Consider the following 57671-nt stretch of genomic DNA (forward strand, 5'->3'; position numbering starts at 1 on the left):
TGACGGGATCTATTACGCGGGAGAGAATTCTTCTCTGACCGTGGCGGGAAACGGGCTGCCGCAGAGTATCCTGCAGATGATCCTGGAAAGCTATGAGGAGGGAAAACAGACCTTTGAAGACGTGGCGAAAACCCATCCGGAGGGACTTTCTGCCGCCATCCGGGAAATGGAAGAATATGGAGGAGCGGTAGAGCAGGTCTCTGTCGGAGGCAGGACGACCAATACCACCGCGCAGTTTTTTTATGCGATGATCGGAATGGCCTGTCTGTACGGCTGCTTCATCGGGTTTGGCTCAGCCATGGAGCTGCAGGCAAACTTAAGCGCCCTGGCAGCCCGCAGATGTGTTTCGCCGGCTCACAGGATGAAACTGATCCTGTCAGAGCTGGCAGTAGATTTTGTCATCCATTTTGCAAATCAGCTGATCCTGCTCTTTTTTATGAAATATATCTTGAGACTGGAGTTTACCGGTTCTGTGGCAGAGATGATCCCGGTCCTTTTGCTGGGCAGCATGATCGGAGTAACTTTGGGGCTCTTTGTCAGCAGTATCGGTAAAATGGGAGAGGGGATCAAGATCGGGATCCTGATCGGGACCTCTATGACCTTCAGCTTTCTGGCAGGACTGATGAACGCCAATATCAAGAACGCGGTGGACCGGGCAGTGCCTCTTTTGAACCGGATCAATCCGGCGGCAGTGATCTCAGATGCTCTGTACTGTGTAAACGTATATGACGCGCCCGGCAGATACGCTCAGGATCTTGGCATTCTGGCAGTTATGTGCGTACTTATGGCTCTGGGAGCATTTCTCATGATAAGGAGGGAACGTTATGCCAGTGTTTAAAGCTTATCTGAAAATAGCAGAAAAGAATAAATGGCTTATCCTGATGTATCTTGGTATTTTTTTCTGCGTTACAGTTATGTTTCAGGAGTTTGGGAGGACGGACTCTGTGTCCGGATACCGGACCCAGAGCGTTCCCGTAGGTGTGGTGGATGAGGATGGCGGGGATATGGCCGGAAGTCTGATCGATTATCTGGAAGACACAAATCAGATCATTATCCTGGAAAACAACAGAGAGGCGCTGCAGGAAGACCTGTTCTACCGGAATGTAGACTATATCCTGAGGATCCCCGAGGACTTTACCCGGAAGTGTATCTATGGAGATGAGAGACTGAAGGTAACGACTGTTCCCGGCACTTACGCCGGCAGCTATGTGGATCAGCAGGTAAATGATTTTATAAACTTTGCCCGATGCTATGCGTCCGCGGGATTTTCAGAAGAAGAGATCCTGACCGCCATGGAGGAACGGCCTCGGGCAGAAGTGTCCCTGGCTGATTTTTCCGGAAATGAGGGGGAGAAACCTGCATATATATTCTATTACCGATATCTTCCGTACCTGTTCCTCAGTGTAGTCTGTTATGTGTTCGGGTATATCCTGATCGGATTCCACAGAGGGAGCCTTCCGGGAAGAATGCGCGCTTCTGCCGTGTCGGAGAGGAGACAGAATCTGGAGGGCCTGGCTGCCGCGGGGGTGCTGGCCGCAGGATTATGGGTGCTCGCTACAGGGGTCGTGTTCCTGCTCTATGGAGAGGTGTTTGTCGCAGGAGGAAAAATGTTCTATTATCTCCTGAATTCCCTGGCTCTGCTGGTCGTGTCTCTGAGCCTGTCTTATCTGATCGGCTCGATGGTGAAGGATACCAACGCCCTGAACGGAGTCGTGAACATTGTAACTCTGGGCATGTGCTTTCTCTGCGGAACTTTTGTCGGTATGGATCTGCTGAGCTCTAAAGTAAAGCAGGTGGCTCAGTTCTTTCCGGTATACTGGTATGAAACCGTAAACGGTCTTCTGGAAGGGTATGGAAGCGTCAGCGGGAGTCTGCGGACGGAAGTCTTCCAGGGCATCGGAATCCAGCTGATGTTCGCGGCGGCGCTGGTATGTGTTACTTTGGCCGTCTCAAAGAAGAAGGCACAGAAACAGGTTGGGTATTGACTTATCCAACCTGCTTCCTTTATTCTGTATAAGGTGAATAACAGTCAGGTTGTTAAGGCATGATGTTGATTACAGGAAGAAAAAGGAGGCAGATAACGCATGGGCGGATTTTTTGGTGTTGCATCAAAGAACGACTGTATACTGGAACTTTTTTACGGGGTAGATTACCATTCCCATCTGGGAACAAGGAGAGGCGGAATGGCCGCGTATGGGGATGGAGAGTTCTGCCGGGCCATCCACAATATAGAAAATTCTCCTTTCCGGACAAAATTTGAACGCGATGTGGAGGAGATGAAGGGAAATCTGGGAATCGGCTGCATTTCTGATTACGAGCCACAGCCATTGCTCATCCAGTCTCATCATGGCAGTTTTGCCATTGTCACGGTGGGAAAGATCAATAATGAGGAAGAACTTTTAAGGAGAGCTTTTAATGAAGGACACTCCCATTTTCAGGAAATGAGCGGGGGAAAGATCAATGCTACGGAGCTGGTAGCGTCTCTGATCTGTAAAAAGGGAAGCCTCGTGGAGGGTATCCAGTATGCCCAGAAAATTGTAGACGGGTCTCTGACTCTGCTCCTGATGACAAAAGACGGGCTATACGCGGCCCGGGACCGGTACGGAAGGACTCCGCTTGTGGTCGGACGCAAAAAAGACGCCTACTGTGTCTCTTTTGAGAATTTCGCCTACCTGAATCTGGGATATACACATGACAGAGAGCTGGGGCCGGGAGAGATTGCCTTTATCACACCGGAAGGAGTTGAAACTCTTGTACAGCCGGGAGAAAAAATGAAGATCTGCTCATTTTTATGGGTCTATTATGGATATCCCACTTCTTCTTACGAAGGTGTCAGTGTGGAGGAAATGCGCTACCGGTGCGGAAGCATGCTGGCAAAACGGGACGGAGATTCTGTACATCCGGACGTAGTGGCCGGGGTGCCCGATTCCGGGGTGGCCCACGCCATCGGGTATGCCAATGAATCCGGTATCCCCTATGCGAGACCTTTTATCAAGTATACGCCCACCTGGCCCAGGTCCTTTATGCCTACGAACCAGAGCCAGAGAGATCTGATCGCCCGCATGAAGCTGATCCCGGTACAGGCGCTGATCGAGAATAAAAAACTGCTTCTGATCGATGATTCGATCGTCAGAGGAACACAGCTCAGGGAGACAACGGAATTTCTTTATAAGAGCGGGGCAAAAGAAGTGCATGTCCGCCCTGCCTGCCCGCCCCTTGTATTCGGCTGTAAATTTTTGAATTTTTCCCGTTCCAAATCCGACCTGGATCTGATCACAAGGAGGATCATCCGGGAAAAAGAAGGAGACAGCTGTCCCGAGGAAGTTCTGGAGGAGTATACGGATCCCGATTCCTGCCGCTATGCGGATATGGTGGAGGAAATCCGGAGGATCCAGAATTTTACTACTCTGAGGTTCCACAGACTGGATGATCTTCTTGCGGCGATCGGCCTGGAACCGTGCAAGGTATGCACATACTGTTTTAACGGAAGAGAATAAGCTGGGGAAAAGGCGGATACAGAAAAAATGAGACAGTTGGGGAAAAACAGTCTGTATACAGGAAAGGATGAGAACAGTCTGGGAATCGAATGGGGGAAATTCTACCGGACAGTGATTGCTCTGGTAGTGCCCATGGCTCTCCAGAATCTGATCAACGTAGGAGTGACAGCAGCGGATGTCATCATGCTGGGGGCTGTGGGAGAAACGGCGCTGTCCGGGGCCTCTCTGGCGGGACAGGTGCAGTATATCATGACGCTGTTCCTCTTCGGGCTTACTTCAGGCGCTACAGTTCTGACGGCTCAGTACTGGGGGAGAGGAGACAGGGAAGCAATCGAGAAGATTCTTGGAATGGCGGTGACAGCGGCGGTTGTTGTGACCGCCCTGTTTACGGCAGCGGCTCTTGCCATACCGGATCTGTTGATGCGGATCTTCACCAGTGATCCGGAGGTCATCGCGGAAGGCGTGAAATATCTGCGTATTGTGGCTTTCTATTATGTACTGATGGGAATCACTCAGACCTATCTCTATATCATGAGAAGTGTGGAGCGGGTGGTTGTGGCGACCGTGGTCTATCTGCTGTCCCTTCTCTGTAATATCATCCTGAACTCTATCTTTATATTCGGTCTTCTGGGCCTGCCTGCCATGGGGGTGGAAGGAGCCGCGCTGGGGACATTGTGCGCCAGAGTGCTGGAAGTGGCGCTGGTGATCGGATATTCCAGATTTTTTAATAAGGATATCAAACTTCGTCTGAAATATGTACTTCACATGGACAGGGCACTGTTCAGGGATTTTATGAAATATGCGCTTCCTGTTGTCGCTAATGAGCTGATGTGGGGACTGGGGACAGCGGCGAACACCGCGATCCTGGGACATATGGGAAGCTCCGCGGTGGCGGCCAATTCGGTGGCTCAGGTGGCCAGACAGCTGGCTACGGTGGTGTCCTTCGGACTTTCCAGCGCGGCGGCAATCTATCTTGGGAAGACCATAGGAGAAAAACGAATGGAGCATGCGAAAGCCTATGCGAAACGGTTTGTGATCCTGAGCATCATTATGGGTGTGCTGGGCGGACTGATCATCCTGGCGGCGGCTCCGGTCACAGCTTCTGCGCTGGCGCTGTCCGGAACGGCGAAACAGTATCTTCGTTTCATGTTCTTTGTTATGTCCTATTTTGTCGTAGGACAGGCGTTCAATACGACGATGGTCGTGGGAATTTTCCGATCCGGAGGAGATACCCGGTTCGGCCTGATCCTGGATGTGAGCACCATGTGGTGCTGTTCCATCCTGCTGGGATTTCTGGCGGCCTTTGTTTTCCGGTTGAGTGTGCCGGTGGTGTATGTCATCCTGATGAGTGACGAGATCATTAAAGTTCCTGTCACGTACCGGCGTTACCGGAGTTATAAATGGCTGAGGGATGTGACAAGAGAAAATTTAGAGGGTGCCGTTTAAAAGAAGAATGAACGGTACCACAGGCGGACAAAATATGTTATACTGGGAAGGAAATTAAACAGAGAGAAGGGAAATATTATGTCACAAGAACAAAATACAAACGGATGTACAGAAGAGTCCTGCGCGGGCTGTGCGCATGCGGATTCCTGCAGCAGCAAAAAAGAAGATTTCCGTGAGCCGGCCAATCAGTATTCGTCGATCAAAAAGGTGATCGGTGTGGTCAGCGGCAAAGGAGGCGTGGGGAAATCTCTCGTCACCGCTTCCCTGGCGAGGATGATGAGGCAGAAAGGATATACGGTGGGTATTCTGGACGCGGATATCACAGGCCCGTCCATTCCGAAGATGTACGGCATCCATGAGAAAGCCAGAGGAACAGAGGACAGCATCCTTCCCTGCGTGGCAAAGGATGAGACAAGGATTATGTCGGTGAATCTTCTTCTGGAGGATGAGGCCGCGCCGGTGATCTGGAGAGGCCCCATCATTGCGGGAGTGGTCAAACAGTTCTGGACAGATGTGATGTGGGGAGATCTGGATTATCTCTTTGTGGATATGCCTCCGGGAACAGGAGATGTACCGCTGACGGTATTTCAGTCTCTGCCTGTAGATGGCGTGGTGATTGTGACGTCCCCCCAGGATCTGGTTCAGATGATCGTGAAGAAGGCCGCCAATATGGCACAGCAGATGAATATACCTGTACTGGGCGTGGTAGAGAACTACAGCTATGTGAAATGTCCGGACTGCGGCAGAGAGATCAAAGTGTTCGGCGAGAGCCACATCGACGAGATCGCCTCGGATATGGGCGTTCCGGTTCTTGGAAAGATGCCGATCGACGCGGATCTGGCAAAGATCGTGGAAGATGAAAAATTCTATGAAGCCGTGAATCCCTATCTGAAAGATACAGAATTATGATCGGGAAAAGGATTCGTCTGTGGAAGGACGGGGAATATGACTATCCGGGGGCTTATGGGTTTATTCCCTTCATGGTCAGCTATATCCATGAAGATCAGTCCTCCAGACCCGGTATGCTGATCGCGCCGGGCGGAGCATACCGCCGGGTATCTCCCTCGGAGGCACACCTTCCTGCGGAAGAATTTTACAGGGCAGGCTATAATGTGTTCGTTCTGGCCTATACAGTGAATTATCTGGATGAACCTCTGAAACTCCAGCCTCTGGCGGATATATCACGGGCTGTGAGGATGATCCGGGCAGGAGCTGTCCGCTGGCATATCGACCCGGAGAAAATCGCTGTGTGCGGATTTTCTGCCGGAGGACATCTGTGCGCAAGCCTCTGTGTCCACTACAAAGATACGGAGGATCCGGCCCGGGAATACAGCAGGATCTCAAACCGGCCTGACGCGGCAGTTCTGTGTTATCCTGTCATCACGGCCGGAGAGTACTCCAACCGGGAGTCCTTTCTGGCACTTCTGGGAGAACACCCGGCGGACAGGGAGCTGGAATATCTGTCGCTGGAAGCCCACGTAACCGGAGATGTGCCGCCCTGTTTTCTCTGGCATACTGTGGGGGACGCGACAGTCCCGGCAGAGAATACATATCTGTTTGCGGATGCCTGCCGGAAAGCAGGCGTACCATATGCGCAGCATGTATTCACAGAAGGCATCCACGGCCTGTCAACTGCCACAGAAAGGTGGATCTTAAGAGATTTCGGACAGCCTTATACGCTGGAGCAGATCCGTTTTCTTGCAGAGGCGGTAAAGGCAGGAAAAACGGATCTTCCACCCGGGCGCGGAGAAGAGATCCTGGAGGAGTTCGGCCTGGCAGGAAAGAAGAAAGAAAAGTGGACTCCGGAAATGAAAGAAAAACTTTACGGGACGATACAGGAAGTGGGCGTATGGACAGAGCTGGCTGAAAAATGGCTGGCGCGGAGACTGAAACTGAGCCTGGCAGGAGAAGAAATATGAGGATTTTATTTATCCGGCACGGAGATCCGGACTATGTGAATGATACACTGACAGAGAAAGGGCACAGAGAGGCGGCCCTTCTGGCTGAGCATATCCAGAGTCTTCACCCGGGGACCTGCTATGTCTCTCCTCTCGGAAGAGCGCAAAAGACTGCGGAATACAGCCTGAAACGGCTGGGACGCGCCGCGCAGACTCTGGAATGGCTGAGGGAGTTCCCGGCACGCATCGATCTGGAGCAGGCAGCAGAACTGCGGGAAGCATATCCCGGGGCAGAGAAACAAGACGGAAGCTATGTTCCCCGGATTGTCTGGGATGTGGCTCCCTCTTACTGGTCTGTGCACAGTGACTGTATGGACAGTGCCAGATGGAAAGAGTCGGAGATCTGCGCAAACTCAGATACAGTTAAGATCTATGACAGAGTGGTGGAAGAGTTTGACAGTTTCCTGGCCGGGAAAGGATATGTAAGAGACGGGCTCTGTTACCGGGTAGAAAAAGAAAACGCAGAGACAGTAACATTTTTCTGTCATTTCGGGATCACCTGTGCGCTGCTGGCCCATCTGTGGAATTTTTCTCCGTTTTCTCTGTGGCAGGATCTGGCTCTGGCCCCCACTTCGGTTACGGAGATCGTGACCGAGGAACGGCAGCAGGGGATCGCTGTGTTCCGGGGATTGAAGCTGGGAGACGTATCTCATCTCAATATGGGAGGGGAACCCGTCTCTTTCGCGGCCAGGTTCTGTGAAGTGTACAGCAATATGGATCAAAGGCACTGAAGAGCAGGGGCGTTACAGGCGGGGAACTGAAATCCGGGAAGCGCATACTATGATAGAAAGAGAAAAAAGGAGTTCTTTCTGTTATGGCATATGAGACATTTGAGAGTGTGGAGGGCATCATCCAGGGGATCAACCGGGGGGATTCCTGCTGCTCGATGGTTGTTTCCCTGATCAGTAATTCGAATATCATAAACGTTGTGGTCACCGGAGAAACGACTGTCATCGACAATGTCCGGCTGCGGCCGGGAATGCGGATCGCCGCCTTTTACGATACAAATCTGCCTGTACCGGCGGTGTATCCTCCACAGTACCGGGCGGAACTGGTCACATCGCTGAGAAGAGGTCAGCAGGTGAAACTGGATTATTTTGATGACAATCTGACGTCTTCTGATAACTCTCTGCGGCTGAACATCGGACCTGTCACGAGTGTGACTACCCTGAACGGACAACAGTATACGTGCAGTCCGGAAAATTCAGAACTGCTGGTCTACTACACGACCACTACATTCAGCATTCCCGCGCAGACGACCCCCCAGAGAGTGATTGTGCTGTGCGAATATTAAAGAATCTTTATTAAAACGGGAAAAGAGATAAAATAACCGCGGGAAGGGAACATGCGCTGAGGCAGGATCCTTTCCCGCGGATCGTTTATCTGGCCAGCTGAGACAGCCGCAGACAGAAGACATTCAATGATTCGCAGTATTTTCTGGAAACAGGACATATGGCGGGAAACTTTTCGTCATATGCCGGCGCTTCATCGCTTATATGGATGATGTAATCATAAAGATACGTCAGAAATTCTTTGTTCGTTGGTTTTTTATCGTGCCCGGATCTGTGGAAGACAAGTTCCAGAAGATCGGTATTGTTCGAATCCCAGACCGAATTTACGATCGTGCGTATGTTTTTCTCAACACAGGTCCAGCTTGTGTGATAATAACCTGCAATATCCAGATACAGAGATTTTGTGATACATTCGATGCAGCTCTTGCCTTCGATGACAAGCGTAAGTCCGTATACCACATAATTAAAGCCGGTGTAAGAACGGTTTACTCCAAAAGAGTTCAGAGTATTGATTATAAGTTTCCTGTAGTTCATCAGTATGCCCCTCTCCAATTTAAGATACCTGTCCTCTGGAACACCCTTATTATCGTAAAATGTAAAATTTTGACATACAACTGGAAATATTCGATTTTTTTCGACCGTTGGAGTCGAAAAAACGGAAAGCTTCACGAAAACGGAAGCTTTCCGACAACAGGAACGGAGACGGAGGGATTCGAACCCTCGTGCCCCGGAGGGCAAACGCATTTCGAGTGCGCCCCGTTATGACCACTTCGATACGTCTCCGGATATTTAAGCCGCGGGCACGGATATTTTCGGCCCTGCCCACAGCTTTTTTATTATACCAGACTTGGCGCCGGTGTACAAGAAATTTCTCGTTTAATCGTCTTCTTCTGTCTGGACAGAGTAGGTCTGTCTCTTTCTCGCCATCTCATCGTTCTCCAGATATTCGTCATAGGTAGTGATTTTGTCGATCAGCTGCCCTCCCGGAACGATCTCCATGATACGGTTTGCCGTTGTCTGAACAATCTGATGGTCCCTTGACGTGAAGAGCAGTACGCCGGGGAACTTGATCAGCCCGTTGTTGAGAGCGGTGATGGCCTCCATATCAAGATGATTGGTGGGTTCATCCAGGAGCAGCACATTGGCTCCGGATATCATCATCTTGGAGAGAAGACAGCGGACCTTCTCACCTCCGGAGAGGACCTTGAGCTTCTTTACTCCGTCTTCGCCGGAGAAGAGCATCCTGCCCAGGAACCCGCGGACATAGGTGACATCTTTTTCTTCCGAGTACTGGGTGAGCCATTCCGTGATATTGTAGTCACTGTCAAACTCGCCGCCGAAATCTTTCGGAAAATAGGCCTGGGAAGTGGTCACACCCCATTTATAGGTTCCCTCGTCGGGCTCCATCTCTCCGATCAGGATCTTAAAGAGCACAGTCTTGGCCAGCTCATTGCCTCCCACAAAAGCTACTTTGTCATCGTGGCCCAGAGTAAAGCTGATATGATCCAGTATTTTTTCTCCGTCTATGGTCTTAGTGAGCCCCTCCACGGTAAGCACTTCATTTCCGATTTCACGGTTGGGACGAAAATCAATGTAGGGGTATTTCCTGCTGGATGGCTTAATCTCATCCAGCTGAATCTTTTCAAGCGCCCGCTTTCTGGAAGTCGCCTGTTTTGACTTGGAGGCATTGGCGCTGAACCGGGAGATAAATTCCTGCAGTTCCTTGATTTTTTCTTCTTTTTTCTTGTTGGCTTCCTTCATCTGACGGATGAGGAGCTGGCTTGACTCATACCAGAAATCATAGTTCCCGGCGTAGAGCTGGATCTTTCCATAGTCAATATCCGCGATCTGAGTACATACCTTGTTCAGAAAATAGCGGTCATGGGAGACCACGATGACAGTGTTGTCAAAATTGATAAGGAACTCTTCCAGCCAGGCGATGGCATCCAGGTCAAGATGGTTTGTGGGCTCATCCAAAAGCAGGATATCCGGACTGCCAAAGAGGGCCTGTGCCAGAAGTACCTTTACCTTCTGTGGTCCGGTAAGCTCTTTCATATATTTTGCGTGAAGTTCTGTCTCAATGCCCAGGCCGTTTAACAGAGAAGCGGCGTCTGCCTCGGCTTCCCAGCCATTCATTGTGGCGAATTCCGCCTCCAGTTCGCTGGCCCGGATCCCGTCCTCATCCGTGAAATCCTCTTTGGCGTAGATCACTTCTTTTTCTTTCATGATCTCATAGAGTCTTGCGTTTCCCATAATAACGGTATCAAGCACCGGGTATTCATCATATTTAAACTGATCCTGCTGCAGGAAAGAAAGACGCTCTCCCGGCGTGATGGCAACCTCTCCTTTGGTCGGCTCAAGCTGGCCGGAAAGGATCTTAAGAAAGGTGGATTTGCCGGCGCCGTTTGCCCCGATGAGGCCATAGCAGTTCCCCTCTGTGAATTTGATGTTCACATCTTCAAAGAGGGCCTTTTTCCCGACACGCAGAGTCACATTGTTCGCACTGATCATGATAAACTCTCCTTACTGTGAATTCAAAATGCCGGCGGCAGTGATACCGCAGGCTGTGTCTGTATGCACCATCGCTTATATTACCATGAAAACCATACAAATGGCAAGGGAGAAAGAATTTCGGGAAAAAGAAAAGTTGTGGTTTGCGAATAGGAAAAAACATTATATAATAGAGGAGTGAAATTTCCATCCCGTGCCGGAAACAGAAACGGGACTGGAGAGAACAGGAAAAGAGGTTATTAAGATGAATATAAAGAAAGCAACACTTGTACTGGAAGGCGGAGCTACCCGGGGAGTTTTTACATCCGGAGTGCTGGACTATCTGATGGAACAGGATGTTTATATGTCCCATGTGATCGGTGTGTCGGCGGGGGCGTGCAACGCGGTGGACTATGTGTCCAGACAGCCGGGCAGAACCAGGGACTGTATGATCCCTACAGATAAAAATATGAGCTATTATTATGGAATCCGGGACTTTATGAAAGAGAGAAGCCTTATGAACATGGAGCTGATCTTTGACCGGTTTCCCAAAGAACTGCTCCCGTTTGATTTTGACACTTATTTTGCCTCCAAGATCGAGTGTGAACTTGTGACGACCAACTGCCTGACCGGGAAGGCAGAGTATATGACGGAGAGAAAGGACAGAGACCGTCTGATGAAGATCTGCCGTGCTTCCTGCAGTATGCCTCTTCTGACCCCGATTGTAAATATAGATAATGTTCCATATCTGGACGGAGGACTGGCAGATTCTGTTCCCATCAGGAGGGCACAGAAGAAGGGAAATGATAAAATTGTGGTGATCCTTACAAAGAACCAGGGCTACAGAAAAAAAGTGCTGTCCCCGGCCATGCAGAAACTCTACCGCAGGGCTTACAGATCTTATCCGGATTTAGTGCGCACGATATTCCGCAGGAGTTTTGAATACAACCGGACAATGAATTACCTGGATCAGCTGGAAAAGCGCGGAGAAATCTTTATCCTCCGGCCGCTTGTAAAACCGGTATCCAGGCTTGAGAGAAACCGGGAGATGCTCTATGCGTTTTATGAACATGGCTGTCAGTGTATGGAGAAAAAAATGGATGAACTGATGGCATATCTGGAGAAATGATCCGGAAAGGGAGAAAAAATGGAAAAGCAGGAAATACCTGACTATACCCAGAATCGTGAATTATCGTGGCTGAGATTTAATCAGCGGGTCCTCCAGGAGGCAAGGGACGAGACCGTCCCTCTGATGGAGCGTATGAAATTTGTCGCGATCTTTACCAGTAATCTGGACGAATTTTTTATGATCCGTGTGGGCAGCCTCTATGATATGGCGGCCGCGGACAACAAGAAGCAGGATATCCGGTCCGGTATGACCCCGGTGCAGCAGCTGGACGCGATCTATCAGGCGGTTGCCCCTCTCTATAAAGAGCGGGACAAGACTTACACAGAGATCAAGAAGCAGCTGAAGCCATACGGAGTCTGCGGACTGGATTTCAAAGAACTGGAACAGCAGGAAAAGAAATATGTCAAAAAATATTTTAAGGAGCAGGTACTGCCTGTCCTTTCCCCTCAGATAGTGGATGCCAATCATCCGTTTCCCCATCTTCTGAATAAAGAGATCTATGTGGTGGCGACCCTGAAACTGAGAGGAAATTCCATGATGGGGATTGTTCCTGTCCCTCAGTATATTTCTGATATCCTTTATCTGCCGGGGAATGATATCCGTTATATCCGTATGGAAAAAGTGATCATGGAATATCTGGATCTTGTCTTTGATCAGTATCAGGTGTCAGATGAGAACTATATCTGCGTGACGAGGAACGCGGACATTTCTCCCGACGATGAGGCCTATGCGGACAATGAGGATTTCCGGCATATTATGCAGGAAACACTGCATAAGAGGAGAAGGATGGCAGTGGTGCGTCTGGAGACGGCAGAACCACTTGGCAGAGAGATGGAAGAATATTTCTGCGACAGGTTCCGGATCACACCGGAGTGTATTTTCCGGACAAAGATGCCGATGAAGCTGGGATTTATTTTTGCCATAGCGGATAAACTGCCGGATTCCATGAAACGCTCGCTGACAGATCCTCCGTTTACTCCTCAGCCGCCGGCATCTCTGGCGGACGGAAGTGTTATGGATCAGGTCCGGAAGAAGGATGTACTTCTGTCTTATCCCTATGAGAGTATGGATCCGTTCCTTCAGCTGATCAAAGAGGCGGCGTCAGATCCGGATGTGATGACGATCAAGATCACGATCTACCGTCTGGCCAGAAAGGCAAGGCTTGTGGAGTATCTGTGCGCGGCAGCGGAGAATGGAAAAGAAGTGACCGCGCTTATTGAACTGAGGGCACGCTTTGACGAACAGAACAACATTGACTGGTCTGAGAGGATGGAGGAGGCAGGCTGCCGGGTCCTTTACGGATTCGAAGGGTATAAAGTCCACTCGAAAGTGTGCCTGATCACCTATCGGAGCAAAAATGAGATCCGGTATATTACACAGATCGGCACGGGAAACTATAATGAGAAAACAGCGAAGATGTACACAGACTATTCTCTTATGACGTCCCATCAGGGGATCGGGGAGGACGCGGCTGTATTTTTCAAAAATATGTCCATTGGAAATCTGGAGGGGGTCTATGAACATCTGATCGTATCGCCCGTGGGCCTGAAACAGAAAGTCCTGGCTCTGATAGATGAAGAGATCCGGAAGGGAGAAAACGGCCGTGTGATAATGAAGATGAACTCCCTGACAGATATGGATTTTATCCACAAGACGGTAGAGGCTTCCAGGGCCGGCGTACAGATCGACCTGATTGTCCGTGGAATCTGCTGTATCTTGCCGGGAGTTCCGGGAAAGACAGATAATCTTCGGGTCACCAGCATTGTCGGACGGTATCTGGAGCATCCCAGAGTCTTTGTCTTCGGAACAGGAGGAGAGGCCAAGGTCTATATCGGTTCTGCGGACATGATGACAAGGAATACAGAGAAAAGGGTAGAAGTGGCATGTCCGATCTATGATGAAGAAATAAAGAAAAAGCTGATCCATGATCTGCAGGTTATGCTGTCAGACAATGTAAAGGCCAGACAGATGGCCGGCGACGGGACTTACCGGAAAAAACGGACGGGGGAGAAAGACATCAATGCGCAGGAGATCTTCATGAAAGAGGCCCTGAACGCGAGAAGACCCGCCGCCGGAATACATAAAACAAACAGGGCATCCTTCTTCGGGAGACTGCTGGTGATATTCAGAAAAAAGAAAAAATAAATTATAAAACAGCCTGCAAATAAAAAGTCAAGGCTAAATTGATGAACATTGAAAATTTTATACAGGTTGAAAAATAGGTATCACAATAAGACCACCACACCTATGCTGGCCTGAAAAAGTGTTGTGGAATTATTCGGATTCTGGAAGCGATGAAAGATATTCTTTCACTCGACCATAGTAGATCCGTAAAAATTTATTAGCTCCGGCAGTCATATAGACATAATACGGCTTACCTTCGGATCGTTTTTTATCCATGAACCGATATACGGGATCATCCGGTTTGGTCTTGATCAGTATATCCATGATCTGAAACAAAGTTTTTCTCAGCACTGGCGAACCGTGTTTGGAAGCATGTACGCTTTTCTGCGAATAATCTCCGGAATCATTGACACCAGGATCTACGCCGGCAAATGCTGTGATAGCGCCTTTGTGGGTGAAGCGTGTGACATCTCCGATCTCGGCCATAAGCTGAGGCCCCAGAGACGTTCCCACGCCCTTCATCGCCATGACAACCGGATATTCCGGCAGCTTGGAGGCAGTTTCGTTCATAAGGGTTCGAAGCTGTTCAACGGTCTGTGACGCAGCGTTTAATTGGTCAACAGCCTGTTTGATGATGCGTTTGGTAAAGCTGTCCTTAGGAAGTACGGGAATGAGCTCCTTTGCTTTCCCATAGATTTCTTCGGCTTTTGACTTGCTGAAGTTGTACTTCCTGCGGCTGTACCACTTCTGATAGTGGTCTGTAAAAGCGTTCAGAGATATCTTGCGGACACAATCCACATGCCAGTAGGTATCAATAAAATCCACCCATTTCTGGCGGCCGTCCTCGCGGGCAGGGCTGTCGAAACAGGTGTTGGCGCCGGGATAGGTCTGGTCAATGAGACCAATCAGGTTATTCTTCATGGCAGTTTTATGCTTCATGTAGAAATCAAACTGGCGGTTCATGGTTTTGAGTTGGGAACGTAATTCATCCATAAGACTATATTGTTTCAGATTTGCCCAACTGTCAAGAGCGTAACGTGCGATCTTTATGGAATCCGCCTTATCGGTCTTGACTTTACGGAGAGGATTGTCCTGTCCTTGAAAGTTACGGATGATCTGAGGATTCACTGCGCTTACAAAAAAGCCGGCCTGGGATAGTTCCCGTGCTGCCGGTTCATAGTAGCGGCCGGTGCACTCCATGGCAATGCGTGTCTCGCCATCCAATTCTCTGATGAGCTTTTCAAGAGACTGGAAATCCGTGGACAAGTGGGGAACATCGAAGGGTTTTACAACAACCTGCCCACCTGGACGGAGGATCGCCACAGTACTTTTCCGCTTGGAGATATCGATGCCTACTGCGTTCATATTCATAGAAATGTCACTCCTTATTTGAGATTGCAATTGGTCAGTACCAGTTTTACTCATTGCCCATTCTATCTACTGTGGTGTGACACGAACGCACCCTGGAGGTGGTTCAACCTGCATAAAACGAACGCTGCGAATGAAGAGCTGGTTAGCAGACTATTTTACGGGCGCGAATCCCAAGGAGGATTCCGCTATACCGATTGCTCTTATCATTCTAACAGCTTAAGCAACAAGATGGGTAATTCCTTACTGGCTGTAAGGGATATTAACCATAAATATATTGTAGTAGGAGGAATTGAAAATGAAAAAACTTACAGTGAGAGGATTCGGGGAAGCTACAGGCGGTGTAAAGGCACAGCTGTATACTTTGGAGAACGACAGAGGAGTCAAGGCGGAAGTATCCGATTACGGCGCGACGCTGGTCCGCATGCTGGTCTTTGACAAGAACGGAAATGTCCGCGATGTGGTGCTTGGATATGATGATGCGGCAGGATATGAGAGAGGAGACGCCTCTTTTGGAGCTACAGTGGGAAGAAACGCGAACCGGATCAAAGGCGCCTGCTTTGAGCTGGGGGGAACAACCTATCAGCTGGAGAAAAACGACAACGGGAACAATCTTCACAGTGGTACGGATTACTATAATAAGAGACTTTGGGAGACTGTTGAAGCGACGGATGACCATGTGACCTTCTGTCTCCACAGCCCGGACAAAGATCAGGGATATCCCGGGGCGCTGGATATGCGTGTGACATATTCTCTGGATGAAGAAAACACAGTGTCCGTCCATTATGAGGCCGTACCGGATAAAGACACGATCATCAATATGACGAACCACAGCTATTTCAACCTGAACGGACATGACAGCGGAACGGTCCTGGAACACAGAGTGACTCTGAACGCGGACAGCTTTACACCGGCAGATGAAGAGTCGATCCCTACAGGGGAGATCTGCGGTGTGGAGGGAACTCCCATGGATTTCCGCAAAGGGAAAAAGATCGGAACGGAGATCGACGCGGACTATGAGCCTCTCCGTTTCGGAAGCGGCTATGACCATAATTGGGTGTTGAAAAACGAGGGGAAATTTGATAAGGTGGCAGAAGTGTCGTCAGAAGACAGCGGGATCACTATGGAAGTGTACACAGACCTGCCGGGAGTGCAGATGTACACTGCTAATTTTCTTGACGGCGAGCCGGGGAAAGACGGGGCGTCTTATGTAAAGAGAAGCGCGGTCTGCCTGGAGACACAGTATTATCCGGACAGCATCCATCATGATAATTTCCCGGGACCGGTCTGCAGAAAAGGTGAAAAATACGATACCCGCACGGCATATCGCTTTGTGACGCGCGGATAAAATATGGGAAAATCAATCTACATAGCAGAGAAGCCAAGTGTGGCTCAGGAATTCGCGAAAGCATTAAAACTGAATACAAAACGCAGGGACGGATATCTGGAATCGGATGAGGCCGTCATTACCTGGTGCGTGGGACACCTGGTGACAATGAGCTATCCCGAAGAATATGATCCGGCTCTGAAAAAATGGAGCCTTCAGACATTGCCGTTTATTCCGGATGAATTCAAATATGAAGTGATCCCGGCAGTGTCGAAGCAGTTTCAGATTGTGAGTTCGCTCCTTAACAGGGAAGACGTGGATACCATCTATGTCTGCACGGACTCCGGACGGGAGGGAGAATACATTTACCGCCTGGTAGAGCAGGAGGCTCATGTGACAGGGAAAAAGAGGCTCAGAGTGTGGATCGACTCCCAGACCGAGGAAGAGATCTTAAGAGGCATTCGGGAGGCGAAGGACCTGTCAGAGTATGATAACCTAAGTGCGTCTGCGTATCTGCGGGCAAAGGAAGACTATCTTATGGGGATCAATTTCTCCCGACTGCTGACCTTAAAATATGGGAACAGTATCTCCGGGTATCTGAAGACAAAATACGCGGTGATCTCCGTCGGGCGGGTGATGACCTGTGTGCTGGGCATGGTTGTGCGCCGGGAACGGGAGATCCGTGAGTTTGTCAAGACGCCGTTTTACCGGGTCATCAGCACCGTGGAGGCGGCAGGCAGCAGTTTTGAGGGAGAATGGCGGGCCGTGAAGGGCTCAAAATATTTTGAGTCATTTGACCTGTACAAAGAAAACGGATTTAAGGAGAAGAAGAAAGCAGAAGAACTGGTCCGGTATTTGTCAGAAGATCAGCCGATAATGTGTACGGTGGAGTCTGTAGAGAGGAAGAAGGAAAAAAAGAATCCGCCTCTGCTTTATAACCTGGCGGAGCTTCAGAATGACTGCTCCAGACGGTTTAAGATCAGTCCCGATGAGACACTGCGCATCGTGCAGGATCTCTATGAAAAAAAGCTGGTGACTTATCCAAGAACGGACGCAAGGGTCTTGTCCACGGCGGTGGCGAAAGAGATCAGCCGCAATCTGAACGGGCTTTCCAGATATTCTCCGGCGGCGCCTTATCTGCAGGATATTCTGGGATTCGGCAACCATAAGAACCTGGCAAAGACCCGGTATGTCAACGATAAGCAGATCACAGACCACTACGCCATCATTCCGACGGGGCAGGGGCTGGGAGCCCTGAATTCCCTGGGAGATGTGTCGCGGAAAGTCTATGACTTGATCACGAGGAGATTTTTGAGTATTTTTTATCCTCCGGCTGTCTATGAGAAGGCGTCCATCGTGACAAAGATAAGAGGAGAGTGCTTCTTCAGCAGTTTTAAGACGCTGGCTGAGGAAGGATATCTTAAAGTAGCCGGGATCCCTCAGGAACAGACGGCCGGGCCGGCGCTTCTGGAGGCTGTCCGGAGTCTGAAGAAAGGCAGTCTGCTCCCGGTCCGGGGCCTGGAGATCAAAGAAGGAGAGACATCGCCTCCGAAACGATATAATTCCGGCTCCATGATCCTGGCAATGGAAAACGCCGGGCAGCTGATCGAAGACGAAGAACTCAGGGCCCAGATCAAAGGCAGTGGGATCGGAACCAGCGCGACGCGGGCAGAGATCCTGAAGAAACTGATCCATATCAAATATCTTGCCCTGAATAAAAAGACCCAGATCATTACGCCCACGCTGCAGGGAGAGATGGTCTTTGACGTGGTGGATCATTCCATCCGGTCCCTGCTGAACCCAGAACTTACGGCCAGCTGGGAGAAAGGGCTTACCTATGTGGCAGAGGGGAGCATCACGTCCGATGAGTATATGAAGAAGCTGGATCATTTTATCATCAGCAGGACAGAGGGTGTGAAAGGGCTTAACAATCAGTATCAGCTAAGAGCCTGCTACGACAGGGCAGCAGGTTTTTATAAAAAAGGCCGGAAAACGGCAGAAAAGGAGACAACCAAATGAAAGCATTGACAGTGAAGGAACTCTATACACTTGATGAGACGATCGCAAAGGATATTTTTGACGGGGTGACCTATCCATGGGAAGTCCTTCCGAAAATCAGCGCATTTATTGTGGAGCTGGGAAATACTCTGAGCAGTGAAGAATATGAAAAACGGGGAGAAAACGTGTGGATCGCCAGATCCGCGAAGGTGGCGCCCACCGCATTCATCAACGGACCGGCCATCATCGGAAAGGACGCAGAGGTACGCCACTGCGCGTTTATCCGGGGAAACGCCATTGTGGGAGAAGGAGCGGTAGTAGGAAATTCTACAGAACTGAAGAATGTGATCCTGTTCAATAAAGTCCAGGTTCCGCACTACAACTATGTAGGGGATTCCATTCTCGGATACAAGTCTCATATGGGGGCAGGTTCCATCACTTCCAATGTGAAATCGGACAAGAAGCTGGTGGTAGTAAAAACGCCGGAAGGCAATATCGAGACAGGAATGAAGAAGTTCGGCGCCATGCTGGGAGATGAAGTGGAAGTCGGCTGTGGCAGCGTGCTCAATCCGGGCACGGTGGTCGGAAGTCACAGCAATATCTATCCTCTGTCGTCCGTGCGGGGATTCGTGCCGGGTAACAGTATCTACAAAAAGCAGGGCGAGGTTGTTGAAAAAAGAGCTGAGGAGAGATAATGAAAAAGATTGGATTTATCGGGGTTGGCATTATGGGAAAGTCCATGGTACGCAATCTCATGAAAGCAGGATATGAACTCCATATTTATGCCCGGACAAAGGAAAAAGCAGAAGATGTGATCCGGGAGGGCGCTGTATTTCATGAAAAGATCAGTGAATGTGTCAGTGGATGCGGCGCGGTCATCACGATCGTAGGTTTCCCGAAGGACGTGGAGGAAGTGTACTTTGACAAAGGAAATATACTGGACAGCGCAGAACCGGGTGCCTATCTGATCGACATGACGACCAGCAGCCCGAGGCTTGCGGAACAGATATATGAGGAGGGAAAGAAGCGCAGCTTCCATGTCCTTGACGCTCCGGTCACGGGAGGGGATAAAGGAGCCAGGGAAGGAACGCTGTCCATTCTCGTGGGAGGCGACCGACAGGATTATGAAGCCTGCCGGGAACTTTTTGAGGCCATGGGCACAAATATCAATTATGAGGGCAAAGCCGGCTGCGGCCAGCACTGCAAACTGGCGAATCAGATCATGATAGCCGGCGCCCTTTCAGGAGTCTGTGAAGGTCTGGCCTATGCCAGAGAGAAAGGGCTTGACCTGGACGTATTTTTCCGGTCTGTCTCGACAGGCGCGGCGGGAAGCAGACAGTTTGACACTTTTGGCCCCAGGATCATAGCAGGCGATTATGAACCCGGGTTCTTTATGAAACATTTTATCAAGGATATGAAGCTGGCGGTTCGGGAGTCTGAGGAGAGCGGATTGGATCTGTGTATTCTGAGGCGGGTACTGGACAATTATGAAAAGCTGGAGAAAGACGGATATGGTGAGAACGGTACACAGGCGCTTATGAAATGGTATCAGTCTTAACAAAAATATTCTTGACAAATAAACAGAGGTTCCGTATCATTGTATTAAATTAATAGTACAATGATGCGGAGCTTTTTTAATCGGATGACCGCAGACAGGAGGCAGTATGTTAGAAATACAGGGACTGAGTAAATCATATGGGAAAAATCTGGCGGTGGACAACGTCAGCTTCACCGTGCCGGACGGGCAGACAGGGATCCTGCTGGGACCAAACGGAGCAGGAAAATCAACGATCATAAAGAGCATCGCGGGCCTGCTGCGATATAAAGGAGTGATCCGTATTCAGGGAACTCCGGCAAGGAATATCGAGGCCAAGAGAGTGTTTGCATATGTGCCGGAGATCCCGAATATGTTTGACGCTCTGACTGTAAGGGAGCATGTGGAATATATCCGGATGGCATATAGCAGTGATATCACAGATGAAGAAGTGAATGAGATCCTGAAGGCTTATGAAATGGACGACAAACAGGACAAGCTTGGGAACGAACTGTCTAAGGGAATGATGCAGAAAGTCAGCATCTGCTGCGCACTGGCAGTGAAACCTCAAGTTATTCTACTGGATGAACCTATGGTAGGTCTGGATCCCGCTGCCATCAAAACGCTGAAAGAGACTGTACTCAGGCTGCGTGACGGTGGAGTGACAGTACTTATAAGTACACATATGCTGGAGATGGTGGAGGATCTGTGGGATGTGATGTTTGTGATGGAGAAGGGCCACATCGTGGGTTCCTATACCAAGAAAGACGCAGAAGGAAAAGATCTGGATGAATTATTCTTTGAGATGACAGGCGGTGAAAAGAAATGAAGGCACTGATCTATCTGACAAAACGCAGTTTTATCAATAATATGAAAAAGGCGGTGCATAAGCCTTCTACTCTGATCGCGCTGATTTTCGGAATCGCCTACGGTATCTTTATCATTGTAGCTTTGGGCAGCCTGGCGGCTACTCTGCGGATGGGTTCCGTGAATGGACTGGTCATTATTATGACGATTTGGACGATTTATATTACCCTTGCGAATTTCATGTCCTATTCTTCCAGAAAAGGAATTTTATTCCGTCCGGCGCACGCACATTTTGTGTTCACTGCGCCTGTCAGTCCGAAGCTGGTGCTGCTCAACGGAGCATGGATGAATTATATTCTTTCGGTTATTATTTGGATAGTTCTATCCATTGGAGGCCTGACCATTTTCCAGGTTCCTGTGTGGAAAGTAGCCCTTTTCTTTCTGGCCGGCTGTGTGCTGGAAACAGCTCTGGAAGTCTCAGTTATGGTCTTCCTGTATACCAATGACCGGCTTCCCCGGAAACTGATGAAGGGGATCCGGATGGGAATCAAAGTATTCCTGATCGCGTTCACAGCTCTGATCCTGTTTTATTTCAGAAAGAATGGTTTATCTGTAGAGTCGGCAACGGCATTTATTGACTGGCCGGTCCTCCAGATGATCCCGGTGCTGGGATGGCAGATCGCGGTCTACCGGCTGATCCTGCTGGGACCCACCACTCTGAATATGATCTGCTCTGTGATGTATCTTATTGCGGTGACGGTGTCTGTGACAGTGGCGTACCGCATGGACTGCGACGGAGGCTATTATGAGGAAGCGGCGAAATTCGCGGATGATTACGCGGAGATGAAGAAACAGAAGCAGAGCGGAGATATGGATACCGGCCTGGGAGGAAAGAAAAGAAAATTCCGACGGGTGAAAGACCGGATCACGTCCAGGGGCGCGAAAGCAATCTTTTACAGACAGCTGCTGGAATATAAAAAAGAAAAATTTTTTATTTTTACAAAGGTAACGCTGATCTCGGTGTTCGTAGCGGCCATCTTTTCCTACGGACTCAGCGACAGCGTGTCAGAGTCCGGCTCTGGTGAGCTGTTCCTTCTGGGGGTCGTGGCATATGTTTCGCTTGTGATGAGCGGATATCTCGGGAAATGGGAAAATGAGCTGAAAAATCCATACCTTTTTTTGATCCCTGACAGCCCTCTTAAAAAAATGTGGTACGCGACGCTGATGGAGCATATAAAGGCGCTGGCGGACGGAGCGATCATCTGTATCCCGATCGGCATATTCTGGCATATAAGCCCCTTGGACGTCATATATTGTATCCTGATCTACACGGTGATCCAGGCTGACCGTCTCTACACAAAGGTTATCACTACTTGCCTTGTGGGAGAAATATTTGGAAAGACGGGGCAGAATGTTATCCGGATGTTTATCCAGATGGCACTTCTGGGACTGGGCGCAGTTGTGGCGGTCGGTATCGGAATATTTGTAAATGTGGATTTCATCTTTCCAATTGTGCTGATTTATAGTATCATGATAACGGTAGCAATGGGATTTCTGGCGTCTTTGCGGTTCGAGACAATGGAACAGATGGTCTGACCGGAAGCCGGAAGACTGTGCGCCGTATAACATGGAGCAGGAGAACAAGGTGTGATCTGCAGAAAGGATGGGAGGTCGTTATATGTTGGATGACAATTATGTTTCTATGGAGATTGGAAAGACGAAACACATTGCGCTGGTAGCCCATGACGGCAAAAAGAAAGAGCTGGTGGACTGGTGTGACAGGAACAAAGAAATCTTAAAGTGTCATTTCCTGTGTGGGACAGGAACGACATCCCGGCTTATCGCGGAACGAACAGGGCTTCCTGTAAAGGGATACTGCAGCGGCCCTCTGGGCGGAGATCAGCAGATCGGAGCCAAGATCGTGGAAGGACAGATTGATTTTATGATCTTCCTCTGGGATCCGCTGGAGGCTCAGCCTCATGATCCGGATGTAAAAGCGCTTCTGAGGATTGCGGTCGTCTATGATATCCCTATTGCCAATAATCTGGCAACAGCGGATTTTATGCTGAATTCAAAATATATGACCGAGTCCTACAACAGGAAGATCGAGAATTTTGACAAGACGATCCGGGAGCGGGTTGAAAAAATGCGCTGACTTCGGGAAAGAGCAGATCAAAATATTTGAAATTATATTGTAAAAAGCTTGACACGGGCATAATGCCCGTGTTATTCTATACGCGTTAACTTTAATGCTTTAAAGCGCAACGCTTTAAAGTGAATTAGTAAAACGTGTCTCCCGATAAATACCGGTATAGTTGGAAAGAGACAGATAGCAGCAAAAAATAAGAGGAAAGCAGAGGAAGGAAAAATGGAGATTAAACTGGTGATGCTTATAATTTTCTTCGCGGTTATGGTGGGAGTAGGAATCTATGCCAGACGCCATGCCACAAGCGTAGACGGGTTTGTGCTGGGAGGAAGGGCTGTGGGTCCCTGGCTGACTGCGTTCGCGTATGGAACCTCTTATTTTTCTGCGGTTGTATTTGTCGGGTACGCCGGACAGTTTGGCTGGAAGTACGGAATTGCCAGTACGTGGATCGGCATCGGGAACGCAGTTATCGGAAGTCTTCTGGCGTGGGTGGTGCTGGGGCGCAGAACAAAGGTAATGACCCAGCATCTCGGCTCCAAGACAATGCCTGACTTTTTCGGACAGCGATATGACAGCAAGGCTCTTAAGATCGCGGCCTCAGTGATCGTATTTGTCTTTCTGATTCCCTATACGGCATCTGTGTACAACGGTCTGTCCAGGCTGTTCGAAATGGCCTTCAATATTCCCTACACATGGTGTGTGATTGGAATGGCAGTGTTTACTGCCATATATGTGATCCTGGGCGGTTATATGGCAACGGCCATCAATGATTTCATACAGGGGATCATTATGCTGATCGGGATTGTGGCGGTGATTGCGGCGGTCCTGAGCGGGCAGGGAGGCTTTATGAGCGCGGTTTCTGAAATGGCAAAGATCCCCAGCGATGTGGCCGTGACGCAGGGACAGCCGGGGGCATTTACCTCCTTTTTCGGGCCGGACCCTCTGAACCTTCTGGGTGTAGTAGTGCTGACATCTCTCGGCACCTGGGGACTTCCGCAGATGATCGGAAAATTCTATGCCATCAAAGATGAGAAGTCCATCAATACAGGAACAGTGATCTCCACGGTATTTGCCATTGTGGTCTCCGGCGGATGCTATTTCCTGGGAGGATTTGGAAGGCTTTTTGACAGTCCGGCGCTTTATGATGAAGTGACAGGGGCCGTGATCTATGACAATATCATTCCATATATGCTGTCGTCCCTTCCGGATATCCTGATAGGGATTGTGGTCGTTCTGGTGCTGTCCGCGTCCATGTCCACCCTGTCATCGCTGGTGCTGACATCAAGTTCCACCATGACACTGGACCTGTTAAAAGATAATGTGATGAAAAATATGAGCGAAAAGAAACAGATTATAACCATGCAGGCACTGATCGTATTCTTTATCGTCGTATCTGTTGTGATCGCGCTGGATCCGCCTACTTTTATCGCCCAGCTGATGGGAATCTCCTGGGGCGCTCTGGCCGGGGCATTCCTGGCGCCTTTCCTCTATGGTCTGTACTGGCAGGGAGTTACCCGCGCAGGAGTGTGGGCCGGATTTGTCACAGGGGTCGGTCTCACAGTATCCAACATGTTCCTTGGATATATCGAATCCCCTATTAACGCGGGGGCAGTGGCGATGGCAGCGGGACTGATCGTGGTGCCCGTGATCAGCCTGATCACGCCGAAACTGGAGAAAGACAAAGTGGGAGAGATATTCACCTGCTATGAAGAAAAAGTGACCATCACGAAAAAAAGATCTCTTCAGGAATAAATCTGAGATTGTTGAGGGGTGGATGTGGACGCCGGGGAGGATGGATTAAGCTCAGGGAAATAGAAAAAGCTGGCATCGAAAGACGTATTCTGCGGCGGCAGATGGATGCCCCCGCCTCCGTTCCGGAATCCGGGAAAACATAAAGGGACTTAGAACCCGCCTAAATACAAAGCAATCCGATGAGCAACTCGCGTTCGCTCAGACAATCTCATCGGATTGCTTAACGGCGGAGCCTAAGTTCCTTAAGTTTTTCCATCGGATTCCTCCAAAGTCGCCGGTCCACCCATCTGCCGCCGCAGAAAGGTTCTTCCAACCCGTACTCTTTTCATTCCCTGCACTTCGTCCATTCCTTCCGGCGTCATGATTCATCCCCCGTCAATCTCGCGATTATAAAGTAAGACGAAAGCGGAATGCTATTGGAGAAAAAGACATTAACGTTCCACTTTTACAATCACTTCTAAATAGCGAGATTGCTGAGGGGAGAGGATAGGAAGCCGGGAAAGGAAGAGGTGTCCATCGAGGGCCGTGCAGCAACGCAGGCATTTGGGGCGCGTCCTTTGCGCCCTTATGTGCCGCTGCGTTGCAGCCCCGAGCGAAAGCGTGCCCGAGATGGATATCCTTTTCCTGGACTCGGCGGCCACATCCCCCTCAACAAACTCAGATTTATAATGTCTTGACACACTCTTGCTCATGAGTTAGAATAACTGGTGTGAAAAAGCGTTGAAGAGGACAGTAGGCTGTCCGGTCATCTCAGAGAGAAGCCTGTATGGTGTGAGGGCTTTGTTGTGCCGGCTGACTGAAGACCACCTCGGAGCGGCCTTAATACGGCACGGTGATTCCGTTATCATCAGATGAATTGAGCAGGTTTTCCATGGAAAACAAGCAGGGTGGAACCGCGGGATGTTATCCCGTCCCTGCGTGGATTGTTTCCGTGCGGAGATAGATTCAGAGATCAGGAGACATTCCAGAGGGATGTCTTTTTTGTTTTCTGTGGACCTGGCGGTGTATATGGAAGCAGATTCCTGACAGACGGAATGACAGGGACACAGACTGTGGATTTTGGGCATGGAAAAAAGAATTAAAATAAAAGAAAAGAAAGGAAGAGAAAGATGAAGATCACATTGAAAGACGGATCCAGTAAAGAGTACGCACAGCCCATGAGTGTGTATGAGATAGCTGCGGATATCAGCGAGGGACTGGCCAGGATGGCGACAGCGGGAGAAGTGGACGGCGAGGTCGTGGATCTGCGGACAGTGATAGACCGTGACTGCGCTCTGAGCATCCTGACATTTAATGATGAGAAGGGAAAGGGCGCGTTCCGGCATACTGCGTCCCATATTATGGCGCAGGCGATTAAGCGTCTGTATCCGGAGACAAAACTGGCGATCGGACCTTCCATCGCAGACGGATTCTACTATGATGTAGACAGGGAAACTCCTTTTACGGCAGAGGATCTGGAGAAGATTGAAGCGGAGATGAAGAAAATCGTCAAAGAAGGGCTGGAGATCAGACAATATACGATGCCGCGGAATGAGGCGATCGATTATTTTAAGGAAAAGAAGGAAGACTATAAAGTTGAACTGATTGAAGATCTGCCGGAGGATGAGACGATCAGTTTTTATTCGCAGGGAGAGTTTACTGATCTGTGCGCAGGCCCGCATCTGATGACGACAAAACCGGTAAAGGCATTTAAACTGACCAGTCTTGCCGGTGCTTACTGGAGAGGGGACGAGCACAATAAGATGCTCCAGAGGATCTACGGCACGGCCTTTCCGAAGAAGGCAGAGCTGGAAGAGTATCTGACGATGATCGAGGAGGCGAAGAAGCGCGATCACAGAAAGCTGGGCCGGGAGCTGGGTCTGTTTATGATGCGCGAGGAGGGACCGGGATTCCCCTTCTTCCTTCCAAACGGAATGGTGCTGAAAAATACGCTTCTTGATTATTGGAGAGAAATCCATAACAGGGCGGGGTATGTGGAGATCAACACACCGATCATGCTGAGCCGGCATCTGTGGGAGACCTCGGGACACTGGGATCACTATAAGGAAAATATGTATACCACGGTCATTGACGAAGAGGATTTTGCCATTAAGCCGATGAACTGTCCCGGCGGTATTCTTGTATACGAGTCAGAGCCACGTTCTTACCGTGATCTTCCCATCCGTATGGGAGAACTTGGCCTTGTGCACCGGCATGAAAAATCGGGACAGCTCCACGGCCTTATGAGGGTTCGCTGTTTTACACAGGATGATGCCCATATCTTTATGATGCCGGAACAGATCAAGGATGAGATCAAGGGAGTGGTGAGACTGATCGATGAGGTGTACAGCCTTTTCGGTTTTAAATATCATGTTGAGCTTTCCACCCGTCCGGAGGACAGCATGGGAAGTGACGAGGACTGGGAAATGGCTACAGATGCCCTCAGAAGCGCTCTGGATGATATCGGACTTCCTTATATCGTAAATGAAGGAGACGGAGCGTTTTACGGGCCGAAGATAGATTTTCATCTGGAGGACTCGATCGGAAGGACCTGGCAGTGCGGTACGATCCAGCTGGATTTCCAGCTCCCGCTTCGGTTTGAGCTGGAATATACAGGGGCAGACGGTGAGAAACACAGGCCCATTATGATCCACCGGGTGGTATTCGGTTCCATCGAGCGGTTTATCGGAATTCTGATCGAACATTTTGCGGGGGCGTTCCCCACATGGCTGGCCCCAGTGCAGGTGAAAGTGCTGCCGATCTCTGACAAGCATATGGATTACGGCATGAAAGTGCTCCAGGCTTTGAAAGAGGCAGGAATCCGCGCGGAGATCGACACAAGAGCGGAGAAGATCGGATATAAGATCCGGGAGGCGCAGATGAAGAAGATCCCCTACATGCTTGTTGTCGGAGCGAAGGAAGAGGAAGAGGGCAAAGTTTCTGTAAGAAGCAGGGCTGTCGGCGATGAGGGCCAGTGCAGTCTGGAAGAGTTCACTGCCCGGATCCTGGAAGAAATCGCGGCAAAAAAGTCGGCAGAGGCAGAGTGAGCCAGGGGTTCATAGGAAACCGGATCCGGCAGGAGAAAGATATGGCAATGGAAAAAAAGGCGATAAGGATAAGAAATACTGAGATCGGGAGCGGCATGCCGAAGATCTGCGTGCCGATCACAGGAACTACCAGGGAAGAGATCCTGTCAGAAGCGTCAAAGATCCGGGATACATCCGCGGATCTGGCAGAATGGCGGGCCGACTGGTATGAGGATGTTTTCGACTCCGGCAGGACGGGGAAGATTCTGGAAGACCTGAGGGAGATTCTTGGCGGACTGCCACTTCTGTTTACTTTCCGTACACTACAGGAAGGCGGGAAGAAAAAAGTTGGCAGGGAAGACTATGTTCGGCTCAACAACATGGCTGTACAGAGTGGCCGGATCGATCTGGTGGATGTGGAACTGTCTGCCGGGGAGGAAGTGGTGAATGCCGTCGTTAAGACCGCAGATGCTCATAATGTCAGGGTGATCGTGTCCAGCCACGATTTCCATGGGACGCCTTCCCGGGAAGAGATGATCTCCTGTATGAAAAAAATGCAGGCCCTGGGAGGGGATATTCTGAAAGTGGCAGTAATGCCCCGGAGCCGGGAAGATGTTCTGACGCTGCTGTCCGCTACGTCGGAAATGGCAGGAAAGTATGCAGACAGGCCGATTATTACAATGTCCATGTCAGAATCCGGGGTTATTACCCGGCTGTGCGGAGAGGAGTTCGGATCCGCGGTTACTTTCGGGGCTCTCGGGAGGGCTTCCGCGCCAGGCCAGATGAATGTGGAGGACCTGGCAGTGATCCTCAAACTTCTCCACAGAGACAGGTGACCGTATTTTTACAGATCCGGGCGCCGGAACTTATGCTGTATCAACGGCAGACGGAAGATCAGTCTTCCTCTGCGGACGTGATACATCAGAAGTTCCGGCATTTTTATTATTAGGAGAAATTTTAAAATTGGGGGTTGAAATATACCAGACAGGGGTATATAATAAACTCGCGAACAAAATACCCCGGATGGGTTTATTTCTGAAGCCGGGTATAAGAGGAGTGACAAGGAGGAAGGCTGTTATGGAAGAAACGAAAGAAAAAGTGACAGATATAACAGAGAAAGATATATTTACGGCAGAAACAGAAGAAACAGGGGAAGTCTGTCCCGGCTGCCGTCACAAGACGAAAAAAAGGACCGGGGAAGAGCGCAAGAGCATGATCAATCGTTTAAACCGTATTGAGGGCCAGATCAGAGGAATCCGGCGTATGGTGGAAGAAGACGCCTACTGTCCGGACATCCTGATCCAGGTATCAGCGGCCAACGCGGCTCTCAACAGTTTTAACAAAGTCCTTCTGGCGGAGCATATCCGAACCTGTGTGTCAGAGGATATTCGTGACGGACGGATGGACACAATAGACGAACTTGTACTTGTGCTTCAGAAACTGATGAAATAGATGAGGAGGAGACAAGAATGGAACAGTATAATGTGACCGGCATGAGCTGCGCCGCGTGCAGCGCCCGGGTGGAGAAAGCAGTGTCAAAGGTGCCCGGAGTGTCGTCCTGTTCGGTGAGCCTGCTTACAAATTCCATGGGTGTGGAAGGAGAGGCTTCCCCGGAAGCGATCATCGCGGCTGTAGAAGAAGCCGGGTACGGCGCTTCCAGGAAGGGAGGGGGGCGTCCAGGAGAACAGGCGGCATCCGGAGGAAAGATGAGCATATCGGCGGCGGAAGATTCCTTGAAGGACAAAGAGACGCCAAAGATGAAAAAAAGGCTGATCGCTTCCCTGTGTTTTCTGATCCCGCTGATGTATTTTTCTATGGGACATATGATGTGGAACTGGCCGCTCCCGGCGTTTCTGGAAAATAATCATGTGGCGATAGGCCTGATCCAGCTGCTGCTGACCAGTATCGTCATGGTGATCAATCAGAAGTTTTTTATCAGCGGATTCAGAGGACTGATCCACCGTGCTCCCAATATGGATACTCTGGTGGCGCTGGGAGCGGGAGCATCCTACGTGTACAGTGTTTATGCGCTGTTTGCCATGACAGATGCGCAGATGTACGGAGATATGGCGGGCGTAATGGCCTATATGCATGAATTCTATTTCGAGTCGGCGGCTATGATCCTGACTCTGATCACCGTCGGGAAAATGCTGGAGGCAAGATCGAAAGGACGGACTACGGACGCCCTTAAGGGGCTGATGAAGCTGGCTCCGAAGACAGCCACTGTTATAAGGGACGGGATAGAGGCAACCATATCCATAGATCAGGTGAGGAAAGGAGATGTCTTTGTCGTACGGCCCGGAGAGAATATTCCTGTAGACGGGATCGTTCTGGAAGGAAGCAGTGCGGTGAATGAATCCGCTCTGACCGGAGAGAGTATTCCTGTGGACAAGAAAGAAGGAGACATGGTGTCGGCTGCCACACTGAATCAGTCCGGCTTTCTCAGGTGTGAGGCCACCAGAGTGGGAGAGGATACGACCCTGTCCCAGATCATTCAGATGGTCAGTGACGCGGCGGCGACAAAGGCCCCGATTGCCAAGGTTGCAGACCGGGTTTCCGGGGTATTTGTCCCTGTGGTCATCATGATCGCGGTGGTCACGATCGCGGTCTGGCTCCTGGCCGGGCAGACAGTCGGATACGCTTTGGCCAGGGGTATCTCGGTACTTGTGATCAGCTGTCCGTGTGCCCTGGGACTTGCCACGCCGGTGGCGATTATGGTCGGCAACGGCATGGGCGCGAAGAACGGGATCATGTTCAAGACAGCGGTATCACTGGAGGAGACCGGGAAAACACAGATTGTAGCTCTTGATAAAACAGGAACGATTACAAGCGGGGAGCCCAGGGTAACCGATCTCATCCCATCAGTCGGTGTCGCGGAAGAAGAACTGCTGGAGACCGCTCATGCGCTGGAGAAGAAGAGCGAACATCCTCTGTCCCGCGCAGTGCTGGCAAAGGCGGAGGAATCCGGACTGAAAGGATCACCGGATGTGGAGGATTTCCAGGCGGTTCCCGGAAACGGGTTGTCCGGAAGACTGGACGGTGTCCTGATCCGGGGAGGAAATCTGAAGTTTATCGGCGAAAGCGCGGATGTTCCCGGGAATGTCCGCAGGAAAGCGGAAGAACTGGCCGCCGAGGGAAAGACGCCTCTGTTTTTCAGCCGTGACGAAAAACTCATCGGGATCATCGCCGTGGCGGATGTGATCAAGGAAGACAGTCCTCAGGCGGTAAAGGAACTTCAGAATATGGGGATCCGGGTCGTGATGCTTACGGGAGACAATGAGCGTACGGCGAAAGCCATTGGCGCGCAGGCCGGAGTGGACGAAGTGATCGCCGGAGTCCTGCCGGAAGGAAAAGAAAGCGTCATCCGTGAACTGAAGAAGAAAGGAAAAGTCGCCATGGTCGGAGACGGCATCAACGACGCGCCGGCTCTTACAAGAGCAGATATGGGGATCGCTATCGGAGCCGGGACTGACATTGCCATCGACGCGGCCGACGTAGTGCTCATGAAGAGCCGGCTCAGTGATGTGCCCGCCGCGATCCGCTTAAGCCGGGCCACCCTGAGGAACATCCACGAGAATCTGTTCTGGGCATTTATCTACAATGTGATCGGGATTCCGCTGGCGGCCGGCGTGTGGATCCCCATTTTCGGGTGGCAGCTCAATCCAATGTTCGGGGCAGCCGCCATGAGCCTGTCCAGTTTCTGCGTGGTCACAAATGCCCTGAGGCTCAACTGGTTTAAGATGTATGACGGCACAAAAGACAAAAAAATTAAAAACAGAAAAAACAAAGAGATCAAGGAGGAAAAAATGATGACAAAAACAATGAAGATCGAAGGCATGATGTGCGGACACTGTGAGGCCAGAGTGAAGAAGGCGCTGGAGGCGCTTGCGGAAGTGGACGCGGCTGAAGTAAGCCATGAGGCGGGGACCGCTGTTGTCACGCTGAACAGGGAGATCGACAATGGGGCTCTGAAGAAAGCGGTAGAAGATCAGGATTACAAAGTGCTTGATATTCAGTAGAATATCCAGCGTGGAAGACAGTCGACAAATTTCTTGACTTCTATCAGAGCGGAGAGTAAAATAAAAAAGTAAGCTATCCCGAAAAAGAACAGATTTCTGAATTAAGGATAGCTTTTTTATAACAGGCAGAGAACGTTTCGGATCAGAAGGTCCGGGGCAGTGTCAAAAAGGAGGAAAAAGCATGAAAAAGAAGTTTATCAGTGTGTTTTTGTGCGCGGCTATGGCAGTTACCCTGATCGCGGGATGCGGGGCTCCGGCCGCGGAGACTGGAGGAAATGACGACAGTGGTTCCGAGACAGAGGCATCCGGCGGAATACCGAAGGATGAGATCAAAGTAGGCTTCGTCCATATTTCCGACCCGAGCGATATGGGCTACACATACAACCAGGACCTGGGGACTCAGGAGATGCAGGAAGCGCTCGGACTCAGTGATGATCAGATCATCAATAAGTACAACACACCGGAAGACGCAGAATGTGACACTGCTCTGAGAGAACTTGTAGAGGCTGGGTGCAATATTATCTTCGCGACCAGCTTCGGATTTGAAGATTATGTGATAGAAGTGGCAAGAGAGTACCCGGATGTACAGTTCTGCCACGCGACAGGTTACCAGGCGGCCAGCTCCGGTCTGGACAATGTACACAATTATTTCGCTTCCATCTATGAAGGCCGTTATCTTGCGGGGATCGCCGCGGGAATGAAGACGGAGACCAACAAGCTCGGCTATGTGGCGGCATTCCCGTTTGCTGAGGTGATCAGCGGATATACAGCGTTCTATCTGGGAGCAAAGAGTGTGAATCCGGATGTGACAATGGACATTATGTACACCAATTCCTGGAATGACCCGACGGTAGAGTCCCAGGTAGCCAAGGCGCTGATCGACCGCGGATGCGATGTGATCTCGCAGCATTCAGATTCCACGGCGCCGGCGACTACTGCGGAGGAGAACGGCGTATGGCAGGTCGGCTATAATAATGACATGATCGACGCTGCGCCAAACGCTTCTCTGATCTCTCCGCGTATCGACTGGGGCATTTATGTGACAGAGGCTGTACAGGCTATGATCGACGGGGAGGAGATCCCGGTCGACTGGTGCAAGGGCCTTGCAGACGGAGCCGTATACCTGTCTCCTCTGAATGAGAGCATCGCGGCTGAGGGAACCCAGGAGGCGATCGATGAGGCAGCGGAGAAGATCAAATCCGGTGAGCTGCATGTATTTGCCGGGCCGCTCAAAGGTGTGAGCCCTGAAGGGGAGGAATATGAAGTTCCGGAAGGCGAATACTATCATGAGCAGGAAGACGCGTCAGCGCCGTCCTGGCTGTACATTATCGATGGATGTAATGTAGTGGAATAAACACAAAAAAACAGAGCCGTCTTCGGACGGCTTTGTTTATATAAGGAGGAAGGCGCAAGGCTTTTTTTCCGGCGGAGCCTGAGATAAGGAACATCAAGAACAAAGGAGCGTGAGATTTTGGGAGAGGCGGCGCGGTGCGCGGTAAAAATGCACCATGTAACAAAAACATTCGGCAAAGTGATCGCCAACAAAGATATCAATCTTGAGCTGAAGAACGGGGAAATCCTGGCCCTTCTCGGAGAGAACGGAAGCGGAAAGACAACATTGATGAACATGCTGTCAGGCATCTATTTCCCGGATCACGGAGAGATCTATGTCAAGGGGGAGGAGGTCACCATCCGATCTCCGAAAGATTCTTTTGCCCTGGGCATCGGAATGATCCATCAGCATTTTAAACTGGTGGATGTGCTGACGGCAGCCGAGAATATCGTACTGGGGCTGGACGGGAAAGCAATGCTGAACCGAAAGGAGATCAGCCGCAGGGTTTCGGAACTGGCAAAGCGTTATGGATTCGATGTGGATCCGGAGAAGAAGATCTACAATATGTCTGTGTCGGAGAAGCAGACGGTGGAGATCCTCAAAGTGCTGTACCGGGGCGCTGATATCCTGATCCTGGATGAGCCTACCGCAGTGCTTACCCCCCAGGAGACAGACCGGTTGTTCGCGGTGCTCAGGAATATGAAAAAGGATGGAAAATCAATCATCATCATTACGCATAAACTGAACGAAGTGATGGCGATCTCCGACCGGGTGGCAATCCTGAGAAAAGGAGAATATATCGGGGCGGTGGACACAGCCCGGACGGATCAGAACCAGCTGACAGAGATGATGGTGGGACGGCCCGTCAGCCTGGAAATTGACAGGCCGGCCGTAAAACGGGGCGAAAAACGTCTCCAGGTGATCGATCTGACCTGTCTGAACAGTGACGGCGTCAAAGCGTTGGACAATGTTTCTTTTGAGGCATACGGAGGAGAGATCCTGGGTGTTGCCGGAATCGCCGGAAGCGGTCAGAGAGAGCTGTGCGAGACGATCGCGGGCCTGTATCCGTCCATCGGAGGCTCGGTCCTGTATTCAGGAGAATATCAGGGAGTTCCGGTACAGGAGCGTATCCTGGGCCTGAAGCCGGATGAGATCGCAAAGAAAGGGATCTCCATGGCGTTCGTACCGGAGGACCGGCTTGGAATGGGCCTTGTCGCGGGAATGGATATGACAGATAATGTCATGCTCAGGAGTTATAAGTCGGGAAAGGGGATCTTTGTAGACAGGAAAGCTCCAAGGGAACTGGCAGAGCAGATGATCCAGGAGCTGGAGATTGTCACTCCCGGAGTGGATACGCCTGTGGGAAAGCTCTCTGGAGGAAATGTGCAGAAAGTCCTTCTGGGACGCGAGATCGCCTGTCATCCTTCCGTGCTGATCGTGGCGTATCCTGTGCGGGGACTGGATATCAATTCTTCCTACCGTATTTATGATCTTCTGAACGAACAGAAGAAAAAGGGCGTTGCGGTAATCTTTATCGGTGAAGACCTGGACGTGCTGATGCAGCTGTCTGACCGGCTGATGGTCATGTGCGGCGGGAAGGTGAGCGGGATCGTGGATCCGCGCAAGGTTACGAAGGAAGAGATCGGTCTTATGATGATCCACACGGAGGATCAGACTGAAAGAGAGGGGGCGATGGCATGAGTTCAGGTAACGTACATGGGAAAGAGCCGTTTCTGCGGATGGTGCAAAGAGACAGTATCTCTCAAAAGAAGGCCTGGGCTGTCCGGGCGCTGGCTTTTGTACTGTCTCTGGTGACCGGGGGTATCATTATCCTTCTTCTTGGACACAATCCGTTTTCTGTCTATGCCTCCATGGTGACTGGCGCGTGGGGATCCAGGACTGTTGCCTATGAGACCGTCAAGATCGCGGTTCCTCTTCTGATTACGGCTATCGGTATTTCGTTTGCATTTAAAATGAAATTCTGGAATATCGGAGGAGAAGGACAGATCCTGGTGGGGGCTGTAGCGGCCGGAGCTTTCGGGCTTTTTACAGCGCATATTTTCCCAAAGCTTCCGCTGGTGCTGCTGATGATGCTGGCAGCTGTGGTGGCCGGCGGTCTGTACGGACTTCTGCCGGCTGTGTGTAAAGCAAAGTGGGGAACAAATGAGACATTGTTCACCCTGATGCTGAATTATATCGCCCTGGCGTTTGTCAAATATCTTATGAACGGGCCGTGGAAGGCACCGGGGAGCAGTTATCCGAAAATTTCCATGCTTGTGCCGGGAGCCCGGCTTACCAAGGTGCTTGGTGTGCACTGGGGCTGGATTCTGGCCCTCGTGCTGGTAGTAGCCGCGTATATCTATTTCAATAAAACCAAGCAGGGGTATGAGATCGCAGTCGTAGGAGAAAGCAATAATACCGCGCGATACGCAGGAATCAATGTGGGAAAAGTCTTCCGCAGGACTATGTTTTTATCCGGGGCTCTGTGCGGGCTGGTAGGTATGCTTCAGTTTGCCGGAGCAGACTACACCATTACGGAAGGCACAGCGGGCGGCGTCGGGTTTACGGCGATCACAGTGGCCTGGCTTGCCAAGATGAACCCATACGGGATGCTCATCGTGTCTGTGTTTATCGCCATGCTGGAAAGAGGAGCGAACGCCATCCAGACTCAGTTTAAAATACCGGCTTCGGCATCTGATCTTCTGATCGGGATCATCCTGTTTTTTATGTTGGGATGCGAGTTTTTCATTACATATAAACTGATCGGAAGAGGAAGGGAGGATCATCATGCTTGACACATTGAACGGACTTTTTATTGCCGCAGTGCTGGCGGGGACTCCGCTTCTTTTGGGGGCTCTGGGCGAGATCCTGACAGAAAAATCAGGAAACTTAAACCTCGGTGTGGAAGGTATGATGTTCATGGGGGCCATTACCGGTCTTGCCGGGTCTTACTACTATGAACAGGCAGTCATCCGCAGCGGCGGTTCTCCAAATGGCGTGATATCCGCAGTTATCGCCCTTCTTGTATCTTTCCTTGCCGGAGCGCTGGGAGCGTTGATCTACAGTTTTCTGACGATCACTCTCAGGGCCAATCAGAATGTGACAGGTCTGACTCTGACAATCTTCGGAACAGGTTTCGGGAATTTTTTCGGAGAGTATATCGGACAAAAGGCCGGGGGATATGTAGCGGTTACAGAGACCACAAAGAATGCGTTTTCAAGACTGCATATACCGGTTCTGTCAGATATACCGGTGATTGGAGAATTGTTCTTTCAGTATAACTGGATTGTTTATTTCGCCATTGCTGTCGCAGTCATCATGGCATGGTTCTTTAAAAAATCCAGAATAGGGCTGAACCTTCGCGCGGTGGGGGAAGATCCGGCGACAGCGGACGCGGCCGGGATCAACATTACCCGCTACAAATATCTGGCCACTGTGATCGGAGGAGGTATCTGTGGTGTTGGCGGCATGTATATGAGCATGGTCACCACATCTGGCGTATGGGTCCATGACTGTGTCAGCGGATATGGCTGGCTGGCAGTGGCTCTGGTGATCTTCGCGACATGGAGTCCGGCCCGCGGTATGCTGGTGGCACTGATCTTTGGCGGACTGACCATTATGCGTATGTATGTGAACATTCCGGGACTTCCGGCGCAGATCTATGATATGTTCCCGTATATCGCCACGATTCTTGTGCTTGTCATTACGAGCATGCGGCAGAGCAAGGAACATGCCCAGCCAAAGAGCTGTGGACTCAATTACTTCCGGGAGGAACGTTGACAGTAATGCGGGAGTTCCCGAACAGGCATATGGAAGAATATGAAAAACGCCCGTTTCACTGTATGAAGCGGGCGCTTTTCAGCTTATTTTGTCCGTAGAAAGATGTCCCCTGATTCTGCTGTAAACTGTATTTTCTGTTGGCTGTCTCCGTCACATGTGTAGGACATTTCATCACTGTCATCTGAAATCAGCCTGCCGGACGCGTTGCCGGGAAGAGAGATCTCTCCGTATTCGGTGAGAAGGTCAAAGGTAAATGCGCTGATAGGGTTGTCGAGGACAAAAGTAGTGTCACCGTATTCATTCACTCCTGACAGAGTTTCAAGCCCGGAAATTTCGAGATAGAGATCTCCGTCACTGGCAGTCAGGTCAGCGGTTGCGGCAGTCACATTTTTCAGTGTGGAATCTCCGTAACTGTTCTCCAGGATCAAAGAGTCCGCTTCTGTGTGATTCATTTTAATATCTCCTGAGCCGGTAAAGATTTCTGCATCCCCAAAGCGGCAGCCGGTCATATCCAGATCCCCGTAATCCAGACGGAGTTCAAGCGTTTCCGAAGAGATTTGGTCCATATTCAGATTTCCATAATCGTTATAGATATGGATGTCAGAGAAGGCCATCTGTTCCGGGACATAAAGCCGGACAAAGGGCCTGGACGGAGCGGAGGTGTTTCCCGGACTGAAGAAATACAGTCCCTGGATTATGGCTCCGTCTTTCTGGCTCAGACGGAGCGTTCCATCTGAGACTTCCCAGGAAGGAGTGCCATAGTTTCCGTCCAGATAGTATTCCAGATAGCAGGCATTATCTTCTGAAGGAAGAAATTCAATGTCTGCTTCTGAAGAAAGTGCGATATCTATGCCGGAAAAAGCGTCCAACTTTGTTTTATCCAGCTGATGGGCTTCCGGCCAGGTGGAATAAGAATGGATCCCGTCATGGGTGATCACGAATCCGGGCCATCCGCCGGCCGCCATACCGGCTCCGGTAAGCAGGGCCCCTGTTCCCATAAAACATAAAGACGAGATAAGAATGATCTTAGTTGTTTTTTTCATGTCTGCGGCCTCCTTTTATCAGTTTCCCGAGAGATACAGATGATTTTCTTATAAAACCTTTGAAGAGGATAATGGAACCGTATATAAAGAGAACACCGGCTCCGGTACAAAAAAGTCCAACGCCGATATTGCACAGCCCGTCCACAGCGGACTGGAACAGAATAACGATCCCGCCCAAAATGCTAACGATTCCCACCGCGGTTACGGAGAGCGCGGAAAGAACGAGGGAAAGAAGCACGGCTCCTACGGAGAGCAGCACGGCCCCTATGACGATAAGAATGCAGATAATAGCCGGCACGGCGATGGGGGCGGCACATACAGCGAGGATCGCTACCCAGAGCGCGGATAATCCTCGTTTCATTGTTTTAGGCTTCTCCTTCATGTTTTGAGAGGCCAGATCAAGGATAAGAGCTTTTGCCGCTTCTTCGGGATCCCCCAGATCCTCAATGGCCTGTTGTTCATTTTCTGCTCCTGCCTCAGCAAAATACTCTTCGAAATATTCGATCGCTCTGTCATAGTCCTCTTTTGGAAGACGGCGCAGGCAGTGAGAGAGCGTCTTCATATATTCGGTCTTAGTCATTTGATAACCCTCCTTTTACAATGTCGTCGACAATGACTTTATAATCTTCCCATTCTTTTAACAGCTGCTTCTGATGTTCTCTGCCGACGGGAGTGATGCTGTAATATTTCCGATTTCGTCCCTGGTACTGCTCATCGTAGGTCTCAACGAAATGATTTTCCTGGAGACGTTTCAGGATCGGGTAGAGAGCAGAGTCCTTTGTGCTGCCGGCACGCTTGATGATCTGGCTGATCTGATATCCGTAGGCATCCCCTTCTGCAATGACAGACAGGACGAGAAAGTCCAGCATAGGAGCGTTTAGTGTAAACGTCATAAACTCAGTCCTTTCCATATATGAAATTTGAATATATAAATTTTATAAGTATATTATATTTTATATAATATATAATGTCAATGCATATATAAAAAGAATTTGAAATTTTCCGGATATAAGTATTTTGTTCTGCAAAAAAATGATAAAATAGACAACGAAAAGAAAAAAGACAGGAGATTGGAAAATGATACGAAAACTGACAGCAGAGGACAGAAAACTTTATATGGAAATGGCACATGAATTTTATCATTCGGACGCTGTGCTGCATCCGGTTCCTGATGCATTCTTTGAGAGAACGGCTGATGAGGCACTGCAGTCCGGACAGTACGCGGAAATTTTTGTTTTTGAATATGAAGACAGACCGGCGGGATATGGTCTGATCGCAAAGTCTTATTCTCAGGAAGCCGGAGGCGCTGTATGGTGGATCGAGGAGGTATATATCAGAGAGGAGTTCCGCTCCAAAGGGCTTGGGAGGGAGTTCTTCCAGTATCTGGAGGAATATATGCCGCCTGAAGTCAGACGATTACGGCTGGAAGTAGAGGAAGACAATGTCCGGGCGGCATCTTTGTACAGGCGGCTTGGATATGAAGTTCTGGGATACGTGCAGATGATCAAGGACATAAAATAAGAAAATATCTTATCCGCCACATTGTATCCGTGTATACAATGTGGCGGAATTTCTTCTATTACACCATTGCAAGATATCAGATAATAATGATATAATGCATAGTAACATATTTTGCTGTTTGGACAGAAGAACTGTGAGTAGGTGACGGATTTGAAGAATAAGATCAAACGTTTTGCGAAAGGGGATTTTCACATCCCGCAGCCGGAGATCATTTTTCCTGAGACTCGGATCATTATGCGCGTCGGAGAAGGAGAGAAGTACAAAGGAAGTTTTTCACTTCAGAATCAGGGGGAAGGCACGATAAGAGGGCTTGTCTATCCCTCTTCTTACCGTGTGCACTGCGAGGAACAGGGGTTTGACGGGAATCCGGTCAACATCTATTATACATATGACGGAAGCGGACTCATGCCCGGGCATGTGGAGCATGGCAAATTTACCATTGTCTGTAATGGAGGTGAGTATGATATCGCCTTTACGGCTATTATCGAGAAGCCGTTTGTGATGACAAACTACGGTAAGATCCAGAGCCTGGATGATTTTAAGAAACTGTCATTCCGGGATGCGGCTGAGGCGGTCAAGCTGTTTCGTTCCAGAAATTTTTATGAGATCCTGAAATATGAAGACAGAAGAATTCAGGCGCTCTATGACAATATGAGGTGCTGGGAACTGGATCAGCAGGCGCTGGAAGAGTTCCTGGTGGGCTGCAAACAGAAAGAAAAGATCTTCCTGACACTGGAGGAGGAGAGCAGGGCTTTTATCTCTCTGACTGAGGCTCGCAAGGAGACGTTTACGATCAAGAAAAATACTTGGGGCTACCTGGAGATCGACGTAAGGGCAGAAGGGGATTTTCTGTCTGTGGAGCATACCCGGATCACGACGGAAGAATTTATAGGGAATTCTTACCGTTTGGAATATTTTATCAACGCGGACCGGCTCCACCGGGGAAGTAATTTCGGACGAATCATACTGGAATCACCTTATGAGACACTGAGTTATGAGATCGTGGTAGAGAAGGATGTCAGCAGGGATGAAGACCACAGGGCCAATGACCGGGAGTTCGCGGGAATCGTCAGGAATTATCTCAAGTATCTGAGCGGACGGATGGATCTGAATGAGTGGGTCGACGAGGCGGTGCGGCGCATCAGCCATTTAAGAGACATGGACGGGAAAAATGAGTTCTATCTTCTGGCTCACGCTCATATCTGTCTTGTCGGGAACCGCATGGAAGAGGCGAAATGGCTGCTTGAGTCATATAATTACAATCGGTTTGCCATTGGGAAAGATGTGGAGCTTAGCTCCTATTATCTGTATCTGACGACACTTTTGTCCAATGATACCATCGGGCAGAGAAAGGTGGCGGAGGAGCTGTCCAGATCCTTTATGAAACATCCGGACAGCTGGAAGATCCTCTGCATGCTGGTGCAGGTTGATTCGGAGTACAAGATCTACAGCGAGAGACTCCGGGTCCTGGAAAAGCAGTTTTATGAAGAAAGATCCCACAGTATCTGGTTTTATCTGCAGGCGTTCCTGTGTTTCCGGGAGAAAAGCTCTACGTTAAAAAAACTGGGAATGTTCGAGGTGCGGGTGCTTCTCTTCGCGGTAAAATACCAGCTTATGACCAGGGAACTGGCACTTTATACTGCCAATCTGGCGAGTCAGATGAAGGTATTCGACAAACATTTGTATGATGTACTGGTGCGTTCTTATAAAATGTATCATGAGTCCATGATCCTGACAGCGATCTGTACACTTCTGATCAAGGGAAATTGTGCGGACAGCGAGTACTTTAAATGGTATGAAAAGGCAGTGGAGCATGAACTGAAGATCGCGCAGCTGTATGAATATTATATGGCTTCTGTTATTCCGGAACGGTTCCATAAAGCGCTTCCGCGGTCCGTGTATCTGTATTTTATGCATGGAAATACACTGGATTATCACAAGTGCGCGTTCCTGTACGCGAATATCATCACTTATGAAGATGAATCCAGTGAGATCTATGCTCATTACAGAGATGAGATCGAGGCGTTCGCATGGAATCAGCTGGACCGGAGAAATGTGGATGAACAGCTTCGAGTCATATACAAACGATTTGTCGTAGAGTCAGCCATGAATCCGGACAGGGTAAAAGCCTTGTATGATGTATGCCATGCGTACTGGATCACGACGAAGGTGCCCAATATGAAATATATCCATGTGATTGCCGAGGATGGGACGGTAACTCAGAAGGCGCCGTATATGGATGGAGGAGCACGTGTATTCCTGTATGCAAAGACGGACAGGATCGTCTGGGAGTCAAAAGAAGGGAGACATTATACAGATTCCATTCCCTACGAGAGCAAACGACTTTTCTATGAGCTTCGTTATATGGATATGTGCAGGAAATATATCAACGGTCTTAAGAGAAATCAGGAAGAAGAAGAGACCGTAGAACTTACGCTTGAGACGGTTCGGGCCGAGGGACCCGAGAATTTCCCGGAGGCCGAGATTTTTGGCCTGTGCAGCCGGACCATTCGGGAAAATAATTATGAGAATAACGATTTTCTGACATATATCTGTTTTGAATTGTTTAAAAAGCAACAGTATGACAAGGTGATCCTGACCTATCTCGCCAGTTATTTCTGCGGGGCCACTTCGGAGATGAAGCTGCTCTGGCGGGAGGCCAGAGACTATGAAGTGCATACCCATAAACTGGCGGAACGGATCCTGACGCAGATGCTGTTTTCGGAAGAGTTGTTCCAGGAGGAACCGGTCTTCGAGCAGTATTATGCGGAAGGAGCCTATTTCAGACTTCAGCAGGCGTATCTTACATATGTATCACGAGAGTATGTGGTGGAGGAGCGGAAGATCGGACGCAGCGTGATCGATATCATCTGCAGAGAATATGAGAAAGGTGAGGACACCATGGATATCTGCAAGATCGCGGTGCTGAAGTACTATTCGGAAAGAGAGTATAACGCGCAGACACGCAGGACCTTGAAAAAGTTTCTTCAGGAACTGTGCGGCAAGCAGGTGTATTTCCCGTTTTTCCTCTCTTACGAGAAAGAGTGGCTCATTGAGCTGCAATTGTGGGACAAGACACTGATCGAATACAAGGGGCAGAAAGGAAGCAGAGTCATGCTGTACTACCAGCTTCAGAAAGGCGGGCAGGAGCAGGCGGACTATTCTACTGAGGTACTGACGCCTATGTATGAGAATATATACGTGAAAAAATTTGTCCTGTTTGCCAACGAGAAGCTGAAATATTATTTCAAAGAGACGATAGACGGGAATTCTTACCGCAGTGACAAGGAGACATGCGTGAGGGAGGCCGATCTGGATGAACAGGGCAGATATGGAAGACTGAACGCGATCCTGTCTGAGAAGGATGAAAAAAAGCGCAGGAAAAAGATGAGGGAGTACGCTCTTGAAGACGCGGTGGCTGCCCATATGTTCGTACAAGAATAAGGAGGGTGTCTTTCCATGGGACAAGGCAGTATCATTGGATATGAGATAAATGAAAAGACATGTCAGATCAGTTTTTATAATGAACAGGAACAGGAACCGGATACGCTGGAGGTAGATGCCGACAACTATCAGATCCCGCTGATCATCGGGAAACTGAGGGATACATGGGCTTATGGCAAGGAGGCTAAAAGACTTGTTACGATCAAAGAGGGATTCACTGTCACCAGGCTTTTGAGCAAAAGCCTGGCCGGAGAGAAAATCGAATTCGGCGAGGAGACCTATGACGCGGTCTGGCTGCTTTCTCAGTTTATCCAGATGTCGTTGAAATCTTTTCCGGAGATCGAGGGTATCGTATTTACAGTGCCGTCGCTGACAGAGGAACTGGCGCAGATGCTCAGAGGCATCGCTGTGCGTATGAATATTGACAAGCGTCATATCTTTATCCAGGATTATAAGGAGAGCTTCTGCAACTATCTGTTCTATCAGCCAAAGGAACTGTGGCAGTACGACGCGGCCCTTTTCTGCTGTGACAGGAACGAAATCAGGGCGTATATGCTGCGCCGTCTCCGTCCCGGCCTGGGAGGGGGAAAGACCACTTTTGTGACCGTGGATGAAGTTGCCAGCGCTCACATTAAGGAACTGGCAATGGTATACCCGGTGCTGAATGAGGACAAGGCAAAGGAAGCGGATGCCATGTTCTGTAAATTTATTGAGAGCGTGTTTGATAAAAGGATCGTGTCCTCTGTCTTTCTTACAGGAGAAGGATTTGAGAACAACTGGTATCCGAAATCGCTCCGCGTGCTCTGCAACGGACGGCGGGCCTTTGTAGGCAATAACCTGTACAGCAAGGGCGCCTGCTATACTGCCTGCCGGAAACTGTTCGTCCATATCGAGAATCCGGTCTATCTCTCAGAGGATAAGATGACAGATCAGATCACTGTGAATATGCGTGTGGATGGGCAGGAAATGTGGTATCCGATCGTGTCGTGGGGGACATACTGGTATGAGTCAAACAATCAGTGGGAAGTTCTCCTGGAAGACGTAAAAGATATTGAATTCCACATTGAGTCTCTGATCCAGGGAAATGTAAGGACGGAAAAGATCTCCCTTGAGAATTTCCCGAAAAGAGCGGAATATTCCATGCGCCTTCAGATTGAAACACTGTTTCTTGACGAAAAGACGTGCAGGATTACAGTGAGGGATGCCGGATTCGGAGACTTCTTTCCGGCAACAGATTTCCACGCGGAGAAGACCATACATTTAGGAGGAAATGATGGGAAATTTAATTCTTTGTCATGACAGACACGCGGCACATCCCTATGAGATCACCCGGATTCACTGCAGGATTTTTACAATTGAAGAACTTTGCTATTATCTGTGCAACAATTTGTATCTGATCGACTATACGATTATGAACGAGCAGCTCTGTGACTGGCTGGATGAGGAACTGGGGATGGAGGTTCTGGCTTCTGAGCTTAAAGATGTGCTTCGGCTTCATGGTTCGGTGGAAAAGTTTGTTCTGACGATACTGAAATCTTCACGGATCTACAGAGAGCCCGAGATGATACGGATCCAGAATGTATTGGAGCATTTAAAGAATCAGAAGGATATAGAACGTCAGAAATTTAAAGGAGACAACCTGCTGGAGAGCGGTGAGGTGGAGGAAGCGATTCTCGTGTATCAGGCCATCCTGAATCAGGAAAAGGATGATACGGTAGATGAAAAGTTCTACGGGAAGATATATGCGGGACTCGGCGCGGCATATGGGCGCCTGTTTCTGTATCAGGAAGCTGCCCGCATGTATGACAGAGCGTATCAGCTCTGCGGCGACAAGACACTGATCAAGCCTTATCTTTACGCTTCTTACAAATATATGTCGCTTGAGGAGTACCATATCCTTATCACCAAAAATGATGAATTTATGGAGACAAATGCCCGGATGCGCCGTGAGATCGAGGAAATCAGGAAAGAGATGCCCGAGGATGTGCCATCCAAAACTCTGGAAAAATGGAAGCGGCAGCACCGTCGCAGCCATACATGAGGAAAGGACTGCCATGCCGCGGGAAAGGGTTTTTCCAGGGAGAATCATTTGACAGGGCAGGTCCTGTATGATAGAATACAACGGTAACTTTACTGTGGTACAGTGACTCATTGGTAGAGAAAAGAAGCGATGTCGGAGTTTTCGGCGATGGAGGACAATTATGAAGAAAAGAGTATTAAGTCTGTTACTTTGTGCGGGGCTGGCTGTTTCCATGCTGGCAGGATGCGGTTCAAAATCAGGAAGTGATTCCGCTGACTCAGGTGAAGAAACCAGCGATATGGACTATGTAAAGGAAAAAGGAACTCTGGTCGTAGGAATCACGAATTTTGAACCTATGGACTATCAGGACGAGAACGGCGAATGGATCGGATTCGATGCGGATCTGGCCAGACAGTTCGGGGAGAGCCTGGGTGTTGATGTGGAGTTCGTGGAGATCGACTGGGACAACAAAATTCTGGAGCTGGAAGGGAAGACCATCGACTGTGTATGGAACGGGATGACTCTCACAGAAGATGTGACCAGCGCCATGAATTGTACAGACCCGTATCTGGAAAATGCTCAGGTTGTTGTAGTACCGTCGGATGTGGCGGATCAGTATCAGGATGAGGACAGCCTCTCTGACCTGAACTTCGCGGCAGAGGCCGGAAGTGCGGGAGAGGATGAGCTTGAAGTCCGTGGCTTAAACTGTACACCTGTAACGGCACAGGCGGACGCTCTTATGGAAGTGGCGGCAGGGACTTCTGACGCCGCGGTGATCGACCTGCTCATGGCAGCCGCAATGATCGGGGAGGGAACAAGCTATTCTGATCTTACATATACAGTACATCTGAACAGCGAGGAATACGGTGTCGGATTCCGGAAGGACTCGGATCTGACCGCCGAGCTGAATGACTTCTTCGCAAAAGCATATGAGGATGGAAGCATCCAGAAGCTGGCGGAGGATTATGGAGTACAGGCCGCGCTGATTGAGCAGTGAGCCGGAAAATACACTGTTAACGGAGTTTTATCATGGGATTTACAGAACAGTTTCCAATCGTTGTCCAAGCGCTGAATGTGGGATTTCTTCAGACTCTAAAGCTGTTTTTTGTAACGCTTCTGGGGGCTCTCCCTCTGGGGCTGATCATTTCTTTCGGGTCCATGTCCCGGTTCAGGCCGCTTAGTTATCTTACAAAGATCATTGTGTGGATCATCAGAGGGACTCCTCTGATGATCCAGCTTTTGATCATCTATTTTATGCCGGGACTGATGGGCAATAATATCTGGGGCGGCGGTGAGAGCGGACGCTTTCTGGCGGCTTCCGTTGCCTTTATCTTTAACTACGCCTGCTATTTTTCAGAAATCTACCGGGGAGGGATCCAGGGGGTTCCGAAAGGACAGGAAGAGGCGGGTCTTGTTCTCGGCATGACAAAAAAACAGATCTTCTTCAAAATCACCCTTCTGCAGATGATCAAAAGGATCGTACCGCCTATGTCTAATGAGATCATCACATTGGTGAAGGATACTTCACTTTCACGTATCATTGCTCTTCAGGAGATTATCTGGGCAGGACAGTCTTTCCTGAAAGGAAATCAGGGGATCGCCGGTGTGATCTGGCCGTTGTTCTTTACCGCGGTCTACTATCTGATCTTTAATGGCATCCTGACCGTCCTTCTGGGACGTCTGGAGAAAAAACTGGAGTATTTCAGGTAGGAGGAGGACAACGTATATGTCGATTTTGGAAATAGAACATCTGAAAAAAAGCTTCGGCCGGACGGAGGTTCTGGACGATATCAGTTTCTCTCTTGAGAAGGGACAGGTACTGTCTATTATCGGATCCTCGGGAAGCGGAAAGACGACACTGCTGCGCTGTCTGAATTTCCTTGAGCAGCCGGATGGCGGCATCATCCGAGTGAATGGGGAGGCTCTCTTCGACGCGGAGGACCCGTCCACGATGCAGGAAAGTGAGATCCGCAGAAAACGGCTTCATTTTGGCCTGGTATTTCAGTCTTTCAATCTGTTTCCCCAGTACACGGCTCTTGAAAATGTGATGCTGGCAAAAGAACTTCTGGAGAAGGAGAAGCCGGAGTATAAATCAAGAAAAAAGGAGATCCACGCGCAGATCGAGGACGAGGCAAAGACGCTGCTTGGTCAGATGGGGCTTACTGACCGCATGGATAACTATCCTCATCAGCTTTCCGGCGGTCAGTGCCAGAGAGTGGCGATCGCCAGAGCGCTGGCACTCAGGCCGGACATCCTCTGTTTTGATGAACCTACTTCCGCGCTTGATCCGGAGCTGACCGGAGAGGTGCTTAAGGTGATCAAAGGACTGGCGGATCAGGAGACAACGATGATCATTGTTACCCACGAGATGGCTTTTGCCAGGGATGTCTCCAGTCATGTGATCTTTATGGACGAAGGCCGCATCCTGGAGCAGGGCACGCCGGAAGATGTGTTTGAAAATCCAAGAGAAGAACGGACGAAACAGTTTTTGTCACGTTTCACAAACGGATAAGTGAGCAGGGTGAAATGTTGATTTTCACCCTGTCTTATATTATAATCGAATCTGTGGGACTGCGGCCGGGGCCGGATCGCGGTCTGTAAACAATTTAATCATATGAAAAAATGAAAAGGACGGGTGTGGATGTATGAAAAAATTAGAGCAGCTCTATGAAGGCAAGGCTAAGAAGGTATTCGCGACAGAAGATCCGGATGTCGTGATCGTCGATTATAAGGATGACGCGACTGCGTTTAACGGCGAGAAAAAGGGTACCATCGTGGGCAAAGGCGTGATCAACAACCGTATGACCAACTATATTTTCCGGATCCTGGAGAAAGAAGGCGTTCCGACTCATTATATAGAGGAACTCAGTGACAGAGAGACAGCTGTCAAAAAGGTGGAGATCGTTCCTCTGGAAGTCATCGTGAGAAATGTAGCGGCAGGCAGCTTTTCCAAAAGACTGGGGATCGAGGAAGGAAGAAAACTTCTTGCGCCGACGCTGGAATTCAGCTATAAAGATGATGATCTGGGAGATCCGATGATCAATGATTATTTTGCCATCGCTATTGGCGCCGCGACCCGTGAGGAGATTGATAAGATCACGGAGTATACGTTCAAGGTAAATGATGTGCTCAAGAAGTTTTTTGACGAGGCAGGTATCGATCTCATCGATTTCAAGATCGAGTTCGGAAGATATCACGGGGATATCATCCTGGCGGACGAGATTTCCCCGGATACATGCCGTCTGTGGGACAAAGAGACTCATGAAAAGCTGGACAAGGACCGTTTCCGCAGAGACATGGGGAATGTAGAAGACGCTTATCAGGAAGTCTTTAAACGGATCGGAATCAAATAATCGTCTGGTCAGACCGGCAAGGAGCGGAATTTGAATGACAGATTTTGAGAAAAGCTCCACAGGACTCGGCGAAGAGTGCGGAGTCTTTGGGGCTTATAACCTGGATGGGGGCGATGTGGCCGCCTCCATCTATTATGGACTGTTCGCGCTGCAGCACAGAGGGCAGGAAAGCTGCGGGATCGCGGTGACAGATACTTCCGGGCGGCGCAGAGTCCTGTCAAAAAAAGGACTTGGACATGTAAATGATGTGTTTGACGAAGAAGAACTTTACAGACTGAAAGGGAATCTGGGCGTCGGACATGTCCGTTACTCTACGGCAGGGGGAACAAGGGCTGAGAATGCCCAGCCCCTTGTTATTAATTATGTGAAAGGGACACTGGCTATCGCGCACAATGGGAATCTGGTCAATGCGGTGGAGCTTCGGCGGGAGCTGGAATATACCGGGGCGATCTTCCAGACAACGATAGATTCGGAGGTGATCGCTTACCACATTGCCAGAGAGCGGCTGAATACCGGAAACGCGGAGGATGCCGTGAAAAACGCGATGAAGAAGATCAGGGGTGCCTATGCCCTTGTGGTCAACAGTCCCCGCAAGATGATCGGGGTGAGGGATCCTTTCGGGCTGAAGCCGCTGTGTATCGGCAGACGGGACAATACGTATTTTCTTGCGTCTGAGAGCTGTGCCATTGCGGCAGTGGATGGAGAATTTGTAAGAGATGTAAGGCCGGGAGAGATCGTCACAATCACCGGGGAAGGTATCGCTTCAGATATGAGCATGGCGATTCCGGAAGAACAGCAGGCCAGGTGTATTTTTGAGTATATTTATTTCGCACGGACAGACAGCACGATTGACGGAGTGAATGTTTATCATTCCCGTATCATTGCGGGAAGAGCGCTGGCAGAGTCCTATCCGGTCGAGGCGGATCTGGTGGTTGGAGTGCCGGATTCCGGGCTGGTGGCTGCAAAGGGGTATTCTGAACAGTCAGGAATCCCCTATGGGATGGCTTTTCATAAGAACAGCTATGTAGGACGAACATTCATCAAACCAAAACAAAGTGACCGGGAATCCAGTGTAAAGATCAAGCTCAATGTGATCCCGGAGGTGGTAAAGGGGAAACGGCTCGTTATGGTAGACGACTCCATAGTACGGGGAACCACCTGCGCCAATATTATCAAGATGCTCAAAAGCGCCGGGGCGAAAGAGGTTCATGTGCGGATCAGCGCGCCGCCGTTTCTATATCCCTGTTATTTCGGGACAGATGTACCTTCAGATGAACAGCTCATTGCGCATTCCCATACGGCAGATGAGATCAGGGAGATGATCGGAGCGGATTCTCTGGGATATATGGAGGTGTCCAGGCTGCGGGATATGGTGGGCGACCTGAAGTTCTGTGACGCATGCTTTACAGGAAATTATCCGATGGAAGTCCCGAACCGAGATATCAGTCATGCTTTTGAGGAAGAATATTGACAGCGCGGTGTACAGTGCATACACAGCGTGAAAGAGAAAAAGAAAAAGGAGAGCATAAATCATGCCAAAAGACCGTTATGTAAGTCCTCTCTCTCAGCGTTATGCCAGCAGGGAGATGCAGTATATTTTTTCACCGGACAAGAAGTTCCGTACATGGAGGAGGCTCTGGATCGCGCTCGCGGAAACCGAGAAGGAACTGGGACTTGCGATCACAGAAGAGCAGATTGAAGAGCTGAGGAGCCATGCGGATGATATCAATTATGAAGTGGCGGAGGAGAGGGAAAAAGCCGTGCGCCACGACGTTATGTCCCATGTTTATGCCTATGGCGTGCAGTGCCCCAAGGCAAAAGGGATTATTCATCTGGGGGCCACCTCCTGCTATGTGGGAGATAATACAGATATTATCCTGATGTCCGAGGCACTGAAGCTGGTGCGGAAGAAACTGATCAATGTAATAGCGGAACTGGCAAAATTCGCGGACAGCCAGAAGAGCCAGCCGACACTGGCGTTTACGCATTTCCAGCCGGCTCAGCCGACGACTGTGGGAAAAAGAGCCACTCTGTGGATGCAGGAATTCGTTATGGATCTGGAGGACCTGGATTATGTCCTGGGCAGTCTGAAACTGCTGGGATCAAAAGGAACGACCGGGACACAGGCAAGCTTTCTGGAATTATTTGACGGGGATCAGGAGACCATAGATAAGATCGATCCTATGATCGCGGAGAAGATGGGATTTAAAGCCTGCTATCCGGTATCCGGGCAGACGTATTCCAGAAAAGTGGACACCAGGGTACTCAATGTCCTGGCAGGGATTGCGGCCAGCGCGCATAAATTTTCAAATGATATCCGGCTGCTTCAGCATCTGAAAGAAGTAGAAGAGCCGTTCGAGAAAACACAGATTGGTTCGTCGGCCATGGCATATAAAAGAAATCCGATGCGCAGCGAACGGATCGCCTCGCTCTCCCGGTATGTGATCGTGGATGCTCTGAACCCGGCCATTACTTCTGCTACGCAATGGTTTGAGAGAACGCTGGATGACTCGGCAAACAAGCGTCTGAGCGTTCCGGAAGGATTCCTTGCCATTGACGGGATCCTGGACCTGTGCCTGAATGTAGTGGACGGCCTGGTTGTATACCCGAAAGTGATCGAGAAACATCTGATGGCAGAGCTGCCGTTCATGGCCACAGAGAATATCATGATGGACGCGGTGAAAGCCGGAGGGGACAGACAGGAACTGCATGAGCGGATCCGTAAGCTTTCTATGGAAGCCGGAAGAAATGTGAAGGAAAAAGGGATGGATAATAATCTTCTTGACCTGATCGCGGAGGATCCGGCGTTTAACTTGACCGCCGAGGAACTGAAGAAAACGATGGACCCGGAAAAATATGTAGGGCGGGCGAGGGAACAGGTGGAGGCATATCTGAAAAATGTCATCCGTCCGCTGCTGGAAGAAAATAAGGATATCCTTGGGATCCGGGCGGAGATCAATGTATAGCGGAAACCGCCTTGGGACAACAGGAAATAAAGGCAAAGGAATGTTGCAAATTATTGCAGCATTTCTTTTTCTCTGATACTTTATCCTAAAGAAGTATATGGAAATATTTTTCATTGCTGTTGTGGTGCAGAAAGGAAAGGTGAGAGAAAATGGAAGGGTGCGGACTGCTGTATGAAGAATGGAGAGTTGGCAGGTGCTGGAGCAGACTGGGCAGGATGGCGGTAGTCCTTTTCCTGCTCTGTGTTGTTGTTCTGGAAATCTGCGGATCAGAAAGCCCGGTGTATCCGGGAACGGCGGAAAAGAATGTTTCAGGGACAGGAGGAATCTGGACACAGGAAAACAGATCAACGATTCTCTTTGGACTGGCTGAAAAGGAGAAATGGGAGAAGCCGGCAACAGTATCAGTCACGGCGCTGTCGGTCCCGGCAGGGGAAGGAGTGTCTGTCCCGGACTCAGAGATGAAAGTGGCGGATATGTCTGCCGATCTGATTTCAGGAGGAGAGGCCCCGGCTGATTTCACGGAACCGGGTTATCCGGATGCCACAGTACCGGAAGAGGAAGTCCCCATAATACCCGGGGATACAGTTGTTACCGTTCCGGAAGAAGAGGTTCCGGCCGCTCCGGAAGAAGATCTTCCGGAAGAAGAGCTCCCGGATACAACGTTTCCTGTGACAGTAAAAGGATTTCTTGTGGATGAGTCCGGTTTTATCTGCGGGATCGCGGATCCGGCGGAAGCTGTATGGGACGGATATATGGAGCTTCCGGCAGAGGGGTGTACCGGCATTGCGGCCGGCGCGTTTGTCGAAGCTCCGGCCGGAACGATGGAGATGTATATTCCTTCCAATATTACATATATTGAAGAAGGCGCTTTCATCGGACTCCCTGATATGGAATGGTTTGAGATGGAGCCATCCGGAAACTATTATACGAAGAATGGAGTACTGTTCTCCGATGGCGGGACATGCATACTCGGATTTCCTGCGGGAAGAGTGGGAAATTATAAAGTGCCTTCTCAAGTTACACGGTTTGCTGTGGATGCCTTTACAGATGCGCGCATTTCTGTGGTTGACGCGGCGGAATGTGCTTTGACAGATACAGGGAATTTTCCTGCATCCATTCAGCTTGTGTCAGAGATGGAAGTAACACCGCTTAGAGTATAATTATCATTGGCAAAAATAAAGGGAAGAGATCGAAACCTCTTCCCAATCATACAGATTTATCTTATTGTTTAATTGACGAAAAAAAACATAAGGAGTCTGTATGATGAGTTTAATGATAAAGGAAAACGGCGTAACATTCAAGGAGTTGGAGAAAAATATTTATGCATGGATCTGCCAGATCGGAAGAGAGTTCACAAAAGAGTTCCTGGAGCGGTATGACAGGATGCTGATGGAGGGCAGGGACAAGAAGAAATACAGAAATAAAGGTGCCAGACAGACAACCGTAAAAACCGTGTATGGGGAAGTAACCTATCAGAGGACTGTTTATGAAGTGACCGAAGAAGACGGGACCAGACGTTTTGTATATCTGCTGGACGAGACACTGGAGTTGGATCAAGTAGGCTTGATCTCAACGAACATGGCGGAACTGCTGGTAAAAGGGATCACAGAACTGTCTTACAGGGAGTGCGCCTTACAGGTCAGTGAAATGACAGGACAGACCATCAGTGCGATGGGGGTATGGAACGTCATCCAGGCGTTAGGGAAAAAGGTCTGCGAGGACGAAGCTGAGTTGACAGAAGCATATAAGAAAGGCCATGTGAAAGGGAAACGAGAGGTTCCTGTTCTGTTTGAAGAAGCAGACGGAGTTTATATCAAACTGCAGGGAAAGGACAGAAAAGAGGAAAAACAGGATAAATCAGAGATCAAGATCGGGATTGCTTATGCCGGGTGGCGGAAAACCGGTCCGGATCGTTATGCGCTGGAAAATAAAGTGGTAGTTGCCGGATTTGCCAAAGCAAAAGAGTTCCAGGAATACCGGGAGGCGGCAATCGCACAGGAGTTTAACCTGGATGAGGTAGACCAGAGGATCTTAAATGCGGACGGAGCGTCCTGGATCAAGAAAGTGAAAGATAAAAGCACCTGTTTTCAGTTAGACCCGTTTCACCGGAACAAAGCTGTGAAAGAAAAAATTCATGAACCGGCTGCGAGGGATGCTGTTTTAGAACTGATAAAAGAAGAAGAGATCGAAGAAGTATTCCGGTATCTGGAGAACTATCGGAATAGCCTGAGTGATGAAGCTGAGATTGAAGATGTAGAAGACCTGATCCGTTATTATGAGAACAACCGTGAAGGGCTTGTGCCTTACCAATCCCAGGATCTGGAGCTGCCAGATCCGCCGGAGGGGCTGGAATACCGGAACATGGGGACAATGGAAAATCATGTGTGGAGTGTGATCGCGAAACGGATGAAACACGGGCACAGAAGTTGGAGCCGGCAAGGCGGGAACCATCTGGCGAAGATCCTGGCCAAAAAATGCAGCGGAAAGCTGCATGAAGTGACAGAAGGTCTGAGAAAACCGGTATTTGAAGAAGAAAAAGTAGAAGAGTTATACGGCGAGATCCTGATGTCAGCGAAGGCACCAAAGAAAGACGGAAAGGGCTATCAATATCCAGCAGTAGGACATGTAGTTGGATTGGATGGAAAGATACAGGGAGAGAGAAAGCGACTGCTGTACATGGCTGGATATTAGAAACCAGAAAAAGGACTGTTTGAACAAAAAAGATAAATCGAAAAGGAAGTTGCCAACGATTACTTGACAGTAACGTAACACCGGGAGCATGACTTTGTTTATTGAAGAATCCTCCGATATGCTCTATAATGACTATATAGGAAAGCAGTCTGCAGAAGCGCGGAAGGGAGGGGACTTCATGAAGGAAAAAAATATAGTACAGATCCTAAGAGACAGCAGGTATACGGTTGTTCTAAGCGGTACAGGTCTTATGGCAGAGAGCGGGTATCCGCTTCTGAGGGACGGAGAGGAATCCTATGAGATCGAAGAAAAGTATGGGTACTCTTTTGAAGAGATCTTTAGCAGCGGATTTTATTCTGCGAGGAAGGAACTGTTTTTCCGTTTCTATAAAGAGGTCATACTCAAAGCGGCAGAGATCCCGCCGGGAGATGGATTCCTGGCGTTGAAGGCACTGCAGGACAAGGGGTTTGTCGACTCGATCATTACCCGTCGCATTGCGGGTCTGGAAGACCGGGCCGGCTGCAGAAATGTAATCAATATGAAAGGGACAGTGGAGGATAATGTGTGTCCCTCCTGCGGGAGGCATTATCCGGCAGAATATATCCGTCAGGCAAAAGGAGTTCCTCTGTGCGGCCATTGTCTTGTGGCAGTCCGCCCGCAGGTGTGCCTGTTTGGAGAAATGATCGATAATGGCGTTATGACAAGAGCGGCGGAAGAAGTGGAGAAAGCCGATGTTCTGATGGTCCTGGGCGCGAGCCTGAATACTCCGCTGTGCAGCCAGCTGCTGCAATACTATTCCGGATCTATGCTGATCCTGGTAACAAAGAAAGAGCATTATTCGGACCAGAGAGCTGATATTATCATCCATGGGAGATGTGACAGATTCCTTCGGGGAATCGTCTCTGAGGCGGAGAGACAGATTTAGATTAAATAACGATAAAAAGAACTGGAGAGAAAATATGAGTGGAAAAGTGAGAACAAGATTTGCCCCGAGCCCGACGGGAAGGATGCATGTAGGCAATCTGCGCACTGCGCTTTACGCCTATCTGATCGCGAAACATGCGGGAGGAGATTTTATTCTCCGTGTAGAAGATACCGACCAGGAGCGCTTTATGGAGGGGGCTCTGGATATCATATACAGAACATTGGAGAAGACAGGACTCTTTCATGACGAGGGCCCGGACCGGGACGGCGGATATGGGCCTTATATTCAGAGTCAGAGACAGGCGCAGGGGATCTATCTGAAGTATGCGAAACAGTTGGTAGAGCAGGGGGATGCCTACTATTGTTTCTGCGATAAAGAACGGCTGGAGTCACTGAAGACCTCGGTGTCCGATGACGGGACGGATATTGTCGTGTACGACAAACATTGCCTGGGCCTTAGCAGAGAAGAAGTGGAGGCAAATCTGGCTGCCCAAAAGCCATGGGTCATCCGGCTGAATGTCCCCAATGAAGGGGAGACAACCTTCCATGATGAAATATACGGGGATATCACGGTGCCGAACAGTGAGCTTGATGATATGATCCTGATCAAGTCGGACGGCTTTCCCACTTATAATTTCGCGAATGTTGTGGATGATCATCTCATGGGGATCACCCATGTGGTCAGAGGGAACGAGTATCTTTCTTCTGCTCCGAAGTATAATCGGCTGTATGAAGCTTTCGGATGGGATATACCCGTCTATGTTCACTGTCCGCTGATCACAGATGAAAATCACAAAAAGCTGAGCAAGCGATGCGGACATTCCTCCTATGAGGATCTCATCGACCAGGGGTATGTGTCAGAGGCCGTGGTTAATTATGTGGCTCTGCTCGGGTGGTGCCCGTCGGACAACAGAGAGATTTTTTCTCTGGAAGAGCTTGTGGAGGCATTCGACTACCGGCATATGAGTAAGTCGCCGGCTGTATTCGATACAGTGAAACTGAGGTGGATGAACGGCGAATACTTAAAAGCCATGGATTTTGACCGCTTTTTTGAACTGGCAGAACCCTATATCAGAAAGGCGGTAACCAAGGAGTATGATCTTAAGAAGATCGCGGCTCTTGTAAAGACAAGGATCGAGATCTTTCCGGATATCTATGAGCAGACAGACTTTTTCGAGGAACTTCCCGAGTATGACTGTGAACTGTACAGACACAAAAAGATGAAGACAGATCCGGAAAAAGGGCTGGCGCTTCTTAATGAAGTCCTGCCCCGTCTTCAGGAACAGGAAGATTACAGCAATGACGCTCTGTTTGAGATGCTCAAAGAATTTGCAGAAGAAAAAGGATACAAGATCGGGTATGTGATGTGGCCTCTGCGAACGGCAGTATCCGGAAAACAGAGTACCCCCGGCGGTGCTACAGAACTGATGGAGGTATTTGGAAAAGAGGAATCTCTGCGAAGGATCTGTTCTGGAATCGAAAAGCTCAGTTCGATGAGAGCAGAATAGATGCAGGGGGAATTTAACAGTTAAGGGGGGAGTCTGTATGGGGATGGACCGGGCTCAGAAGAGAGCGGTTGCGCATGGAGCCGGACCCTGCCAGGTACTGGCGGGTCCCGGATCCGGAAAAACATTGACGATCGTAAACAGAATCAAATATCTGATTGAGGAAAAACAAGTAAGACCGGAAGAGATTCTGGTCATTACTTTTACCCGTTTTGCTGCGAAAGAGATGAGGTCAAGACTCTCCGGGCTGATGGGGAAAAGGGCGGCAGCCGTGACCGTGGGAACATTCCACGGCATTTATTATGGTATCTTAAGATGGGCTTACCGGTTCGGGCCGCAGAATATCCTGTCAGAGGAGGAAAAATATCAGCTCCTGCGGTCTGCCGCGGCCGGTAAAGAAATACCGGTGGAAGATGAAGAAGATTTTTTCAGGGCCATTGCGGAGGATATCGGGAAGATCAAGAACAGCAGGATGGATGTGGAAAAGTTTGCGCCGTCCGGATGTGGACGGGAAGTATTCCGGGAAATTTACCGGGAGTACGAAGAAAAGAGAAAAGCAGCCAGAAAGATTGATTTTGATGACATGCTCACAGTCTGTTATAACCTGCTGGAATCCAGGCCGGATGTTCTCGCGCTCTGGCAGCGGAAGTTTAAATATATCCTGATCGATGAATTTCAGGATATCAACCGGATACAGTATGATGTTATCCGTATGCTGGCACTTCCGGAAGACAATCTGTTCGTGGTAGGGGATGATGACCAGGCAATCTACGGATTCCGGGGCGCCGACGCCGGACTGATGTTCCGCTTTCGGGAAGACTATCCCGGGGCAGAGCAGATCCTGCTGGGAACGAATTATCGTTCTACAGGGAATATTGTGAAGAATTCTCTGAAAGTGATCCGGCATAATGAGAAGCGATTTTCCAAAGAACTGAACGCTGGCAGAAAAGACGGAGCCTGTCTTCATGTGCAGGAGACGGCGGACACCAGCGAGGAAGCCCGTTATGTGACAGAAGAGATCATCAGGCTGGCAGACAGCGGAATTCCACTGGAGGAGACCGCTGTTTTATTCAGGACTCATACAGACGCAAGACCCCTGACCGAAGAATTGGTCAAAAGGCGTATTCCTTATCAGATGAAAGAACATCTTCCCAACCTCTATGATCACTTTATAGCCAGGGATATCCGTGCCTATTTCC

At 49.7% G+C, this 57671-nt stretch carries 47 protein-coding genes, 1 tRNA gene and 1 other annotated feature (2 of these 49 running past the window's edge); of the genes, 41 read left to right on the forward strand and 7 right to left on the reverse strand.

Annotation, left to right across the window (positions count from 1 at the left end; genetic code table 11):
* The 8 genes from BQ7367_RS10435 to BQ7367_RS10470 form a co-directional block, all read left to right on the forward strand.
* Positions 1-838, forward strand: the 3' portion of a protein-coding gene (locus BQ7367_RS10435) for an ABC transporter permease (RefSeq protein WP_235837592.1). The gene continues 287 nt to the left of window position 1, outside the view; 838 of the gene's 1125 nt are visible here — the last part of the coding sequence; its start codon lies off the left edge, out of view; its stop codon occupies positions 836-838.
* Complete coding sequence (locus BQ7367_RS10440; protein ID WP_072525379.1) at positions 825-1985, forward strand: ABC transporter permease; 1161 nt, start codon at positions 825-827, stop codon at positions 1983-1985. Before BQ7367_RS10435 ends, BQ7367_RS10440 begins: the two co-directional genes overlap by 14 nt.
* A gap of 99 nt (positions 1986-2084) precedes the next feature.
* Positions 2085-3497, forward strand: coding sequence for an amidophosphoribosyltransferase (locus tag BQ7367_RS10445; protein WP_072525380.1), 1413 nt, complete (start codon positions 2085-2087; stop codon positions 3495-3497).
* A 27-nt stretch (positions 3498-3524) separates the two neighbouring features.
* Complete coding sequence (locus BQ7367_RS10450) at positions 3525-4943, forward strand: MATE family efflux transporter (RefSeq protein WP_072525381.1); 1419 nt, start codon at positions 3525-3527, stop codon at positions 4941-4943.
* A gap of 78 nt (positions 4944-5021) precedes the next feature.
* A complete protein-coding gene (locus tag BQ7367_RS10455; protein WP_072525382.1) occupies positions 5022-5852 on the forward strand; it encodes an Mrp/NBP35 family ATP-binding protein in 831 nt (276 codons plus the stop codon).
* Positions 5849-6862 (forward strand): alpha/beta hydrolase, encoded by a 1014-nt coding sequence (locus BQ7367_RS10460; protein ID WP_072525383.1) that lies wholly within the window; start codon positions 5849-5851, stop codon positions 6860-6862. Before BQ7367_RS10455 ends, BQ7367_RS10460 begins: the two co-directional genes overlap by 4 nt.
* Complete coding sequence (locus tag BQ7367_RS10465; RefSeq protein ID WP_072525384.1) at positions 6859-7632, forward strand: histidine phosphatase family protein; 774 nt, start codon at positions 6859-6861, stop codon at positions 7630-7632. The genes BQ7367_RS10460 and BQ7367_RS10465 overlap by 4 nt, the downstream gene beginning before the upstream one ends.
* A gap of 83 nt (positions 7633-7715) precedes the next feature.
* Entirely contained in the window at positions 7716-8195 is a 480-nt protein-coding gene (locus BQ7367_RS10470) for a hypothetical protein (protein ID WP_072525385.1), read from the forward strand.
* 85 nt (positions 8196-8280) lie between these two features.
* Here the strand turns inward: BQ7367_RS10470 and BQ7367_RS10475 are convergent, their stop codons facing one another.
* The 3 genes from BQ7367_RS10475 to BQ7367_RS10485 form a co-directional block, all read right to left on the reverse strand.
* Complete coding sequence (locus BQ7367_RS10475; protein ID WP_072525386.1) at positions 8281-8727, reverse strand: sporulation initiation factor Spo0A C-terminal domain-containing protein; 447 nt, start codon at positions 8725-8727, stop codon at positions 8281-8283.
* Positions 8728-8890: 163 nt separating this feature from the next.
* Positions 8891-8976: transfer RNA gene (locus BQ7367_RS10480), tRNA-Ser, on the reverse strand.
* A gap of 93 nt (positions 8977-9069) precedes the next feature.
* Entirely contained in the window at positions 9070-10704 is a 1635-nt protein-coding gene (locus BQ7367_RS10485; RefSeq protein WP_072525387.1) for an ABC-F family ATP-binding cassette domain-containing protein, read from the reverse strand.
* Between the two features lie 244 nt (positions 10705-10948).
* Here BQ7367_RS10485 and BQ7367_RS10495 point away from each other — a divergent pair, with 244 nt between their 5' ends.
* Together BQ7367_RS10495 and ppk1 are read left to right on the forward strand one after the other, a co-directional pair.
* On the forward strand, positions 10949-11812 hold the full coding sequence (locus tag BQ7367_RS10495; RefSeq protein WP_072526179.1) for a patatin-like phospholipase family protein: 864 nt from the start codon (positions 10949-10951) through the stop codon (positions 11810-11812).
* An 18-nt stretch (positions 11813-11830) separates the two neighbouring features.
* Positions 11831-13957 (forward strand): polyphosphate kinase 1, encoded by a 2127-nt coding sequence (gene ppk1, locus BQ7367_RS10500; RefSeq protein WP_072525389.1) that lies wholly within the window; start codon positions 11831-11833, stop codon positions 13955-13957.
* Positions 13958-14086: 129 nt separating this feature from the next.
* Here ppk1 and BQ7367_RS10505 read toward each other — a convergent pair whose 3' ends face one another.
* Positions 14087-15301, reverse strand: coding sequence for an IS110 family RNA-guided transposase (locus BQ7367_RS10505; protein WP_200786797.1), 1215 nt, complete (start codon positions 15299-15301; stop codon positions 14087-14089).
* A 301-nt stretch (positions 15302-15602) separates the two neighbouring features.
* Between BQ7367_RS10505 and BQ7367_RS10510 the strand changes: the two genes are divergently transcribed.
* From BQ7367_RS10510 to BQ7367_RS10590, 16 genes are all read left to right on the forward strand, one after another.
* On the forward strand, positions 15603-16652 hold the full coding sequence (locus BQ7367_RS10510; protein WP_072525391.1) for an aldose epimerase family protein: 1050 nt from the start codon (positions 15603-15605) through the stop codon (positions 16650-16652).
* Positions 16653-16655: 3 nt separating this feature from the next.
* Positions 16656-18650, forward strand: a complete 1995-nt coding sequence (gene topB, locus BQ7367_RS10515) for a DNA topoisomerase III (RefSeq protein ID WP_072525392.1) — start codon at positions 16656-16658, stop codon at positions 18648-18650.
* Entirely contained in the window at positions 18647-19324 is a 678-nt protein-coding gene (locus tag BQ7367_RS10520; protein WP_072525393.1) for an acyltransferase, read from the forward strand. Before topB ends, BQ7367_RS10520 begins: the two co-directional genes overlap by 4 nt.
* A complete protein-coding gene (locus tag BQ7367_RS10525; protein ID WP_072525394.1) occupies positions 19324-20187 on the forward strand; it encodes an NAD(P)-dependent oxidoreductase in 864 nt (287 codons plus the stop codon). The genes BQ7367_RS10520 and BQ7367_RS10525 overlap by 1 nt, the downstream gene beginning before the upstream one ends.
* 106 nt (positions 20188-20293) lie before the next feature.
* The gene (locus BQ7367_RS10530) at positions 20294-20992 is read left to right on the forward strand and encodes an ABC transporter ATP-binding protein (RefSeq protein ID WP_072525395.1); all 699 of its coding nucleotides are present in this window, start codon (positions 20294-20296) and stop codon (positions 20990-20992) included.
* Positions 20989-22566 carry a putative ABC exporter domain-containing protein gene (locus tag BQ7367_RS10535; protein WP_072525396.1) on the forward strand — a complete coding sequence of 526 codons (1578 nt, stop codon included), beginning with the start codon at positions 20989-20991 and terminating at the stop codon, positions 22564-22566. Before BQ7367_RS10530 ends, BQ7367_RS10535 begins: the two co-directional genes overlap by 4 nt.
* A gap of 82 nt (positions 22567-22648) precedes the next feature.
* Positions 22649-23125, forward strand: coding sequence for a methylglyoxal synthase (locus tag BQ7367_RS10540; RefSeq protein WP_072525397.1), 477 nt, complete (start codon positions 22649-22651; stop codon positions 23123-23125).
* A 213-nt stretch (positions 23126-23338) separates the two neighbouring features.
* Positions 23339-24868 (forward strand): sodium:solute symporter family transporter, encoded by a 1530-nt coding sequence (locus tag BQ7367_RS10545; RefSeq protein WP_072525398.1) that lies wholly within the window; start codon positions 23339-23341, stop codon positions 24866-24868.
* A gap of 711 nt (positions 24869-25579) precedes the next feature.
* Positions 25580-25787 (forward strand) — a binding site (T-box leader).
* A 190-nt stretch (positions 25788-25977) separates the two neighbouring features.
* Positions 25978-27894, forward strand: a complete 1917-nt coding sequence (gene thrS / locus BQ7367_RS10555) for a threonine--tRNA ligase (protein WP_072525400.1) — start codon at positions 25978-25980, stop codon at positions 27892-27894.
* A 41-nt stretch (positions 27895-27935) separates the two neighbouring features.
* On the forward strand, positions 27936-28709 hold the full coding sequence (aroD, locus tag BQ7367_RS10560; RefSeq protein ID WP_328586526.1) for a type I 3-dehydroquinate dehydratase: 774 nt from the start codon (positions 27936-27938) through the stop codon (positions 28707-28709).
* A gap of 241 nt (positions 28710-28950) precedes the next feature.
* Positions 28951-29325 carry a metal-sensing transcriptional repressor gene (locus BQ7367_RS10565; protein WP_083588973.1) on the forward strand — a complete coding sequence of 125 codons (375 nt, stop codon included), beginning with the start codon at positions 28951-28953 and terminating at the stop codon, positions 29323-29325.
* Positions 29326-29342: 17 nt separating this feature from the next.
* The gene (locus tag BQ7367_RS10570; protein ID WP_072525401.1) at positions 29343-31892 is read left to right on the forward strand and encodes a heavy metal translocating P-type ATPase; all 2550 of its coding nucleotides are present in this window, start codon (positions 29343-29345) and stop codon (positions 31890-31892) included.
* 181 nt (positions 31893-32073) lie between these two features.
* Entirely contained in the window at positions 32074-33246 is a 1173-nt protein-coding gene (locus BQ7367_RS10575; protein ID WP_072525402.1) for a BMP family ABC transporter substrate-binding protein, read from the forward strand.
* Between the two features lie 147 nt (positions 33247-33393).
* Positions 33394-34926: an ABC transporter ATP-binding protein gene (locus tag BQ7367_RS10580; protein ID WP_200786800.1), complete on the forward strand. Its 1533-nt coding sequence runs from the start codon at positions 33394-33396 to the stop codon at positions 34924-34926.
* On the forward strand, positions 34923-36020 hold the full coding sequence (locus tag BQ7367_RS10585; RefSeq protein WP_072525404.1) for an ABC transporter permease: 1098 nt from the start codon (positions 34923-34925) through the stop codon (positions 36018-36020). The genes BQ7367_RS10580 and BQ7367_RS10585 overlap by 4 nt, the downstream gene beginning before the upstream one ends.
* The gene (locus BQ7367_RS10590; protein ID WP_072525405.1) at positions 36013-37005 is read left to right on the forward strand and encodes an ABC transporter permease; all 993 of its coding nucleotides are present in this window, start codon (positions 36013-36015) and stop codon (positions 37003-37005) included. The genes BQ7367_RS10585 and BQ7367_RS10590 overlap by 8 nt, the downstream gene beginning before the upstream one ends.
* A gap of 83 nt (positions 37006-37088) precedes the next feature.
* Here BQ7367_RS10590 and BQ7367_RS10595 read toward each other — a convergent pair whose 3' ends face one another.
* Genes BQ7367_RS10595 through BQ7367_RS10605 form a run of 3 tightly spaced genes read right to left on the reverse strand, consistent with a single transcriptional unit; the run spans position 37089 to position 38941 of the window.
* Positions 37089-38048, reverse strand: coding sequence for a DUF4097 family beta strand repeat-containing protein (locus BQ7367_RS10595; RefSeq protein ID WP_072525406.1), 960 nt, complete (start codon positions 38046-38048; stop codon positions 37089-37091).
* Positions 38032-38628 (reverse strand): DUF1700 domain-containing protein, encoded by a 597-nt coding sequence (locus BQ7367_RS10600; RefSeq protein ID WP_072525407.1) that lies wholly within the window; start codon positions 38626-38628, stop codon positions 38032-38034. Before BQ7367_RS10600 ends, BQ7367_RS10595 begins: the two co-directional genes overlap by 17 nt.
* The gene (locus BQ7367_RS10605; RefSeq protein WP_072525408.1) at positions 38621-38941 is read right to left on the reverse strand and encodes a PadR family transcriptional regulator; all 321 of its coding nucleotides are present in this window, start codon (positions 38939-38941) and stop codon (positions 38621-38623) included. Before BQ7367_RS10605 ends, BQ7367_RS10600 begins: the two co-directional genes overlap by 8 nt.
* Before the next feature lie 184 nt (positions 38942-39125).
* Here BQ7367_RS10605 and BQ7367_RS10610 point away from each other — a divergent pair, with 184 nt between their 5' ends.
* The 15 genes from BQ7367_RS10610 to BQ7367_RS10680 form a co-directional block, all read left to right on the forward strand.
* A complete protein-coding gene (locus BQ7367_RS10610) occupies positions 39126-39569 on the forward strand; it encodes a GNAT family N-acetyltransferase (RefSeq protein ID WP_072525409.1) in 444 nt (147 codons plus the stop codon).
* A 141-nt stretch (positions 39570-39710) separates the two neighbouring features.
* The gene (locus tag BQ7367_RS10615; RefSeq protein ID WP_442855376.1) at positions 39711-43013 is read left to right on the forward strand and encodes a DUF5717 family protein; all 3303 of its coding nucleotides are present in this window, start codon (positions 39711-39713) and stop codon (positions 43011-43013) included.
* Positions 43014-43028: 15 nt separating this feature from the next.
* Positions 43029-44312 carry a DUF5716 family protein gene (locus BQ7367_RS10620; protein ID WP_072525410.1) on the forward strand — a complete coding sequence of 428 codons (1284 nt, stop codon included), beginning with the start codon at positions 43029-43031 and terminating at the stop codon, positions 44310-44312.
* Positions 44287-45054 (forward strand): hypothetical protein, encoded by a 768-nt coding sequence (locus BQ7367_RS10625; protein ID WP_072525411.1) that lies wholly within the window; start codon positions 44287-44289, stop codon positions 45052-45054. Before BQ7367_RS10620 ends, BQ7367_RS10625 begins: the two co-directional genes overlap by 26 nt.
* 160 nt (positions 45055-45214) lie before the next feature.
* Complete coding sequence (locus BQ7367_RS10630) at positions 45215-46030, forward strand: transporter substrate-binding domain-containing protein (RefSeq protein ID WP_072525412.1); 816 nt, start codon at positions 45215-45217, stop codon at positions 46028-46030.
* A gap of 32 nt (positions 46031-46062) precedes the next feature.
* Positions 46063-46743 (forward strand): amino acid ABC transporter permease, encoded by a 681-nt coding sequence (locus BQ7367_RS10635; protein ID WP_072525413.1) that lies wholly within the window; start codon positions 46063-46065, stop codon positions 46741-46743.
* A 16-nt stretch (positions 46744-46759) separates the two neighbouring features.
* Positions 46760-47545, forward strand: a complete 786-nt coding sequence (locus BQ7367_RS10640; RefSeq protein ID WP_072525414.1) for an amino acid ABC transporter ATP-binding protein — start codon at positions 46760-46762, stop codon at positions 47543-47545.
* A gap of 133 nt (positions 47546-47678) precedes the next feature.
* On the forward strand, positions 47679-48386 hold the full coding sequence (gene purC / locus BQ7367_RS10645) for a phosphoribosylaminoimidazolesuccinocarboxamide synthase (protein ID WP_072525415.1): 708 nt from the start codon (positions 47679-47681) through the stop codon (positions 48384-48386).
* A gap of 34 nt (positions 48387-48420) precedes the next feature.
* Positions 48421-49857, forward strand: coding sequence for an amidophosphoribosyltransferase (gene purF / locus BQ7367_RS10650; RefSeq protein ID WP_072525416.1), 1437 nt, complete (start codon positions 48421-48423; stop codon positions 49855-49857).
* A gap of 61 nt (positions 49858-49918) precedes the next feature.
* A complete protein-coding gene (gene purB / locus BQ7367_RS10655) occupies positions 49919-51352 on the forward strand; it encodes an adenylosuccinate lyase (protein WP_072525417.1) in 1434 nt (477 codons plus the stop codon).
* Positions 51353-51501: 149 nt separating this feature from the next.
* On the forward strand, positions 51502-52512 hold the full coding sequence (locus BQ7367_RS10660; protein ID WP_072525418.1) for a hypothetical protein: 1011 nt from the start codon (positions 51502-51504) through the stop codon (positions 52510-52512).
* A 103-nt stretch (positions 52513-52615) separates the two neighbouring features.
* Entirely contained in the window at positions 52616-54043 is a 1428-nt protein-coding gene (locus BQ7367_RS10665; RefSeq protein WP_200786773.1) for an ISLre2 family transposase, read from the forward strand.
* Between the two features lie 178 nt (positions 54044-54221).
* The gene (locus BQ7367_RS10670; protein WP_072526183.1) at positions 54222-54968 is read left to right on the forward strand and encodes an SIR2 family NAD-dependent protein deacylase; all 747 of its coding nucleotides are present in this window, start codon (positions 54222-54224) and stop codon (positions 54966-54968) included.
* A 34-nt stretch (positions 54969-55002) separates the two neighbouring features.
* On the forward strand, positions 55003-56475 hold the full coding sequence (gltX, locus tag BQ7367_RS10675) for a glutamate--tRNA ligase (protein WP_072525419.1): 1473 nt from the start codon (positions 55003-55005) through the stop codon (positions 56473-56475).
* A gap of 37 nt (positions 56476-56512) precedes the next feature.
* Positions 56513-57671: the 5' portion of an ATP-dependent helicase gene (locus BQ7367_RS10680; RefSeq protein ID WP_072525420.1), read on the forward strand. The gene runs 674 nt beyond the window's last position; only the first 1159 of its 1833 coding nucleotides appear in the window; the start codon lies at positions 56513-56515; its stop codon lies beyond the right edge, outside the window.

This window comes from Clostridium sp. Marseille-P3244, from assembly GCF_900120155.1.
Taxonomy (GTDB): domain Bacteria; phylum Bacillota; class Clostridia; order Lachnospirales; family Lachnospiraceae; genus Mediterraneibacter.

What these genes read in the sequence shown, in the direction of transcription:
- BQ7367_RS10640 (WP_072525414.1), top strand. Translation starts at nt 46,760, where the DNA reads ATGTCGATTTTGGAAATAGAACATCTGAAAAAAAGCTTCGGCCGGACG.
- BQ7367_RS10590 (WP_072525405.1), top strand. Translation starts at nt 36,013, where the DNA reads ATGCTTGACACATTGAACGGACTTTTTATTGCCGCAGTGCTGGCGGGG.
- BQ7367_RS10600 (WP_072525407.1), bottom strand. Translation starts at nt 38,628, where the DNA reads ATGACTAAGACCGAATATATGAAGACGCTCTCTCACTGCCTGCGCCGT.
- BQ7367_RS10455 (WP_072525382.1), top strand. Translation starts at nt 5,022, where the DNA reads ATGTCACAAGAACAAAATACAAACGGATGTACAGAAGAGTCCTGCGCG.
- BQ7367_RS10450 (WP_072525381.1), top strand. Translation starts at nt 3,525, where the DNA reads ATGAGACAGTTGGGGAAAAACAGTCTGTATACAGGAAAGGATGAGAAC.
- topB (WP_072525392.1), top strand. Translation starts at nt 16,656, where the DNA reads ATGGGAAAATCAATCTACATAGCAGAGAAGCCAAGTGTGGCTCAGGAA.
- BQ7367_RS10570 (WP_072525401.1), top strand. Translation starts at nt 29,343, where the DNA reads ATGGAACAGTATAATGTGACCGGCATGAGCTGCGCCGCGTGCAGCGCC.
- BQ7367_RS10545 (WP_072525398.1), top strand. Translation starts at nt 23,339, where the DNA reads ATGGAGATTAAACTGGTGATGCTTATAATTTTCTTCGCGGTTATGGTG.
- BQ7367_RS10565 (WP_083588973.1), top strand. Translation starts at nt 28,951, where the DNA reads ATGGAAGAAACGAAAGAAAAAGTGACAGATATAACAGAGAAAGATATA.
- BQ7367_RS10440 (WP_072525379.1), top strand. Translation starts at nt 825, where the DNA reads ATGCCAGTGTTTAAAGCTTATCTGAAAATAGCAGAAAAGAATAAATGG.
- purF (WP_072525416.1), top strand. Translation starts at nt 48,421, where the DNA reads ATGACAGATTTTGAGAAAAGCTCCACAGGACTCGGCGAAGAGTGCGGA.
- BQ7367_RS10535 (WP_072525396.1), top strand. Translation starts at nt 20,989, where the DNA reads ATGAAGGCACTGATCTATCTGACAAAACGCAGTTTTATCAATAATATG.
- BQ7367_RS10510 (WP_072525391.1), top strand. Translation starts at nt 15,603, where the DNA reads ATGAAAAAACTTACAGTGAGAGGATTCGGGGAAGCTACAGGCGGTGTA.
- ppk1 (WP_072525389.1), top strand. Translation starts at nt 11,831, where the DNA reads ATGGAAAAGCAGGAAATACCTGACTATACCCAGAATCGTGAATTATCG.
- BQ7367_RS10585 (WP_072525404.1), top strand. Translation starts at nt 34,923, where the DNA reads ATGAGTTCAGGTAACGTACATGGGAAAGAGCCGTTTCTGCGGATGGTG.
- BQ7367_RS10540 (WP_072525397.1), top strand. Translation starts at nt 22,649, where the DNA reads ATGTTGGATGACAATTATGTTTCTATGGAGATTGGAAAGACGAAACAC.
- BQ7367_RS10580 (WP_200786800.1), top strand. Translation starts at nt 33,394, where the DNA reads ATGCACCATGTAACAAAAACATTCGGCAAAGTGATCGCCAACAAAGAT.
- BQ7367_RS10460 (WP_072525383.1), top strand. Translation starts at nt 5,849, where the DNA reads ATGATCGGGAAAAGGATTCGTCTGTGGAAGGACGGGGAATATGACTAT.
- BQ7367_RS10475 (WP_072525386.1), bottom strand. Translation starts at nt 8,727, where the DNA reads ATGAACTACAGGAAACTTATAATCAATACTCTGAACTCTTTTGGAGTA.
- BQ7367_RS10575 (WP_072525402.1), top strand. Translation starts at nt 32,074, where the DNA reads ATGAAAAAGAAGTTTATCAGTGTGTTTTTGTGCGCGGCTATGGCAGTT.
- BQ7367_RS10465 (WP_072525384.1), top strand. Translation starts at nt 6,859, where the DNA reads ATGAGGATTTTATTTATCCGGCACGGAGATCCGGACTATGTGAATGAT.
- BQ7367_RS10625 (WP_072525411.1), top strand. Translation starts at nt 44,287, where the DNA reads ATGGGAAATTTAATTCTTTGTCATGACAGACACGCGGCACATCCCTAT.
- BQ7367_RS10610 (WP_072525409.1), top strand. Translation starts at nt 39,126, where the DNA reads ATGATACGAAAACTGACAGCAGAGGACAGAAAACTTTATATGGAAATG.
- BQ7367_RS10620 (WP_072525410.1), top strand. Translation starts at nt 43,029, where the DNA reads ATGGGACAAGGCAGTATCATTGGATATGAGATAAATGAAAAGACATGT.
- BQ7367_RS10605 (WP_072525408.1), bottom strand. Translation starts at nt 38,941, where the DNA reads ATGACGTTTACACTAAACGCTCCTATGCTGGACTTTCTCGTCCTGTCT.
- purC (WP_072525415.1), top strand. Translation starts at nt 47,679, where the DNA reads ATGAAAAAATTAGAGCAGCTCTATGAAGGCAAGGCTAAGAAGGTATTC.
- aroD (WP_328586526.1), top strand. Translation starts at nt 27,936, where the DNA reads ATGGCAATGGAAAAAAAGGCGATAAGGATAAGAAATACTGAGATCGGG.
- BQ7367_RS10635 (WP_072525413.1), top strand. Translation starts at nt 46,063, where the DNA reads ATGGGATTTACAGAACAGTTTCCAATCGTTGTCCAAGCGCTGAATGTG.
- BQ7367_RS10520 (WP_072525393.1), top strand. Translation starts at nt 18,647, where the DNA reads ATGAAAGCATTGACAGTGAAGGAACTCTATACACTTGATGAGACGATC.
- BQ7367_RS10670 (WP_072526183.1), top strand. Translation starts at nt 54,222, where the DNA reads ATGAAGGAAAAAAATATAGTACAGATCCTAAGAGACAGCAGGTATACG.
- BQ7367_RS10505 (WP_200786797.1), bottom strand. Translation starts at nt 15,301, where the DNA reads ATGAACGCAGTAGGCATCGATATCTCCAAGCGGAAAAGTACTGTGGCG.
- BQ7367_RS10665 (WP_200786773.1), top strand. Translation starts at nt 52,616, where the DNA reads ATGAGTTTAATGATAAAGGAAAACGGCGTAACATTCAAGGAGTTGGAG.
- BQ7367_RS10660 (WP_072525418.1), top strand. Translation starts at nt 51,502, where the DNA reads ATGGAAGGGTGCGGACTGCTGTATGAAGAATGGAGAGTTGGCAGGTGC.
- BQ7367_RS10470 (WP_072525385.1), top strand. Translation starts at nt 7,716, where the DNA reads ATGGCATATGAGACATTTGAGAGTGTGGAGGGCATCATCCAGGGGATC.
- BQ7367_RS10530 (WP_072525395.1), top strand. Translation starts at nt 20,294, where the DNA reads ATGTTAGAAATACAGGGACTGAGTAAATCATATGGGAAAAATCTGGCG.
- BQ7367_RS10485 (WP_072525387.1), bottom strand. Translation starts at nt 10,704, where the DNA reads ATGATCAGTGCGAACAATGTGACTCTGCGTGTCGGGAAAAAGGCCCTC.
- BQ7367_RS10630 (WP_072525412.1), top strand. Translation starts at nt 45,215, where the DNA reads ATGAAGAAAAGAGTATTAAGTCTGTTACTTTGTGCGGGGCTGGCTGTT.
- BQ7367_RS10525 (WP_072525394.1), top strand. Translation starts at nt 19,324, where the DNA reads ATGAAAAAGATTGGATTTATCGGGGTTGGCATTATGGGAAAGTCCATG.
- BQ7367_RS10595 (WP_072525406.1), bottom strand. Translation starts at nt 38,048, where the DNA reads ATGAAAAAAACAACTAAGATCATTCTTATCTCGTCTTTATGTTTTATG.
- purB (WP_072525417.1), top strand. Translation starts at nt 49,919, where the DNA reads ATGCCAAAAGACCGTTATGTAAGTCCTCTCTCTCAGCGTTATGCCAGC.
- thrS (WP_072525400.1), top strand. Translation starts at nt 25,978, where the DNA reads ATGAAGATCACATTGAAAGACGGATCCAGTAAAGAGTACGCACAGCCC.
- gltX (WP_072525419.1), top strand. Translation starts at nt 55,003, where the DNA reads ATGAGTGGAAAAGTGAGAACAAGATTTGCCCCGAGCCCGACGGGAAGG.
- BQ7367_RS10445 (WP_072525380.1), top strand. Translation starts at nt 2,085, where the DNA reads ATGGGCGGATTTTTTGGTGTTGCATCAAAGAACGACTGTATACTGGAA.
- BQ7367_RS10495 (WP_072526179.1), top strand. Translation starts at nt 10,949, where the DNA reads ATGAATATAAAGAAAGCAACACTTGTACTGGAAGGCGGAGCTACCCGG.